We start from the raw sequence: 56,651 nt of genomic DNA on the forward strand, positions 1-56,651 counted from the left end.
CTTTTCCTTCGTTACAACTCTCCTGGGATGCAACCGCAGCCCCGGCCGTTTGCTCAGCATGGCTGGCAACTTCCTGCGCCGTAGCGGACATCTGATGAATGGCCGTCGCAATTTGTGAAATCTCATTGACCTGTAAGCTCAGTGCTTCGTTGGTTTGCAGGGCTAGGTTATGGCTGGATTTTGCCTGCTGCGAGAGCTGATCAGATGAGCCTGAAATACCGGAAACGGCGCGATGTAACTTTTCAATAAAAGCGTTTACATGTTTGCTCAGGCGGCCAATTTCATCATCTTTGTCGAACTGGATCCGGCGGGTCAGATCACCGTTGCCATGCGACAAGTCCGCCATCGCTTCGGACAGGGTATCCAGTGGTTTCAGCGCTTTTGAAATCAGGAAGGTCGCGATGGCCAGTGTCAGAAGCAACTGGACAACAGCGCTGATAAGGGCATCGGTTAATGCTTCCTGAACCGGTGCAAATGCCAGTGATTTGTCGATGATCAGGGAAAAATACCAGTCGGTGCCCGGAACCTGTTTGATGCTGATCAGGCTCTCGACGCCAGAAACATTCAGCGTTTCCATTGCAGAGCTTGCTGCGGCTTGCTGGATAAAGGCCGAATCGAATGCAGCGCCCATGTCCGTGGTTGGCTTGAGGGTCAGCGATTTGTCCGGGTGGGCAATAATAGTGCCGTCACGGCTGAAAAGGCTAGCGTAGACGCCTTCTTGCTCGATCGCCAGAATATCGGACACCAGCATCTCAATCGAGACGTCGCCAGCAATGATGCCGCTGTTCATCGCGGCACTGAATGGCTCGGCCAGCGAGACGATGAGTTTACCGGAAGCTGCATCCTGATACGGCTTGGTGACGATCAAGCCATTCTTGGCTGTTGCAGCCTGGTACCAAGGACGCTGACGCGGATCATAACCATCCGGGAACGTTACAGGGGTTCCGGTGATCATTTTCCCTTGCTTGGTACCGACATAGACTAAATCGAATTGCCCGGCATCCATGGCTTGCGCCAGAGCTGGGATCGGTTCCGCACTTTGGTGAAAGCCTTTGACGGCGGCGCGGACAATCGTGCTTTTATTGTCCAGCCACTGGCTGATGGTACTGATGTTGGATTGTGTGAGTGATTGCGCTAGCTCTTGAGTTGATCGGGTGGTTTCTTCAGTCAGGCGCTCACGAGTCAACCAGATCTGAATGGTGGCGGTCAACAGAATGATCCCTGCGAAAGTCAGGGCGAGTTTATTTTTGATAGAAAGATTCAAACTTCCATTCCTCTTGTGTTTACGGGAATTTGCGTGGCAATGCATAATTGCACATATCGCGAACTGTTTTATTATTTTCGTCCATGAACTGACTCGCTGGCGGTTCACTCTCCTCAATACGGTCATTTATTAATTATTGTGTCACAGAATTGTTCGCTATGGTGAATTTTTGCGACAAAATATTTACCTGATTAGTATGATCTATACTTAGGTATTTGTAATAAATATAACTTTTGGTCAGCGGAAAAGCAGAGGGGTGTTTTAATCGGGGTAATGTTGGCCAATGCAGTCAAGAAATTTTGACAGGTCCTGATTGCGGGCAGTAAAGCGGTAACTCATGTTCGAGGCTTTCAGTTCGATGTGTCCCTGATCTTGTCTGAGTAACCGGGTGAATACATCAAACGCTTGTTTATCACTGGTGCCGCCTAGCAAAACAAGCCGGCTGACGCTGTATTGATTTTTGTACTTCCGCCAGTTTGCAGTAAAAACTTCAACCGGCTGGCCGCTGCGGTAATAACCAATATTTTCGAATCCACTTGGATGGGAGATATCTGCCTTTAAGGCGATATATCGCTGCCGGAGCGGGTTCTCTGTAATGAAGGCCAGTTGCAGGCCGCTTTCAAATTCCTGTTGTTCATTTTTTTCCAGATGGTACAAGTCCAGCCGACAACTTTTCTCATTCAGATGAGTCGTACTGGTCGGAACGATTTTGGCCAGGCTCGGACCGGAAATCAGCAGTAAGCAAGACACCCAGCAAATTTTTTGAAAAAGAGCGAGAGATTGCATCGACTTCATCCTTGCTAACAACAACGATTCAAGGTTCAGACAAAGCTTAGCGATTAGCTGAGTTGCTCAGTGTCTCATTTCATAAACATTCTACGATCTCTTCATATCTACGATCTCTTCATAATAGAACGACGCAACATGTCCAATCGTGAACCGCTGAATCAAAGGTTCAGGGGTTGAAGATTTTCGCTTTGACCATCCGTCGGTATTGGCTGGGCGTCATGCCAAACTGCTGCTGAAATCGGGTCGAAAAATGGTAGGCGTTCTTATAGCCGACTTGTTCGGCAACATCCTGAGTTGACATTCCGAAGTCTCGCAACAGCTGCTGTGCCGCTTCCATCCGGAGCTTTTGCAGGTATTGATGCGGCGTCTGTCCGACTTGATCGCTGAACTTACGGTTAAAGCTGCGCAGTGGAATGCTGCATTGCTCGGCAATGATTTTTGCAGTGATCGGGTCGGCAAGGTGACGCTTCATCCAGTCCTGGGCCAGGGCGATTGACTCATCAAACTGGAGCTGCCCGCCGATTTGGTAAAACGGTTGCTGGGTGGATTTTGATATTTCATGACCAAAGTGAGTCTCGATAATCGCGGCAATTTTCTGTCCGAAATGTTCGGTAATCAGGTAGAGGATCATCTCTGTTTGCGAGTTGATACTGCCGGTACAGAACAGGCCGTTTGCAGCAGTAATTGAAGCTTGCCGGTTGAGCCGGACTTTCGGGTAGCGCTCGGCAAATTTATCGTAGTAATACCAGTGGGTGGTGGCGACCTGATCATCAAGCAGTCCGGTCTCGGCCAGCCAGGTGACACCGGTGCCGGTGGCGACCAGTTGCGCCCCTTGCTGGTATTGATGTTTGAGCCAGGGGGCAATCGCCGGTGTATGGCGCAAGGCAGCGAGCGGGTTCCCCCACATGGGCGGCAGAATAACGATGTCAAAGGTTTGCCGGCTGCCAAAGGTGGTATCCGGTTGCAGTTTGAGACCGGCGGAAACCGGCGGTGGCGTCAGGCTCGATGAAATCACTCTGAGCTCGAACGGGTTGTCTCTTTGTTGCTGGCGCGGCCTGAGGCTGGCGGCACTGCTGAGCATTTCGGCGGCCAGTGAAACCCCGGTAATGAGTGCTTTATCGTACAGGACAAATCCAACTTTCATGGTCACACTGGCCTCTGGATGGCATGAATTTGAGTAATTTTGGCATGTTTTTGAGGTGAATGAACAGTGTAAATCATTAACCTATACCTATCTTTACGAATTGAAGCAGGTACAAGATGGCGAAGTTACCTTTGATTGTCGGGCTTGGCGGGATGAATGCCGCAGGCCGCAGCTCCGGATTTCACAGCTACAAACGCATGATTGCGGAGGTGCTCCCGGCGCAAGAAATGACCTCGACCTGGCAGGACTTGGCACGCCGGATGGGGCTGACCGAAAGTGACGATGTCACGCCAGAGCTAATTGAGGCAATCAAAGCGGGAACGCTCATTCGCCGGATTGACTCCTTTGATCCGGATCAGGTGCGGCATCAGTATCAAGCCAAGCTGAACGGGGGTGATGAGCAAATTGTTTTTACCCTGCGCAGATCAAAATTACCGACGCAAATCCCGGAGAACTGGCACTTAGAAGCGCAGGGTAGCCGGGTGAAAATCACCGTACGCGGTGAGCTGGGCGTGCTGCTCGAAGATCGAACGACGTTTCCGGTCACCAGTGGCGGGAATATTCCGGCTGGGTTCGATCCGGGCAAGTTGTACAATTCTCGTCACCACCCGCGTGGCTTGAAGCTGAGCGTTTATGGGGCTTCAGACGCGCTGAACTCACTCGGCGTTGAGTGGGGGGACGTTCAGGCCCATATCCGACCGGATGAGGTCGCCGTATATGCAGGCAGCGCGCTGGCACAAATTGATGATCAGTCGCTTGCTGGGATGCTCGCCGCACCGCTGACCGGGGGACGGGTCAGTTCGAAAATGATGGCGTTGTCGTTTGCGGAAATGCCTGCGGACTTCATTAACAGTTATATCATTAATAGCGTGGGTTCGACCGGCACCAATATGGGCGCCTGTGCCACTTTCCTTTATAACCTGCGCCAGGGCATGCGGGATATTCAGCAGGGCCATGCCAAAGTCGTGATCGTTGGTAATGCGGAAGCACCGGTCGTCGCGGAGGTGATGGAAGGGTTCCGGGTCATGGGCGCATTGGCGGAAGATGAGCAGCTCAAAGCGCTGGACAACAGCGAAACGGTGGACAACCGCCGCGCCTGCCGACCATTCTCCAGTAACGCCGGATTTACCATGGCCGAATCGGCGCAATTTGTGGTTCTGATGGATGATGCGTTGGCGCTGGAACTTGGTGTCACGATATACGGCGCCGTGGCGGATGTGTTTATCAATGCCGATGCCAACAAGAAGTCTATTTCTGCTCCGGGAGTCGGGAATTATGTGACCGTTGCCAAGGCTGCGGCGCTGGCTCAGGCCATCCTTGGTCCGGAAGGGGTTAAGCAGACCTTTGTTCAGGCTCACGGAACCGGCACGCCGCAAAACCGGGTAACGGAAAGTCATATTCTGAACGAGGTGGCGAAAACTTTCGCCATCGATCAGTGGCCGGTGACGGCGATTAAATCTTACGTCGGCCATTCGATGAGTGTCGCTGCCGGTGATCAATTGATTGCGTCGCTGGGAGTCTGGCAATACGGCTGGATCCCTGGGATCAAAACGATTGATCATATTGCTGGCGATGTGCATCAGTCACACCTGAATATTCTGTCTGATCATGTGTTTGCCGGTGAGCACGGTGAAGACTACAAAGCCGTGATCATCAACGCGAAGGGCTTTGGTGGCAACAATGCGACCGGCCTGGTGCTATCACCGGCACAAACCCTGGCCATGCTGGAAAACAAGTATGGCGAGTCGGCGCTTCAGAACTATCTGGGCAGAAACCAAGCGGTGCGCCAGCAGGCGGCGGCAAATGATCAGGCGGCTTGTGCCGGACAGGAGACGATCCGCTATCACTTTGGTGAGAATGTGATGGATGAAAGTGCGGTAACTCTGAGCCAGGACGCGGTTGTGTTGTCCGCGTTTGAGCAGGCGATTACTTTGTCACAGCATAATCCGTATGCCGATTACAGTTAACGCATAGGGTCAGCATATACGCAGTGGACAGTATCCGGATAGGAATCTGTCCTAAATTCCCTATAATGACCGGCTCAATGCATCATCTATGTTGTGACAGGCGGATACCGGAACCTGTCGGAGCCGGTCAGCTCAAGGGAGAATTTCATTGGCGAATATCATGTTGGTCGCAAACCTCAATTGCGATCGCGTTCTGACGCTGGATAAGCCACTGTCAACCGGCGGACGTCATCATTATCAGGATGGCGGTCGTCGTTTAGGCGGCGGTGGTGCAAATACCGGCCTGGGGTTGATCTGGGCAGGGCACCACGTTGCCCTGGTCAGTCAGGTCGGCAAAGACGAGACCGCAGACTGGCTGCTTGCCGAGGCGAGCCTGCAAGGGCTCAATTGCAGCCTGTTACACCGTCATGATATGGCAACCCCTGAGTTGCTGCTGGTGATGACCCCGGATGGTGAGCGAACCATTATCCGGCCGCACCGACCGCCGTTTATCCTCGGCAGCCCGCCTGATTTTACCCGCTGGGATGTGCTCTATTTCAACTCTTCTGCCCAAGGCTGCGAAGCATGGGCACAAGCGGCGATGCCGCATTGTCTTGTGGTGGCGCAACTGGCCAAAGACGAACGAGTTCGTCCTTCTCATGTCCTTATTACCTCAAAAGATGACTGGCAGGGGCGATCTGATTTATCTCCCTGGCAATACGCCCGCCAGATTGCCGGTGAGAGCTTGCAATATTTCGTGGTGACCGATGGTGCCAATGGGGCTGTGGCGTATAGCGAAGAAGCGGAAGTGGTGATTCCGGCGGTGCCTGCGGAAGTGGTGGATACCACTGGTGCCGGCGATGCGTTTGCCGCGGGCTTGATTCATGCGCTGATCAGCCAGAGTTCAATTCAGCCCGCATTGGAAGAAGGGGCGAAATGGGCAGCTTGTGCGGTGAGCACATCAAGCTCAACGCCAGGGGAAGCGCTGAAACAGCAACTCAGTCTGTCTTTGTCTTCGGGGAACTAACCGCCCCGGCAAGGATTTACTGGGCCGGGGCGGGGAAGGATTGATTGAGCTGAGCTATTTCAGCGTGAACTCAGTAGCCGTAGCGGGTGGCTTCGAAATTATTCAGCAGGCGATGCACTAAGTAAGTTGCAAGCAAGGTCACAATAATCGCAAACACAATACAGCCGATTCGGTATAGTGCGCTGAACATCAAATCATTGGTCGGTGTCAGGTACTGTCCAAACAAAATCCCCAGCGTGGTCAGCGCGCCAAACCCAACCCCGGAGCCGCTGGCCTCTTTGACATGCAAATAGCTAAACAGCATGGTACCGATCCACAGCAGCGGGATCACCAGCAGCAGAAGACTGGACCAGTCATACAGGAAGAGCTGGCCGACCAAACCAAACGTCACCCCAAGTATTGTGCCCATGGCCCGTTTTCTCGCCGAGCCCAGTGCTCCGTTCCAGTTCATCGGAAACAGCAGTAAAATGGTGGTTGCCTGCGCCGACATGGAATCACTCAAATCCAGAACCTGAAACACCAGAAACGAGAGTGTTGCCAGTGTGGCACCCAGTAGCGCTTCATGCCGCATCCGATGTGAGCCCTTCGGCTCGGTCGAGCGAGGCGGTGGCTGACGTGGCTCCGCATCCGGGATTAAAAAAGTGACCAGATAAGCGATGATCACCGACAGCGTGCCAGCCAGCAGGTTTCCGACAATCAATTCATTCAGATCGACATTCGGGTAGCTGGCAAAATGGAGCATGATGCTCAGGCTCAGTACGCCTGTGGCGCCGAACAGAAACAAGCTGCCTTTGGACATACAGGCGAACTTGTATAAAAACAGGCCGAAGACGATCAGGGTCATCAGCCCCGGATGGCTGCCGAACAGCCCTCCAAGGATCCCGACTTCCAACGCGCAGACCACCCCGGAAGCAAAGAGCTGCCGGGCGGCGTGCAGCGACATCACCGGTACCATGCCCAATAACAGCATCGGCAACACGGTAAAGAAAACCCCGTAATTCCAGCCGAAGATTTTACTGATGGTGAATCCCAGCGTTGCGCCGCAGGCGATCCGGACGCACTGGCGTAGATCATTTTCGGATAAAGGGTGCTCCCAAAGCCGCATGGTGCCTCCGGTTAGTAGATGTAGTGCAGGGTGCTCAGGAATTTAATCTGGGCAAAAGCCAGCCATGACAGCAGGGTACCGTCCGGCACCAGTTGCACCGTCGCCCGTGCGCCAGCCGGTAGCGGTTTTTCCAGTGTGTCCTGCATCGTCAGATGCAGACGCATCCGCTGTGCATCACGAACCCAGCGGTTGGATTCAGTTGGGGTTGCCAGGTTACCGTCGGCACTGAACTGACCGTTGCTGACTCCGGCATCCAGGCTGCTGATCTCTGCCGCATAAACCGTCCCTGGTCGGCTGTCGAAGGCAATCAAGGCTTTGCTGTGTTGATCAAAATGGCGCAAGCTTTTTTCACGGAAATCGGCAATGATATCTAACTTGGTATCCACCAGAGCAACCAAAGGTTTACCAGCCGCAGCATAGGTGCCCGGCTCAAGTTGCAGGTTGGTGATCACCCCATCATGTCGGGCAGTCACCTGGGTATACGAGAGATTCAGCAGGGCTTTTTCCAGCTTGTTCTTGGCGACGCGGATATTGATGTTGGTGTCATCCTCGGCACCACGATTGACTTTCAGCTCTTTCAGGCTGGCCCGTGCAGCCGTCAGATCGGCTTTGGCGGCTGTCGCGGCGCTGATGGCGTCATCACGAAGCTGGCGGGAAGTACCGTTGCGCTGAAAGAGGGTATTCAAACGGTTGGCTTCACGGACTTTCTGCTCAGCAATAATTTCACTGGCGGTCATCTTGGCTTCGGCCGCCGCGATGGATGCATCCAGTTGATCGTTGTTTTTGATGGCTTGGGCCAGCTGTAAGCGGGCTTCGCCAACGGCCAGCTCAAACGGCTGCGTGTCGATTTCAAACAGCACATCGCCTTGTTTGACCGGCTGGTTGGTATGGACATACACCTTGCTGACCGGGCCATTGACCTGCGGTGCGACCTGGGTAACCGTCCGGGTTGCCATTGCTTGCGGCGTCAGCGGAACGGCCAGATCAGCCACGAGGAAATAGGCGAAAGTCAGGACAAACAGGATGATGCTGTGTTTGATCCAGCGGGCAAATTTCTGATCAGGTGTCATAAAAAGATTACTTCTCCGTCTGTACGTCGTTGTTATTGTTCGGTGTGGGTGTTGAGCGTGTTTAAGGCATTTCCGGCAATCAGTTCCAGCGTGCTGCTCATCTTGACCAACTCTTCGTCGCTGAGCCCGGTCAGTAAACTCTGCCGGACTTGCAGGATCCGGGTTTCCATCTGTTTGAGCAGTGCGCGGCCTTCGTCGGTCAGGCCGACAATGCGGGCGCGTTTATCGTGCTGGCAGCTGTGACGCACGATCAGCGACTGTTCTTCAAGCTGTTTTAAGGTGCGCATTAAAGACGCCAGTTCAATCTCCAGCGCTTCCGCCAGAACCTTCTGGCTGACGTTGTCGCCCAGCCGTTGCAACTTCCACAGTGCAGTCCAGCGTGGGTGAGTGAGCCCCAGCGGCGCTAGCTCCTTGTCCGCAACCATTTTCCAAAGGCGGGCAACCCGCGCCAGCTGCTCAGCGAGCGATAAGTTTTGCAGCAGATTGATGTCTTTGACCATGAGAGACGCCTTTAATACTTAGCAAGCTAAGTAATATACTTTAGTTAGCAGGCTAAGTAAATGGTTGTGAGGTATATCACACAATTGTGCTTCGGGTGGGATGGGTAAAAAGGTTGGAGATAGGAATGCTTACTTTGCACGGTTCAACTGGGGACTGACATTACTGTTTGGTGATCTAACTAACTGAAAAATGGTCAAATTGTGGCTATAGTGTGTGAAAAAGCAGTGCGGTAGCTGAATAAAACCGAGCAGGCTGCCTAATTGGCTGTTAGCTTATACATGGAAAGTTATGAAAATTCGGGAAATTGTTGAAGAAACACTAAGAGATTCAGGAAGTGGTAAAAGCGCTGACACGTGTGCCAAGTCCATACTATGCAACTTAATAAAAGAAAATGAGCCTTTCCAAGCCATCGAGTTGAAGAGCTTAGAACACCTATTGCTTATGATGAAAGAGTCGACCTTTCCTCATGTTTATGGAGAAGGTGGCGTATTTTATTTTTCTGCATATTATTTTCATGATGGTAGATATCCGGTAGGTCGAAATTATTTCATCCGAGAGGCGGACTTGCTGAAAATTGCTAGGTTGCATGCTTACTTCAAGTCCAACGGATTGGAGCTGCCTATCATTCCACCTAATCAGCTTGGAAAAAAGATAAGTCAAGATGGCTTTGAAGCAAGAATACGGGAGTTTAGGCAGCGGCAATCTCGCGAAACAGAAATGTTTAAAGACTTATTTGAGGGGCGTTCACAATCGACTTCCGTAGAAAAGTCTATGTTTCTTAATTCTCCTGGCTGCCTTGTTTGTGGTGATAATAATTTTAGGATGATGTGTTATACGCTGAGTGCGACTAAGGGGTTTATGGTTGGATTTAATCTATGTGACAACCATATGGAGGTAGCTATATCTGAAAACAGTCTACTTGAGTACTTGGCCAAACTATTCAAACAACCACCACCTTTTCAGTTAGTACCTCTAAAAGCTAAAGAGCATTTTGAACTGGTTTTATCATGGCTCCCCAAGGAGTTAGGTTGTAAAGTCGAAAAGACTAACGCAAATACTATGACACTAGTAAGACCATCAGGGTTAAAAGGGATTTTCAGGCTAGACTCGCCTGGAAATTATGCCTATATGATTTTCGGATCAGATGGCAAAGAGGTTGCTCGAATTGATTCCGCTGATCATCACAATGTCAATTTTGGCCCTGACCACTTGCATGTAGATTTAACTAAGAAAAAGGGGAAAATAGAGTCAAGTTTCACTATTGGCAGCCCTTTAATTGATACAAAGAAAATACTAGAACTTATTGAGTTAAAAGAGGCTGAGTTTGAAAGCTAACAAATTGCTGCACTCGGACACATACAGCTACGCTCGCTTTTGTGTGTTGCTACGCTCCATATCATATAAAAACGCTCTCCGCAGTATGTGCCGGTGAGTAAGGCGTTAAATTACAGGAGGAAAATTTGAGTAAAACTTTAGATAGGGAAGACGGTGTAGAAATAGATCACGATACCAATGAAATTCTTCCTGCGATTAGAAAAGAGAATGATATCGAAGCTCTGAAAAGCCTGTTTAGGATAGCGCTCGCTACGAGAGATTTTGAAATCACACAATTGGTTCAAAGAAACAACTTTTTTATGATCTTTCAAGGCGTACTATTTGCTGGCGTAATGCAATCCGCTCACACAAAGCCTTTGGTTAGTTTCTTAGTTTGTGTAGTTGGCTTAGTTGTATCTTTATTTCAAGTAGGCATGGCAAGTGGTGCCAAATTTTGGCAAGAGTATTGGGAGGAAGCCTTAAAAGAAGTAGAGAAAAAACTGCTTTTTCGGCTGTGCGGGCCTGAAGCGCAGCGAAGCTACTTGCTTGCATTGTTTCACGATGACAGAGCGACATACAGGAAAATAGTATCGCGTAGGCTCAGTGGACATAAAGATAGTTTTATGTCTATATCATCATGGTTGATCATGAAGCAGTTTTCAGTGAGTCGAATTCCCATTTATGTTGGCCTCACACTATCGGTTGTTTGGCTAATTATGATCGCAGCTGTTGTTGATATCCAAGTATCAGGCTTTTCCTTTGAGATAATTGGTTTCTGAGAAATTGTAATTTAACAAATAAGGATACGTGTCGCGCAGCCGACACTTCTATCCGGGTGTTGAACAAGCCCGGACGGCCTTATTAAGCAAATTGCTCGGTTAGGATTCGGTGGGGGTTGCGCCCGCGGTTTTCTTCAGGGCGATCGCAGCCGGGAAGTGACCACAGTGTGTTTCACTTCAATGGGTTGGCGCCTGATTCAGTCTTGCGTTGGCTTCCTCCTCGTTGGTGATGCTACGCTATTCTCCTTATTCTGTTTGCCTTGCGGCTACCCCGTGAAAGCAACGCAAATCGCGACGGCGTCATTGAGGTCGTGATATTGTTTTGTAGATCAATGCCTTGCCTTGGTTATCCTCACCGTGGATACTGAAACGATGTTTGGCTAAATCAATGCCATAGACAGATGGTGATATGGTGGCCTCCGGTAATTAAGGGATCAGACTTACTAAGAATGGCAAAGCCTGATGAGGGGGAATCCATGTCATTCGTTAGCTGTTTGGAGGAAATAATGAATTCAAAGGAAGTCGTCCTAGCTTTTTGGGATGCAATGAACACTAATGATTTTGCTAAAGCTAGTGAGTGGCTTAGTCCTGATTTTGAAGGTTTCTGGCCTCAGTCTGGTGAGCTTATTATAGGCAGAGACAACTTTGCAGCTCTCAATTCCTATTATCCGGCCAACGGTGTTTGGGAATTTGAAATTCATTCGGTAGTTTGTGACGGCACAACAGTTGTTACAGATGTCTCAATTACAGATAGTGTCCAAAAAGCACGAGCTATTACGTTTCATACCGTTGAAAATGGGCTAATCAGTAAGCAAAAAGAGTTTTGGCCAGACCCAATGGAACCTCAAGAGTGGAGATCAAAGTGGGTAAAGGTTGTACAAGAATAAGCTACGCATCTAACAAATGACTATGGCGTCAATAGCTAAATTTACGCTGTTTTTGCCTACCTGACGTAATCGTGCAGCATCGCATTGAGGATGACACTATCCTCAACTGAGTAGACTAAGCGGCAACCTGATTGCCGCAGTTTGATTTGATGCATGTTGTCAGCACCGGAAAGCCTTGAAGTGGTACATATAGGTTTTCTAAGCGCCCAATCAGCTTTGTTATAAACTGTTGCTGCAGGGTAGAAGCAAGCTTTTTCCACTATTTGAGTGTGCTCTTTTTGAATTTAAGTTCATCCTCTCACCCTGTTATCGGGCCACTATCCATTGATTGTCGAGCTTAACTTGTTCAAATAATTCGAACAAGTTATTAGTCATGCTCGTGTTGTTGCATTTTTGTCGGTGGGTTAGCTTACTCACTAGGTCAATCATAAACATTAAGGGATAGAAATGACGGCATTAACAAGCGGTATACACCATGTAGGGCTAACAGTCTCCAATTTAGAAGCGAGCGCGAAGTTTTTCACTGAATTACTTGGTTGGAGCGAGGTGAAAAGAAATCCTGATTACCCTGCTATTTTCGTCAGTGACGGGAAAATTATGCTTACATTATGGTCTTCTAAAACGGATGCTCCGGTGTCTTTCGATAGAAAAACCAACGTCGGCCTGCATCACTTGGCGTTGCAGGTTGAAAGCGAAGGAAATCTAAATACCGTTTATGAAGTACTAACAAAAGCGGGTATCACTGTTGAATTTTCTCCGGAGTTAGTGAAAGAAGGGCCAGCAAAGCACATGATGTGTTATGACCCGAGTGGAATTCGAGTGGAATTTTTCTGGAGTGGAGTGTCGGAATAGTCATCATCGGTTTCACTTCAGTATGATTCGCAACGCGTGACATTTTTGTTGCGCGTTGTGTTTTGTGTTCCAGGAGATGACCGTGATGATCTTTGCTGCGGATAGTGATACTTTGTTCGGCCAAATGCCATAGACAGATTGTGATAGGGTGGCCTCCGGTGGTTTCGCCATTAGACTTCCCCTGTGTGGTAAAGCATGATGAGGGTGCATTTCATTCGTTATGTTCAAGGAGAAAAAGCACCATGCAAGGATTCGGAAATGGACTTGATGAGCAAGGATTTATTCAAAATGTTTACTCTCCAGAGTATATCCAACCTGAGTTTCAATCGGTTGTTGAGTCTGTAGTGAATGAATTGAGGCGTCGGCTCCCGAATCAGATTGATGGAATTTATTTATACGGTAGCGTACCTAGAGGTAATGCTGTTCTTGGTAAATCCGACTTAGATTTGTCCTTGGTCCTTAAGCGTCCAATTATCGAAAGTGATCGTGAGGTTTTCAAATATATATCTCTTTCGTTACCTCAATCTCATCCAGAGATTAGTAAGTTAGATATCGACCCTGGCTGTGTTGGTGAGGTCATGCAACCTCAAGAAATATACCACTGGCAATTTTGGCTAAAACATTGCTGTTGCTTCATTTGGGGGAATGATTTATCTCAACAGTTTCCACGGCAACGGCCAAGTATTGAAATCGCTAATGCGCTTAATGGGGATCTTCTTGAATTTCGAGACCAAATAGAGGGTCGGATGGAAGCAATGCATGCAGATGAAGTCAGTAAAGTTATAGGTAAAAAACTACTAAGAGCCGCCTATTACTTCGTCGCAGAAAAAGATGGAAGTTGGTATACAGACTTAGGTCAATGTTATCAAGTCGCAGCCCGGTATTATCCACATCTGAGTGATGAACTTAAAATGACTTACGAGTTAGCTAGTGGGTATTATTCATCCAAAGAGGACGCCATTCAACTCCTAGAGCAATTGAGTCAAAAGTTAACATCATGATCTTAACCTGGCGACTTTGTTACTCATTACCGATGGTCGGTGATCTTCTCTACCAGAGTATTGAACTGTTCTGCTTCATCATAAGGTTGATTGTTCTGACATCATAGAGGGGGGGGATGTCATACTTGACGACAGCACACTGATTACGGTGTAGTGGGGATTTCCGGTGGACTCAAAATCCCCCTGTTCCGGGCGGTATGTGAAAGGAGTATAAAATGGAAGCCAGCACCATCAAGAACGTTGTTTTCGACATCGGAAATGTAGTCGTCCGGTGGGCTCCACTTGAAATTACCCGGCTGACTTTCGGAGAAATTGACTCAGTTGAAGAGCGAGCTCAATCAATCTTTCAGTCTGATATTTGGTTAAATCTCAATAAAGGCTTTATCTCTGAGAGCGAAGCAAAATTTCACTATCAGAAAGTGCTTGGCTTATCTGAGTTAGAGTGCGAGCGTCTGTTCTACTATGTGAAGCAAACACAGTTACTTATCTATGGTTCTGTTGATTTAATCAAGCGTGTAAAAACAGCAGACTATCGGGTTTTTGCGCTCACTGATAATGTGCATGAAATAGTGTCCCATTTAAAATCGACTTACACGTTTTGGGATTTGTTCGAAGGTGCAACAGTTTCTGCTGAAGTCGGGTTGTTGAAGCCTCAACCGGAAATCTATCAATCACTGCTGACCCAATTTGGCCTTGAAGCTTCTGAAACTGTGTTTATTGATGACATGCCATACAATGTCGAAGGTGCTGAATCGGTTGGTATTGCTGGAATTCAGTTTGAAACCTCTGCCCAATGTGAAAGTGCTTTGAAAGCGCTAGGTCTGTCTTTTTAACAAATTGAACTTTCACAGAACTGCACGCCATGAGATGAACGACCAACAGTGAATAACATTCCATTTAATGCATGAAAACAAAAAGGAAGTGACGTGGAAGTCAGGTTGGGAAGACTGTCGGATGTCAGGTGCATCACTGATATCTTTAATTACTACATTGAACATACCAATGCTCGTTTCGAGACGGCGCTGCTATCTTATGAGAATCGACAAGCGTGGTTTTCTCAGTTTGCTGGCGATTCCAAGCATCAACTTTTTGTAGCGGTTGAAAATGAGAATATCTTAGGCTTTGCGTGCTCACAGCCATACAGAGCAACGTCGGCATTTGAAGATACGGTTGAAGTTACAATTTATCTGGCTCCTGAAGTAAAAGGAAAAGGGGTCGGTACGCTTCTGTATTCCAAGTTGTTCGAAACACTCGCTGAACAGGGTGTTCATCGTGCTTTGTCTGGCATCGCGCTGCCAAATGATGCCTCACTAGTGCTGCACAAGCGTTTTGGTTTCAGGGAAGTGGGTGTGTTTCAAGAGTATGCGAAGAAAAATGGTCAGTACATTAATTCGATGTGGCTGGAAAAAGCGTTTGACGTTGAGTTCGCTCGATAACAATAGGGGAGCGCAGTTAGCAGCCATCCTGATAGGTTGACACCATGCTTTGTGTAGCAAGTATGCTGACAATGAACTGATTGCTCGTATGATATTGGTTGTGTGAGAATGGTCCGAGATATTATCATGACTGATGGTTTGCGTTGAATCTGTGGCTATCCGATCTTTTTTAAATTTATGTTTATAACCATGGATGATGTGATTTTATGAGTAAATTTCAGTTCTTTTGTAAGCCGAGCACAAACCGGCAAGCGTTTACTTTTTTGAACTCGGCATCTGAGACCTTCCTGCAAGAAAAGGAACAATTGTTAGCACAAGGGTTTGAAGTCGAGAATGAATTCATTTATGCCGATACCGAATCTGAAGCCGTCGAGAAATTTAAGTCCGATTACCTCTGGGCGATTGAGGAGTATACGATATCAAACCCTGCGTCCGGTGTATTTTATCAACTGGTTCAGTTAGCTAAATATATTTCCAGCATCTTCCGGAAAAGGAAGTGATGCTACGCACTTGGCACAGGCTTTTCGTTGTCCAGTTGCCATGAATTATATCGCTTGGGCCTGAACGGTCGTGCTGCTTTGGTTTGAAATTGTTGTGGTATGGTGCCTTTGGCTACTGATCTTTGGCGATATATGCTGTGCAACACAGAGGTGGAAATGGATATTTTAATAGAACAGGAAGTGGCGCTGCATCAATTCGAAACTCGCCAAAATAGAGATGAAGTGGCCCGGTTGATTCACCCCAGTTTTAGGGAAGTCGGCCGATCAGGCACAAGTTTTGATTTCAATAGCATTCTTGAAATGATGACGGAAGAGCAGGCTTCTAGCGGTTATATTCATTCACAGGATTTTGAGCTCATTCAACTGGAAGCCTCAGTATATTTACTGCTTTACAAATCAGCCTGGGTGGATGAGGCTGGGAATGCAGGTCACTTTTCTAAGCGATCTTCCATTTGGTCATTTACAGGTGAAAACTGGCAGTTGAAGTACCATCAGGGGACGCCTTGCGAAGAGTTTGAATTTTTCCCTTAACATCAAGCGCGCTGAAGGAAGGGATTTATCACACGGAAAACGGAAAGCATAGAAGTGACAGTCAGGTACTGAGGTGCTTGGTTTTGAAAGTATGCCTTTTGTGAGTGCTGTGCAAGGTTAGGTTACTGGCACAGAAAAATGCCGCAAGCATCAGGCTTGCGGCATTTCAGGGTTACTTCTTCAGCTTGGTGACTTTCGTCCGGCTTTTATTCAGCACGGCACGGCGAAGGCGGGCACGGCGCTCGGCGTCAGACTGCTCGCTCGGGTTGTTGGTCCGGCCACGGCGGTCACGGAAAGCTGGCTTGGTGTGCATTTTCTCCAGCAGGGCGTCACGGCTTTTAGGCTCATAGCCTGCCAGCTGGATCCGACGAATGCGTTGTTTGATTAGGTTTTCTACCTGAACCAACGTCAGCTCTTCTTCGCGGCTGACGAAGGAGACAGCGTGGCCTTGCTGACCGGCACGGCCGGTGCGGCCAATCCGGTGCACATAGTCTTCCGCCAGGAACGGCATGTCGAAGTTCACCACGTGCGGCAGCCCCTGAATATCCAGGCCGCGGGCAGCCACTTCGGTGGCGACCATGACGCGGGCTTTCCCTTCCTTGAACTCATCCAGCGCGCGGCGACGGGCACTTTGTGCTTTATCGCCGTGGCACAGTACGGCTTTGATACCGTCCAGTTTCAGCTCTTTCACCAGTTCGTTAGCGGTTTCTTTGTAGTTCACAAACACCAGCACCTGTTGCCAGTTTTTCTTGCCGATCAGCTCCGACAGCAGTTCGCGTTTGCGCTCCTGGTCGACCGGGTAGACAACATGGGCCACGGTCTCAGCAGTGGCGTTTTCCGGGCTGACCGAGATTCGTTTTGGTTTGCGCAGGATCTCATTGGCCAGTTTGTTCATCTGGCTTGAGAATGTGGCTGAGAACAGCATGGTTTGCGGCTGGCTGCGGATATCGCTCATGATACTCCGGATGTCGGCGATAAAGCCCATATCCAGCATGCGGTCGGCTTCATCAAAGACCAGGAATTCGAGGTTGGCCAGGCTGACATTGCTCAGATCCATATGCTCCATCAGTCGACCCGGAGTCGCGACCAGGATATCCAGACCTTGCTCCAGTTTTTTCTCTTGTGATGCCATTTTGGTGCCGCCGTAGATAGCCGCAACCTTCAGGTCGGTGTATTTGCTGTAGTCTTCAATGTTCTTGGCGATTTGGGCAACCAGCTCACGGGTCGGCGCAAGGATCAATGCGCGAACATTAAAGCGGCTACGCTGCTTCGGGGTGTCGAGGATCTGCTGGATAATCGGCAGTGAGAATGCTGCCGTTTTACCGGTGCCGGTTTGCGCGTTGGCAAGAATATCGTGTCCGCGACGAGCGTGTGGGATCGCTTGTTGTTGGATAGGGGTTAATTTCTCGTAGCCACACTCATCGAGCGCGCGCACTATGTCCTGAGAAAAGTTTTGTGATGCAAATGACATTCTTTGTTCCTAAAGCAGACGGCTGAGTCTGACAAAAATATGGTCGCTGATTATAGAGGAATAATTGTAGCCTGTGGGGAGAATTTCATGTGATTGGCGGATATTTGCCCGTATTGACGGCTTTTGATGGCTTATTGGTGCGGATTACGGTAAACCAACGGGCTTGGTGGATTATCCGGATGGTTGTGACTGCAACGGGCTGAAAGTTCAGTAATTGTAAATGAGATCACTTCTCACCTTCATGGTTTTCGGTAACATTCGGGAGCGTTAAGTCAAAGGATAAAAAAGATGGATGTAAGTCGTCGCGAGTTTTTAAAGTTATCAACCGCCATTGCCGGTGCTATGGTGTTGCCGGCCTGTACGTTGAATACGGCCCGCCAGACACAAGACGGGTATTATTATGAACTGACTGCGGAGCCGGCGACGGCGGAGCTGGTACCCGGGTATCAGACTGACGTGCTGGGTTTCAGCGGACAGATCCCGGCCCCGACCATTCGGTGTCGTCAGGGTGAAAAGGTTACCATCCGGTTCACCAATAAGCTGAATGAACCGACGACGATCCACTGGCATGGGCTGCGGATCCCGATTGAAATGGATGGCGTGCCGTTTCTCAGCCAGCCGCCGATCATGCCTGGCGAAACCTTTGTTTATGAATTCACCCCACCGGATGCCGGAACCTTCTGGTATCACCCGCATATGAACAGTGTGGTTCAACTGGGAATGGGGCTGGTCGGGGCGATTGTGGTCGAAGAAGCCGAGCCGGTTCAGTTTGATGCTGAGCAAGTGATGCTGCTCAAGCATTGGCATCTGGACGAACAAGGTCGCTGGAAACAGCTGATGGTGCCAAGGCTTAGCGCCCGCATGGGGACGCCGGGCGAATGGGGAACCGTGAATGGCAAGCATGAGCCGACCTACGAGTTGCCGCAACATGCCATGACCCGCCTGCGTCTGGCAAATGTCGACAACACCATTACCTATCCGATTGCGGTTGAAGGCATCCAGGCCTGGATTGTCGCGATTGACGGTAATCCCGTCCGGGAGCCGATGAAGCTGGAACAGCATAAAATCGGGCCGGGAATGCGCCTTGATCTGGCGGTTGAAGCGCCGGCAGCCGGTCAGGCGTTCCAGGTGGTTCAGATGAAAGGGCGGTTTGCATTTCCGATGGCGACCTTCCGCTCGGTCGGCTCAGATCTGGTTCCGGGTAAGCTGATTCCATCCATACCTTTGAACCCGATCCCAGCTCCGGATCTGGCCAATGCTGAAGTACGTCACTTTGTGTTCGAATGGGAAGGGGCGGTGACGCCCGCTAGTGCGAATGGCAAGACGGTGCCGAAGTTCTGGCTGATGAACAAGCGTGCCTGGGAAGGGATGAGCAAAGCAAATATTCCGGCGCCGCTGGCTTCGCTGGAGCAGGGCAAAACCTATATCTTTGATCTGAAAAACGTGACCCAATATCATCACCCGATCCACTTGCATGGCCATACGTTTACCGTGCTGGAAATGGATGGCAAGCCAGTGGAGCCGTTCCATACTGATACGGTGTTACTGGGGAAAAACGGCCATGCCAAGGCTGCGTTTGTTGCCGATAACCCGGGGCGCTGGATGTATCATTGTCATGTGATTGAACATATGAAAACCGGCTTGATGGGCTATATTGAAGTCGCTTAACTGGGATGTGTTGACGTTTCTGAAGGTTGCCGGATACGCCATCATATTGGTGAAAAGCACTGCAAACACGAACGTCAAACCGGATCTGATGAAGTTCGCTCGGTATGAGCCGTGAAAAGCCGGTGTATCCGGTATATACTGTCAGCCGGTCAGCCCAGCGGCATATATCTGGGTTGAAAATGCGAATGTGAAGGTAGCAGCATGAATTTAAAGCAAGAGCTTCAGCGAATGAATAACCGTTTGGATAAGTTACGCCGTAAACGGGCTGGAGCGAAAGAGCGGGGCGATGAGGCGATTGCCGCGCAGGCGAGTGAAGAAATTGAAACGCTGACAAAAAAACTCACCAAGGTGAAGAATCAGCAACAGCGTCAACTCGCCCAAAAAGGGACCGATGTGAAATCGCTGCCGTTCAAGCGAGCACTGACCAAAGCCGAGCAGGCTGATATGGGTAAACTGAAAAAATCTGTCAAAGGTCTAGTGGTGGTTCACCCGATGACGGCACTTGGCCGTGAAATGGGTATCACGGAAGTGACAGGTTTTGCGCCGAAGGCGTTTTAATTATTGATAGATACTATTAAGCAGTGCCAGAGGTAAGGCTTCCGGCACTGCTTTTTATTTTGAATACTGGGCGGGTGTGCTTTGGCATGTTTGAGCAAAAGTTGACCACCTGCCTGGTATCGTGTCCAAACTCTGTAAAGAACAAGGAACCATTGAATGAAGCTGGCTGTTCTGGATCAAGCGCTGTTTGATCACCTTTACCAAGATATCCATGAATTCCGGACAACCTTTGATCTGGATATCGAAAATCCGTCCAGCCTGGATGATCAGGCCGATACGCTGCATACTTCTCTGGCTGTTGAAGAGATGACGGAGCTGGCTGAAGCGGATTCCTTGGTTGAGCAGGCTGATGCCATCGTCGATTCGGTTTATGTCCTGATGGGCCGTTTGGTGCATCTGGGTGATAAGCGTGTTGAAGACAATATGGGGATCAGCTACTTGATTGATCTGCTGCTGCAAATTGCACAGCGCCTGAATTTTGATTTCGTGGCCTGCTGGGATGAAGTGCACTCAAGCAACATGAGCAAAGTCTGCCGCAATGAGCAGGAATTTGCAGATACAGAAGCGCACTATGCCAAGCAAGATGTTGCGCTGCATGCGGTGAAAAAGGGCGAATACATTATTGCCAAGTGTGCGAAAGACGTGAATTTGGACGGTAAGGTCATTCGTCAGGGCAAAGTCCTGAAGTCAGTGTATTACCGTCCGGCGAACCTGGTGCAGCTGGTCACGCAGTAATCTCGTTTTTTCAGACGACAAGCAGTGGCTCTCGATCAACCTGGGCTGCTGCTGTCTGGTTTCTTTGCTTTAGCTTGATCACAAAAGCCCGTACACTACCCAGCCTGTATTTCTTTACCATCGGGTTTCATGGGCGCTTCTATCTCTAACTCTAATCATTCTTCTAAAGCATTCCCGGGCCTAGGCCGTCAGTTGTTCAACATGACCTGGCCGATGCTGTTCGGGGTTCTCTCCTTAATGAGTTTTCAACTGGTCGACAGTGCCTTTATCGGGCAACTCGGTGTTTTGCCGCTGGCGGCGCAGGGCTTCACCCTGCCAATGCAGATGGTCATCATTGGGTTACAGGTCGGCTTAGGGATCGCAACGACGTCCTTGATCTCTCGTGTACTCGGGGCTCAGGAGATCATCCGGGCCAAGCAATTAGGCGGGTTGGTTGTGCTGGTCGGGGCGGTAAGTGTGTTCCTGATTTGTGTGCTGATCTGGCTGCTGCGCGGCCCGATCCTGTCGTTGTTGAGTGCGCCGGCGGATGTGTACCCGGTGGTTGAGCAGTACTGGCCGATCTGGCTGATGAGTGCCTGGACCGGGGCCATGCTTTACTTCGCTTACAGCTTATGTCGGGCGAATGGCAATACCATGTTGCCGGGGATCATGATGATGGTCACCAGCATATTGAACATGGTGCTCGATCCACTCTTCATCTTTTACTGGGATATGGGCCTGGTCGGGGCGGCCTGGGCAACCATTGCTGCGTTTGGGGCCGGCCTGCTGGTGGTTTTCCCGTTGGTACTGAAACGCCACTGGATGAGCTTTCACTGGCAGGAACTGGATGTGGGTGCTTCGGTCAAAGAGCTGGTTCACATTATGGCGCCGGCGATGATGAGCCAGTTGTTGCCACCGCTGTCATCGATGCTGGCAACCAAGCTGGTGGCCGGGTTTGGCGCGGCGACCGTTGCGGCCTGGGCATTGGGCTCGCGATTGGAGTTTTTCTCGATTGTGGTGGTGCTTGCCCTGACCATGTCGATGCCGCCGATGGTTGGCCGCATGCTGGGCGCGAAAGAAATCGGTAAGATCAAAGCGCTGGTCGGCCTGGCGGTTAAGTTTGTCCTGATCTGGCAATTGGTGATTGCGGTGATTTTATTGGCAACATCGCCGCTCCTGACCGATTTGTTGTCCAGCGAAGCATCTGTCAGTGAGATCCTGGCGATCCATCTGACCTGGGTGCCGATCAGCCTTGGTCCGCTTGGGGTCTGCATGTTGATGGTGTCGATTTGTAATGCGCTGGTGCTGCCGATGCGCGCTTTGGTGATCTCCGGCTTGCGTCTGTTTGTCTGTTTTTTGCCGTTGTTGTGGATCGGAGCCCAGTGGGCCGGGATCCAGGGGCTGTTTCTCGGTGCGATGCTGGGGAATATCGCAGCCGGTTTGACCGCCTGGGTGCTCTATCATCAGGGGATCCGCAAAGCGAGTGCCAAATATTGCGCCCAGGAGCCGATTTAGAGCGGTTCTCAAGTGATGACTGTTGCGTCCGGCTTGACCGGGCGCAGTGCTATTTGGCTGGTTTAATGAAGAAAAGATCAGGATTGGATCACACCAGAGTCAACAGCAGCGGCGTTCCTTGCTATGATGCTGACTGAAAAACAAATAGAAATAGGATCTTGAGTTCATGGGCACATTTACCATCGACAATCAAACCATGCATTTTGTGGACAGGGGCGAAGGACCGGTATTGGTTTTTGGTCACAGCTACTTGTGGGACAGCGCCATGTGGGCACCGCAAGTGGAAGCACTGAGCCAGCACTACCGCTGTATTGTGCCGGACTTCTGGGCGCACGGTCTGTCTGACGCCCCCCCGGCAAAAACCCGTAGCCTGCGTGACTATGCCGACGACATTCTGGCGCTGATGGATCACCTGCAGATCGAGACATTCTCTGTGATTGGCCTGTCGGTTGGCGGGATGTGGGGCGCGGAGCTGGTGCTCAAGGCGCCGGCGCGTGTTCAGTCGCTGGTGCTGATGGATACTTTTATCGGCTATGAGCCTGAAGTGGCTCGGGATAAATATTTCGGTATGCTCGATAGCATCACCGAGCTTCAATTTGTGCCTGAGCCGCTGCTGGATGTGATCCCGCCGATGTTCTTCTCACGCAACGTTAAGGAAACCAATCCTGAACTGTTCGCGCAGTTCCGCCAGCGACTGACCGAGCTGAAAGGGCAGAAAGCGGTGGACATGGCTGCGATGGGCCGGATGGTCTTTGGCCGTCGTGACACATTCGATGATGTGGAACAACTAACCTTGCCGACCTTGGTGATGGTTGGGGCGGAAGATGGGCCGCGTCCGCCGCTGGAGTCCCAGCTGATGCATGATGCGATTGACGGCAGCCAGTATACGGTGATCCCGGCTGCGGGCCATATCAGTAACCTGGAGCAGCCGGACCTGGTGACTGCCCGGTTAACGGCATTCCTGGCCGAAGCGCTCAGCTGAGATTTCGTTGCGCAAGGTGGTAGCGTGGAACGCTAAGTTATCGTTCGTCAGTTATCGCTCAAAAGGCATCTCAGCCGGCCATGGCCTGAGGTGCCTGATTCTGCTGAATAAAAGCGATCGAATGCTGGTTAAATTCATCCGGTTGTTCGACATTGCAAACATGGCCACAATTTTCTAATTCAGTCAGGCGACTGTGCTTGTGCTGTGTGACCATTTCTTTCACCGGTTTAATGAACATATAATCATTGCCGCCCATCAGATACAGGGTTGGGATCGCCAACTCTTTTTCCTTGAAGTACTTCATCAGCGGGTTGACGTCCGCCGCCAGTTTGAACCAGCGTTTGAACTCTTTCTGGCACAATTTCCGCGCTTCTCGCACAAACAACAGGCGCGATTCTTTCTGGGTACGCTGCGGCATCACCACATAGGCAAACAGCTGATACAGCCACATATACGGAATGATGTGCTTGCATAAGTTTCCGGCCTGAACCAGCAGCTGCGAGCGGGTGTTCAGTCGGGTAACGGCGCCGCCCAGTACCATACTTTTCACCCGCTCCGGCGCAAGTTCTGCCAGGGTACGGATGATGATGGTGCCGAGGGAAATGCCGACAAAATGCGCCGACTGGATCTTATGATGATTGAGAACCTGGAGGATATCCTGAGTGACCGTTTTAAACGTGTACGGGTTCTTCATCATGTCCTGGAACATGGTGTTGGATTTGCCGTGTCCGCGTAAGTCCAACAGCAGTAAATTGAAATGTTGTTTGTAGGCTTTAATCTGCTTGAACCAGATAGAAGAGCTACCGCCGGCGCCATGAACAAAGACAACCCAATCTTTGCTGGACGGGTGGTGGTATGTTTTGTGAAACAACAGGGTATCTGACATTGGGGTCCTTAACTTGTCACGGCGATGCGAGATTGAACACAGCCGGGAAAGTCTAGCACAATCAGAGAAGCAGTTTTATGTGTGTTCGAGTGCGTATGTAAAAAGGCTAGCCCCCTTACTTGTCAGGTAAACGGGGGCAGTGCTTTGTCTGGGGGATTATAAAACCTGAATGCGATCGACCTCAATTTCCGGCGTCCGGCCGCCTTCGTATTCACCGTACAGGCGGAGTCGGGTAGAGGCATTGATGGCTTGTGGCAATTGAACGTCGTCATCCACTTCCACCTGAATTTCACCGGTGGCGTCGCTGAAGATAAAGGTGTCGGCATTGATTTGCTTTACCAACTGGCCTTCAACCACGGCATCCCGCTCGGTCAGCATCCCGGTATCTTGCAATAGCTCAGTCACAGTAACGGTTTCAACCGGGCCGTGATAGGACAGCGGTGTTTGTTTTGCCTGATCTGCCAGCACCAAAGCTGGGGTCATGATGGCGGCGGCGGTCAGGGCGATAATGGTCTTTTTCATGATGTTCTCCTCGTGTTGATGAGACCATTAAACAACAGGTGAACTGAATAAAGCGTGAGGCGTAAATTCATCCGGGGTTCATCCGATTCATTACTCGGCGCTAGTCAATGGATTGAATATTTAATTGACAGCCGAGGCGATAGCCATTAGGTTGAAAGCATGAAGACATTATTTAACCAACAGCGAATTATCATCATCATTCCATAGGAGTGGTGGGTTGCTGTTGTCAGAATTTTAAAACCCGCCCAGGAGGCGGGTTTTTCATCACTGCATCTTGGGCCCAAATGAAACGAGGCAGTGATGAGTACATCCCGAGACAATCTATCCAGCGCAGGTGATGCTGGCGCAAAGCCGGCCGCTCAGGCGAATCAGACCGACAACCAGTCATTTTCCTTTGTCGATGCAGAGCACGCCGTGCTTGATTTTTGGCAAAAAAATCAGGTGTTTCACCAGTCACTCCGGCAAACGCAGGACAAGCCTGACTACGTGTTTTACGACGGTCCCCCGTTTGCGACCGGATTGCCGCATCATGGACATCTGGTTGCGTCCACCATCAAAGATGTGATCCCACGTTACTTCACCATGAAAGGCTATCATGTGCAGCGCCGCTTTGGCTGGGATTGCCACGGGCTGCCGATCGAGCACGAAATTGACAAGTCTTTGGGGATGTCGGCCAAGGAGGCGGTCGAGAGTCTCGGGATTGCCCGTTACAACGATGAATGTCGCGGCATTGTGCAGCGCTATACTCGCGAGTGGGAAAAAACCATCACCCGGTTGGGACGTTGGGTCGATTTCGAGAATGATTACCGCACCATGGAGCCCTGGTATATGGAATCAGTGTGGTGGGTCTTTCAGCAGTTGTGGGACAAAGGGCTGGTGTACCAGGGGGAAAAAGTGGTGCCGTTCTCCACTGAGCTTTCCACTGTACTGTCGAACTTCGAGGCCAGCTCCAACTATAAAGATGTGCAGGATCCCGCGGCCACCGTATTGTTCAAACTCGCCGATGAGGAAACGTATCTGGCGGCCTGGACCACCACGCCCTGGACGCTGCCGTCCAATATGGCGCTGTGTGTCGGCAGCGACATTGCTTATGTCAAAGTCCACGATCGCGAGGCAGGGGTCACCTTCTGGGTCGCCGAGTCACGTCAGGAGGCAGTGTGTCACCATCGCGATGTTGAAGTGACGGATCGCTGTCTGGGCAGCCAACTGGCCGGAAAACGCTATCAGCCACTGTTTGATTATTTCGCCGACATGGCACAAGAAGGGGCGTTTCAGGTCCTGGCGGATGATTTCGTCTCGACCGACAGCGGCACCGGGATCGTCCATATGGCACCGGCATTCGGGGAAGACGATCAGCGAGTTGCCAAAGCGCATGGCGTGACCGTGTCACCTTGTCCCCTTGATGAGCGTGGCCGGTTTACCGAAGCTGTTCATGATTACCAGGGCTTGTATGTGAAGGATGCCGATAAGCCGATCCTTCAGGCGTTGAAGTCACGCCAGCAACTCTATCGTCAGGAAACGCTGGTTCACAGCTATCCGTTTTGCCCGCGCTCGGATACGCCGATTATCTACCGGACAGTGCCGTCCTGGTATATCCGGGTCGAACAAATGCGTGACGCGCTGGTCGCGAACAATAATCAGATCAACTGGGTGCCGGAGCATTTGCAACAAGGCCGAATGGGGAAATGGCTTGAAGGCGCGAAAGACTGGGCTGTGTCGCGCAATCGCTACTGGGGTACGCCGATCCCGGTTTGGGTCAATGATGAAACCGGGCAGCAGCGCTGTATTGGCTCGCGCGAAGAATTACAGCGCTATACCGGTGTCTTGGTAGACGATCTTCACCGTGATCATGTGGATACACTGACGTTCACGGTGGAAGGCGAGCCCGGCGTCTATCGCCGGATTGATGAGGTGCTGGACTGCTGGTTTGAATCCGGGGCGATGCCGTACGCGCAGGTGCATTATCCGTTTGAAAACAAAGCACAGTTTGAATCGAATTTCCCGGCCGCTTTCATTGCTGAAGGGGTCGACCAGACCCGGGGTTGGTTTTATACCCTCCAGGTTCTGAGTCAGTGCATGTTCGGACAACCTGCGTTTAAAAACGTCATCGTCAACGGCATTGTGATGGCCGAAGACGGCAAGAAAATGTCGAAGCGGCTGAAGAACTACACCGCGCCGGATATTCTGATGGAAACGTATGGCGCAGATGCACTGCGTCTGTACCTCATCAACTCCGGTTTGGTTAAAGCGGAAGAGCAGCGTTTTACCGATGCCGGGGTGCAGGAAATGGTGCGCCGGGTGTTGCTGCCGTGGCTCAATGGCTACAAATTCTTTGCCACCTATGCGGAGCTGGACGGTTGGCAGTGGTGCGAGTCAGCGAAAGACAGCGATAACATCCTGGATCAATGGATCCTGTCACGTCTGCAAACGCTGACGCAGACGGTCAATGACGAGATGCAGCAGTACCGGCTGTACAATGTGGTTCCGGCGCTGTTTGACTTTATTGAGGAGCTGACCAACTGGTATATCCGTCTCAATCGCTCTCGTTTTTGGGAGGCTGGGATGGACCGCGATAAGGTGCAGGCCTATAGGACCTTGTTCCGCTGCATAGATACCTTTGGCAAGCTGATGGCACCTTTTGCCCCATTTCTATCTGAGCATTTGTATCAGGGGCTGAAGGTGTTTCGAAGCGGTGCGGATGCGCCGATGTCGGTGCATTTGTGCGACTATCCGCAAGCAGAGTTGTCTTTGACCAAACCCGCACTGGAAGCATCGGTAACTCGCTTGCAGCACCTGGTTGCGATGGGACGGCAGAAGCGTAATGATCTGAAAATCAAAGTGAAAACCCCACTGAGCCGGATCACGGTGCTGCACAAGAAAGCAGACGTGCTGGCCGATGTTCAGCAGCTGTCGCGTTATATCCAGAGCGAGCTGAACGTGAAGCAAATCGACTTTAGCGAAGAGGAAGCGGCTTATATTGACTTCTATGCCAAACCGAACTTCCCGGTGCTCGGCAAGCGGTTGGGTAAAGCGATGAAGCAATATACCCGCTTGATCGAAGCGTTGACGGATGAGCAACTGGAGCAACTGCAGGCGCAGGGAAGCATTGAACTGGCGGGCCAGAGGTTTACCGATCAGGAGATCGTTTTGTATCGTCAGGCCAAACCGGGAACCCATGCCGTTTCCAATCGCTTTATCTCGCTGGATGTCGACCCTGAGCTGACGGAAGATCTGATCGCGGAAGGCGCGGTTCGCGAGGTGGTCAGCCGGATCCAGAAGCTGCGGAAACAGTCTCAGTTTAACGTGGACGACCGGATCCGGGTGTCGCTGTATGCGCCAGAACAACTGGCGGGATGGGTCAAGCGCCATCAGGACTATCTGACGGAGGAAACTCTGACCCAGGAGCTGATCTTCAGTGAATCGCCGGATGAACAGTCAGTGTCGTTCAAGACCGAACACGGCCAGATTGCGATTTCAGCTCATGTCCTGGTTAAGAGAGCTGAGTGATTAACGTCTGAACCGGATCATCGGATGGTATCAATCGATTGATTTCATCAGGCAGTTAATAAAAAACCGGAAGTTCAGACTTCCGGTTTTTTGTGCTTGTGTTGGCTGATTGTGGATCAGATGAGTTCAGCCAGCATGGTGTCTGAATATTCAACCAGTGGCTTACCGGTTTTAACCCGCTGCACATAGTCTGGATTAGCGATAAACGGGCGACCGATGGCCAGCAAATCAAATTGATCTTTGGCAATCGCTTCGCTGCCGGATTCAGCAGTATAGCTGCCGACCCCGACCAGCGTTTTACTGTAACGGGCACGGGTATAGGCCGATGCGGTGCCTTCCAGGTAGTCAAATACCGTGCTGTCGTCGAAAATCCCGATATGCACGAAGGCCAGGTTGCGTTGCTCCAGCTGGGCCAGGAAGTAATCAAACACTTGGCGATCACGGGCATCTGTCTCCATGTTGAAGTAGGCTCCCGGAGAAATCCGCAGTGCGGTTCGGTCTGCGCCGATGCGTTCGGCAATCGCATCAACTACGGCGAGCGGAAAACGAGCCATATTTTCCGGTGTTCCGCCAAACTCATCCTCACGCTGGTTGCTGCTGTAGTGCAGGAACTGATCAATCAGATAGCCGTTCGCACCATGGATTTCGACGCCGTCAAACCCGGCATCGATCGCATTGGCGGCTGCCTGGCTGTAATCCGCGATCAGCTGTTCAATTTCTTCATGGCTGGCAGGTTTCGGTACGGTATAGCTGAGCTCACGCATCCGTGGCACGGTGCCTTCGACTTTCACGGCGGACGGCGCCAGCACAAATTCCCCGCCAAAGAAATGCGGGTGGGCCACCCGGCCGGTGTGCCAGAGCTGAGCAAAGATCTTGCCGCCTTTGGCGTGGACGGCGTCGGTCACTTTGCGCCAGCCCGCAATTTGTGCCGGAGAATACAGCCCCGGTGTGTTTGGGTAGCCCTGACCATCCGGGCGGATGATCGTCGCTTCTGAGATGATCAGGCCACTGTCAGCGCGCCGCGCATAGTACGCAGCCATCGTATCTGTCGGGACCAGATCGTCGTCGGCCATACAGCGGGTCAGCGGTGCCATCAGAATTCGGTTTTGCAGGGTCAGGGTATCGTTGAGCGCGTAGGGTTGGAATAGGTTATCAGTCATGGTGGCTTGTTCCTTATATCTTGAATGCCCATTCAAGATAGTATTTTTTGAATTATTGTTCAAGAAAGATTTTTGAACAGTTATTCAAAATGGCTTACAATCCGTATGGAATCATAGTTAAGTACCAGAGATAGCCTATGCGCAGTGCAGAATTTGACCGAGAATATGTTCTTCGGGCGGCAATGGATGCCTTCATTGCAAAGGGATACAGCAAAACCAGTATGAAGGACCTGAAAATAGCCACCGGTTTACATCCCGGTTCGATTTATTGCGCCTTTGAAAACAAGCGCGGCTTGCTGTTGGCCGCATTAGAGCATTATCGTGAAGAGCGTAGCGCGGAATTTGCTGCATTTTTTGAGACGTCCACGTCTGTGATGGCGGCGCTGGAACGCTACCTGGAACACATTGTTGAAGAGTGTGAGCGGGAAGAGATTAAGGATTGCCTGCTGCAAAAGGCATTGAGTGAACTATCTCAGCAGGATGATGAAGTCGAAGCGGTGATCAGTGAGATGCTGAACCAATGGCAGCAGGGGTTCACGGAAAAATTCCAGTTGGCGCAGCAGCAGCAAGAGATTGCAGCTGACAAGGACTGTGAAGCGCTAGCCCAGTTTTTAGTGATGGGGATCTACGGTATCCGGACGGTTTCGCACACCCACCCGCCGAAAGGCGCGTTACACCGGTTGGCTACGCAGTTGCTGAACGCGATTCGTGGTAGCGATCTGTAAGTTGATGTTTTTCTCTTCACTGGCACGTTCGTGTTTGGGTTGATATGGCACGCTGACCATTGAGGGCCTGTCTGCACTCCCTTACAATGCATAGATCAATCACGATAAGATATGAGCGGTGAAACGTGGAATCTGAGCTGAAAGGAACGGAGCTGATCCTGGGTGGCGCACGTTCGGGCAAGAGCAGCCTGGCAGAGCAGCTGGCGACTGACTCCGGATTGCCCGTGATTTATGTCGCAACCGCTACGGCCGGTGACGATGAGATGGCAGCGCGCATTGTTCAGCACCAGTCGCAACGTCCTGCTTCATGGCAATTGGTCGAAGAGCCGCTGGATCTGGCGGCTGTGATCAAGCGCTACAGCCGGCCTGAGAATTGTTTACTGATTGATTGTCTCACCCTGTGGCTGACCAACTGCCTGTGTGCGGAAGGTGCGACCGATGAGGACTGGCAACAATACAAACGCGATTTTTTAAATGCATTATTGCATGCCGAAGGCCGTATTATTCTGGTAAGTAACGAAGTCGGCCAGGGGATTGTGCCAATGGGCGAGCTTTCCCGGCGTTTTGTCGATGAGAGTGGGTGGCTGCACCAGGCCATCGCCCGCCAGGCCGAGCGCGTGGTGTTTGTGATCGCCGGGCTCCCCCAAGTACTCAAAGGACCGGCATGGTAATACCAATCTCAATCAATATCTGACCATTTTTAGTGGCTAAACTTATCAACTGCTGCGTTGGAAATTTTGTAATTAGAGCAACTAGTTACGGCAATTTCCGCCTTGCATTTGGTCATTTTCTCTCACGAAAAAGTAGGTCATTTACTGAATAAGATTGGTGTAAGGAGAACAACATGAATCAGACATTGACCACTCGAATTGATATTTTGCGCCATGGGTTGCCGGAAGGCGATGGTTGCCTGCGGGGCCATACGGATTTTCCGATCACGGCTGCCGGCCTGAAGCAAATGGCGGCGGCTGTCGACGGGTTGGTCGATGTCGAGCAGGTGTTGTCGTCCCCGCTCAAGCGCTGCAGTCATTTCGCCGAGCAATTTGCCGAACGCTTTTCGTTGCCGATTGAGCAACTTGAGGTGTGGAAAGAGATGGACTTTGGTCACTGGGATGGCCAGAGCAGAGATAGCCTCTGGCAATCTCACGGGGAGGTGCTCAGCCAGTACTGGCAGGATCCCTGGCAAAGTACGCCGCATGGTGGGGAAACCTTGCAGGCCTTTGATGCCCGGATTCAGGGGGCCTGGCAGTCGTTGCTGGACAGCCATCGTGGTAAACGGCTGCTTCTGGTGACCCATGCCGGGGTGATGAAGCAACTGCTTCGAATCCTGCTGGAAATGCCGGAGAGTTCCTTGTATTTGCAGCGGCTGGATTTACCTTATGCGGCGCGTTACCGTGTCACGGTTTTTCATGATCAGCATGGTGATAGTTGGCCGCAGATCCAGTGGCCAACGCAGCAGCAATATGAATCTTGGTAAGTCATTCAACGCTGATCAATTCATTGCCGGGTAGGGTAAAACACAATTGCGATAGACAGAATAATCAAGAAGTGAGAATCAAAACATGCAGTTAACGACGCAGGCGTTGATGGTCCAGGGGACCACGTCGGATGCCGGGAAAAGTGTGCTGGTGGCCGGTTTGTGCCGGGTTCTGGCGCGAAAAGGGATCCGGGTTGCGCCGTTTAAGTCGCAAAATATGGCGCTCAATAGTGCAGTGACCCAAGACGGCGGCGAGATCGGCCGGGCGCAGGCGGTGCAGGCTCAGGCGTGCGGCATCGAACCGACGGTTCATATGAATCCGGTGTTGTTAAAGCCGAATACGGACATTGGTGCTCAGGTGATTGTGCAGGGCAAGGCTCTGGCGGACATGGATGCGGTGGGCTATCACGGTTACAAGAAAGTTGTGATGGGGCCGGTAATGGACTCATTTCAACAGCTGCAATCCCAATACCAGACCGTGGTGATCGAGGGGGCAGGCAGTCCGGCGGAAATTAACCTGCGTGAAAACGATGTTGCCAATATGGGATTTGCCGAAGAGGCCGATGTTCCGGTCATTATCGTGGCCGATATCGACCGTGGTGGGGTTTTTGCACATCTTTACGGCACGTTGGCCCTGCTGTCGGAATCGGAACAGAATCGGGTGATCGGGTTTGTGATCAACCGGTTCCGGGGGGATATCAAACTGCTGGCCCCCGGACTTGACTGGCTGGAAGAAAAAACCGGCAAGCCTGTGCTCGGGGTGCTGCCGTACCTGCATGGCCTGATGCTGGAAGCGGAAGATGCGATTAATGTTCAGCAGGTGGCGCCGGCTGCGCAGCAGTTGAAAGTGGTGGTCCCGGTGCTGACCCGGGTCAGTAATCATACCGATTTTGATCCGCTGCGGATGCATCCGCAGGTCGATCTGCAATTTGTCGGTAAAGGTGAGCTGCTACCACCGGCCGATCTGATCATTATTCCCGGCACCAAAAGTGTGCGCAGTGATCTGGCCTTTTTGCGCGAGCAAGGCTGGGATCAGCAAATTGCTCGCCATGTACGCCTCGGCGGCAAATTGATGGGTATTTGTGGTGGTTATCAGATGCTGGGCGAGTCTATTGCTGATCCAAATGGTATTGAAAGCGAATCTGGAGAGAGCCGTGGGCTGGGTTATCTGCAAACCTCAACCGTGTTGGCGCCGCAAAAGCAGCTGAAACGAACCCAGGGCCAGCTGACGATGCCGGATCAGCAAGCGGTGCCGGTGCGCGGGTACGAGATCCACGCCGGGGTGACCGAAGGTGTCCGCTCGGATGCGCCGGTGCAATTGACCGATGGCCCGGATGGACAGATCGCGTTCAACGGCCAGGTGTTCGGGACCTATCTGCACGGCATTTTCGAACAGCGCGAAGCATGTGATGCAATTCTGGCCTGGGCTGGACTAACTGCGACCCAAACCCCGGACTTCGATGTACTCCGCGAGCAGCAGATTGATCGCTTGGCTGATGCGATTGAGCAGCATATGGACTTAGCTAGGTTGTGGCCCCAGTGGCAGGACAAGTTCAGCGCTGTCTGAATATGAATCTACTGTTTGCAGTGTCCAAAGCGGTTTCTTTGCAGGAGCCGCTTTTTGCTCAAAGCGCAACGTTCGCCTTCTGGCTGTCGGTATGTTTGACGCTGGCAGTTTTTCCTTCTCGATGCGACCCGCCGTGTGAGATTCAAATTAAGTATCTTCTGATATACAACCTCATGCGCTGATTTTCCAATGTGTTGATCGTGGGAACGTTCCTCAACTTGCTGATGACCCCACCAAATTAAGCGCCTCCCGGTCGATTTTTGTTCTATCTCGTTGATTGTAATTTATTTTCAAATACTGATTGCACATCTCGGTTGAAGGAGATAAGTTAAAGTCAATTGGAAGTGGTATTTACTGTCAACAAAGTCTGTATATATATATTTACACGTTGGCGGGTGAGAGTAATACGGGAAGTAGAAACATGCATAAAACTGATGACGTACGCATTCGCGAGATTAAAGAACTGTTGCCACCTGTCGCGGTGCTGGAAAAGTTTCCGGCCACCGAAACCGCGTCTGAAACAGTATTTCAGGCCCGACAGGCGATCCACAACATTCTCAATGATGAAGATGATCGACTGCTCGTCATCGTCGGTCCTTGCTCAATTCACGATACGGAAGCGGCACTGGAATATGGTCAGCGTCTGAAGGCGCTGCGTGAAGAGCTGAAAGGGGAGCTTGAAGTCGTCATGCGGGTTTATTTTGAAAAACCGCGTACGACCGTGGGCTGGAAAGGCCTGATTAACGACCCGTACATGGACGGCAGCTTTCAACTGAACGATGGATTGCGGATCGGGCGTAAGCTGCTGCTGGATCTGACTGATAGCGGTGTACCGACGGCGGGTGAATTCCTCGATATGATCACCCCACAGTACATGGGCGATTTGATCAGTTGGGGCGCGATTGGTGCCCGGACGACAGAATCTCAGGTTCACCGTGAACTGGCATCAGGTTTGTCTTGTCCGGTCGGCTTCAAAAACGGTACCGACGGCAACATTAAGATTGCAACCGATGCGATCGGCTCATCCAGTGCGCCGCACCACTTCCTGTCTGTGACCAAGTATGGGCATTCGGCGATTGTATCGACGGCCGGAAATGAGGATTGTCATATCATCCTGCGTGGCGGGAAAGAGCCAAACTACGATGCTGAACATGTATCGGCCATTACTGCTCAGCTGGAGAAAGCCGGCCTGCGCCAGAAAGTGATGATTGATTTCAGTCATGCAAACAGCTTGAAACAGTTCCAACGTCAGATGCTGGTAGCCGAAGATGTCGGTGAGCAAATTGCAGCGGGCAATCAGGCTATCTTTGGGGTGATGATTGAGAGTCACCTGGTTGAAGGGCGTCAGGATATCGTTGAGGGACAAACGGCCACTTATGGTCAGAGTATTACCGATGCCTGTATTGGCTGGGAAGACACAGAGAAGGTATTGCGTCAACTGGCAGCCAGCGTGGCGAAGCGTCGTGAGGCTCAGTAAGCAGCAAATTATTCATAACTGATGGCCAGTCAAGCAAAGCCAGGCATCTGCCTGGCTTTGCTTTTTATCGCAATGCGCCGGAGAAGCGGCGTCGCGCTTTATTCTCAAACAGTTTTCCTGCGCTATTTCTGTTCACTGACTTACTTTGATTGGTATTAGCTAGCGGGTGGGTAGTTTTTGAACATTTCAAACACCTGCTCGTCAATGAATGCTTCCCGGGATGAAGGCGTCATGCTTTCGGTTAACTTGCGCTGCGAGACAGCGCGCCAGACGATTTGGTTGCTCTGGTTGTCGATGAGTTCAACAATCAATTTGCCGTAGGTATATTCGCGATATCGTACAGGCGTGCTGTAGGCTACTCCTATATGCCGATATCCGTAACCGAAGCCGACGCTTGTGCCATAAGATTGAAAATCGGACTGTTGACGAATGTAGTGTTTGACAGTGAGATCGGCATTGTCTCCCTGCTTGAGCCCTTTACTGTGAAGCTGCACGGAAATGGCTTCTTCGACTCGGGAGTCGTCCAGGCTGATTACATAACTGCTGTGGCCCGGTGCAAACTGATAGGTTTTGAATTGATCGTAGTTGATTTGGGTATTGTAGTCCGTGGTTACCGGCGCACTACAGCCTGCCAGAATCAGGGTTAGGAGCAATAATCGAAGAAATGGCAACATAATCGGAAACCTCATGAAATCCTACGATCTAGTATAGCAATCGCACCTGAACGCTTTCTGTCCTCCCGAACAGGGATGGCGTTGACAGACTTTAGGTTTATATCTAATATCGCCATTCGACGATGAGCGAAAGAGTAGGGAAGCATGGGGTGTATTACCGGGTTGGTCGGCGTAGAAATTGATGAAGCGAAGGAGCAGACGCTGGCTGCGGCCGCAAAGGCGATTGCTCATCCTGCGCGCGTCCGAATCCTAAGGATCCTGACCCGGCAGCAAGGCTGTCTGAACAGTGATCTGGTAGGTGAACTGGGACTGGCGCAATCAACGGTTTCTGAACATTTACGGATCCTGAAAGCTGCGGGATTTGTAACAGCAGAATCACAGCCACCGCGAACCTGTTTTACCGTCAACCGGCAGAAGCTGGAAGAATTTCGAGCGCTGTTAGGTTACCTCTAGCGGTGTATATCAGGTCACGGGAGCGTGACCTTTTTTACGAGTTGTCCAATCGTGAATCGACGATTAACTATGTAAGTGCCCATTTGATTCGGTAGACCCACTACGGAATCAAATGGGTATCAAATAAATGCGGATGAACCGCCTCTAACAGTGGTGAAAATATGGGGATTTTTGAGCGCTTTTTGAGTGTTTGGGTCGGACTGGGGATGATTGCCGGTCTGGTTGGGGGCTCGCTTCTGCCTGAGCTATTTACATTTCTGGGTGAGCTGCAATATGCGCAGATCAATTTAGTGATTGCTGTGCTGATCTGGCTGATGATTTACCCGATGATGATGCAGGTTGATTTCAAGGCTGTGGCGGATATTCGCCGTCGTCCGAAAGGCCTGGTGATTACCTTGGCGGTAAATTGGCTGATCAAGCCATTTACCATGGCCTTGCTGGCGATGTTTTTTATGCGCCATGTGTTCGGTGACTGGATCTCGGCCACCCTGGCAGAAGAGTACATTGCCGGGATGATCCTGCTGGGGGTTGCACCGTGTACCGCGATGGTGTTTGTCTGGAGCCAGCTGACCAAAGGAGATGCGAACTACACGTTGGCCCAGGTGGCAGTGAATGATCTGATCATGGTGGTTGCCTTTGCGCCAATTGCAGCGTTTTTGCTGGGGGTGACTGAAGTCACAGTGCCTTGGGACACGCTGTTGTTGTCTGTCAGTTTATTTGTGGTGGTTCCTCTGGTCGCTGGTGTGCTCACGCGTCATTTTGTCCGCAGTGCCGAGAAGCTGGATAAGATATCAGCGACCATGAAACCGATGTCGATTGGTGGCCTGGTAGGCACCGTGATCCTGTTGTTTGGTTTTCAGGCCCAAACCATTCTGGATAATCCGGTCGACATCGTATTGATTGCGATCCCATTGTTGATCCAAACCTATCTGACGTTTGCGGTTGCTTATATTTGGATGAAGAAGTGGCAACAGCCGCATTGTGTTGCGGCGCCGGGCAGTATGATCGGGGCATCAAACTTTTTTGAGTTAGCAGTTGCGGTAGCGATTAGCCTGTTCGGTATTCATTCAGGGGCTGCGCTGGCCACCGTGGTTGGTGTGTTGGTTGAAGTACCGGTGATGCTCTCACTGGTGGCTTATGCCAACCGAACCAAGCGGCAATTCGAGTCGAGCGCGGCTTGAAGGCTTGGCTGAATCCGAGATAACCAGAAAAAGCGCCAGCCTGCGGGCAGGTGCTTTTTCGTATGGGTTGACTGTCATTGTCATTAAAACTCTGCGGCGAGCTGGAGGGTGACGGTATCGGCTGATTCACCGGTACCACCCTCAGAGGCCTCATAGTCCTGATCCCTTGCCCACTCTAAAGATACGGCGGTGTTGTCCTGCACATTGACAGAAAGTGCTGCCAGCATCCGCTCCTCAGGGAGCTCCAGCGGAAGCGCCTCATCGGTCCCTTGATAGCCAAGCGCGATCGTTGCATGACGTTGGTTGATCATAAAATGGTAGCCCAGCTCCAGGTTCCAGGCGCTGGGCTTGGCACCATTTAAATTAAACATCAGCACATTGGACTCAAATTCACTCAGTGCCGATGTGTACTCGCCGATCATGGAAAAGGGGCCGGTGTCCACTTTGGCAAACCAGTTCCAGCCGGCGGTGTAGTCATTGACATTGGGGCTACTCAGGACATTTTGCAAAGTATCAGAATCTCCGATGTCATTGAGATAGCTCAGTTCGCTGAGGAAAATTGTATCGGCAGCCTCTGTCTCCAGTCCGAACTGGACACCCCAGTTGTTGATATGATCATTGCCGTCCTCTTTGTTGGTACCATTGAATACAAAGACACTGGCATAAAAGTCGCTTTGGGCGACGCCGGCCAGGAACGCAGTGTCTCTGGTCTCGGACATATCTGAAGTGAGTGTGCTGGAAACCATATGGGTCTCAAATACCCCGAATGGCAGATAAAACTGGCCTCCGGACAGATACCATGGGGCACGGGGCGGGGAGATATGGATCGCTGCAACATCGATTTCCAAATCGGTGCCATCTTCTTCATACAGGAAAATGACTTCGCCATGAACCCAATCGCTAATATCGGCAGTGATCCCCAGCTCAGCGGTGGCCAGGACGAGATCACTGGTCGAGTCGCCGAGATACGGGCGATGATAGCCGGCTTCTACCTCGATGAGACCACTGATACTGACGTGTTGGGTCCAGCTGTTTTCTAAAGCTGAACTATAGCCATCGGATTCTTGAGCAGCCAACTGTTGTTGGAGGTTTTCGATACGGCTTTCAAGCTCGGACAGGCGTTGCTCAGAAGCGTTGGCGTAACTGGCGGAAAATAGACTGGCGATAGAGAGTATTGTGGCAATCGTCTTCTTCATTGCTCGATCCCTGATATCTAAATAATGCGCAGGATTATCTAGCCACACAAAAAATGAGGTTGCTTTGTATTTGTTATGTATATGAAGTCTAGAACAGCAAGCACGATGGACCAGTGTTATGGTGCTGAGACTGAGTATCAATGTTAAGACTTTCAGGGAAAAAAGCACTTGTTCGACATGCAACCTACGGAATTGGATGGAATGCCAGGTTTCTGGGTTTTAGCGTTTATCAAGAGATGAGTGTGCTGCCAGTTCGAATCCGTCATTGAATTTAATGGAGCGGGCAGGATGTTGCTGTAGTTCAATCACGGTTTTATCACAGTCCGGGAACAGGCAATAGATGGTGTATTCACGATGTAAGCCGTTCTCGATGAAGGCGTCGAGAATCATTTTGTTATCAGCGTTCAGAGCTCGTCCTTCCACCTCAACTACTCGCGGATTGATATAATCTCAATATAGTGAAGGCTCGTTGCCTGCGTGTATCATGGCTAAGACGTTTGGCGCCAATTAATGGAGGCAAATCAGCAAATATGAAATTCAGTTTTAACATGGAAGATGCCAGCCAGGTTTTTGTCGGAGCATTTGCTTTAGCCGTCCCCATTTCTTTTTCGGAAGAAGCCTGGCGATTAGGAGAAACGCTCCCCATGAAAAATTTGCTGATGGTATTTATCTTGTCCGTTTTTTTCTTGGGGTTCTTTGCCTATGAAAGTGTGTTTCAGGCCGATATTCGCCGACGTATACCTGTCTTTATTTTCCGGATTGTGGTGGCCTATTTGATCACGGCTTTTGTCGTCTGCCTGGTGCTTCTGGCACTCGATAAACTGCCGTTTCTGTCGGAGCCGTTGTTGTCATTCAAGCGTATTGTGTTGATAGCGATGCCGGCATCTATGGGAGCGATTGTGGTAGACAGCTTTGATAAAGAGTAATGGTGTGTTCCCCTGTTTGAGTGTCGGTTATTAACGCTGTTCTGTGTCGGTGCAGGCTGGTGATTTATTGTTCTTGTGTTAATGTGTTTCTGGACTGACCAGATAAAAGGGATTTGGCATGGGATGGAAAAGAATTGTTGTCACAGAAGCACAAGGGATTGTAACCGTTGCATTAAATCGACCAGATAAATTGAATGCGCTGGATATGGTGATGTTCCACGAGCTGGACGTGGTAAGCCGCCAGCTGCGAAAACGGCGGGATGTTCGGGCGGTGATCCTGACGGGGACTGGCGGCACCTTCAGTAGTGGGCTGGATATAAAAAGTATTGCCACCGCACCACAAAAGGCGCTGCGTTTATTAGCTAAGGTATTACCCGGTAATGCAAACCTGGTGCAGCGGGTGTCCAGAAACTGGCGGCGGATCCCCGCGCCTGTGATTGCGGTGCTGGAAGGGCGCTGTTTTGGCGGTGGCTTGCAAATTGCGCTGGGAGCTGACTTTCGGATTGCTACCCCGGCGTGTGAGCTATCTATCATGGAGGTTCGTTGGGGGTTAGTACCGGATATGGCTGGTTTGCTGTCACTGCGGGAAGTGGTCGCCAAAGATGTGGCGATGAAGCTGACCATGACTGGGGAGATTGTTTGTGGCGAAACCGCCAAACAACTGGGGCTGGTCACTGAAGTTAGCGAGCAACCTATGGCAGCTGCGGAGGAATTTTGCCTGCAACTTCAACAGGCCTCGCCGGATGCACTGGCGGCCATTAAACGCACAACCAACCGATATTGGCAGGCCAGCGAGCGTCGGTTGCTGGCAGGCGAAACTTTTAGCCAGATCCGGCTCTTGCTGGGTCAGAACTTCCGAATTGCGGGCAAGCGGCAGCGTACTCAGCAAGACGAGCAATATCGTCCGCGCCAGCTTTTCTGGTAGGGGAGCAGACTTTAGGTGATTCGCCGGAGCTTCGGGGCTGTCAGGATCTCACATCAGGATCATGAACAGGCTGCGCAATCGCTATATACTTGAAAGTAAACCAGCCGGGTGAGGAACAACAATGCGGCAAAGTGATATTGACGCAATCAAAGTCATTGGGTTTGTCTGCCTGTTTACTTTGGCGGTTCACCTGATCAATGTGTTCCTCAAAGGGCAGCTCAATGACTACGGTTTATTACCGCGTCATTTCAGCCATTTCACCGGTATTATCGCATTTCCGTTTTTGCACGGCTCGTGGGGACACCTGTTCAGTAACCTTGTCTCATTTGCCGTGCTCAGTTATTTGTTATCGCGGTCAGGTCTGGCCCGCTTTATGGCGATTTTTTTGATTAGCTGGATTGGCAGCGGGATTGGGGTCTGGGTATTTGGTCGTATGCATTACCATATTGGATTGAGCGGCATCATTTACGGCCTTTGGACCTATTTGCTGATTTACGCAATTATGTATCGCAGCCTGAAATCAATCGCGATTGCGTTGATTGTGATGTTTCTTTATGGATCTATGGTGTGGGGATTTATTCCAGCTCATGCCTGGGTTAGCTATGAAAGCCATTTTTTTGGAGCGCTGGCCGGGGCTATTGCTGGTTTTTATTATGCACGAAGAGATAAAGCTCGGGATCAATTCGCTTAGGTGTCAGGATGGCGAATTGAATAGTGCAATCATTTAACCTGACAACAGTGGATAAGGAGTCGGTATGCTGGTGACGTTTCACAGTAAAGCGAGTGGCGATATCGTGATGTTTGGTGATATAGCCAAGCAGATGCTGAAAATGATGGGGCAATGCGAGAATATTCCCGGTGTGATTGAAGCCGAGCAGGTATCGGATGCTTTGGCCCATCTTCGTCAGTATATTGATCGCGTTCATCAACTAGAGCAGGCTGCACAGGAATGCGAAGAGGCTGCTTCGGGTACGTTGCCTGGGGATGATGAGCTGGATGAAAAAAATGCCGAGCCGGTGATCAGCATGGCAACCCGAGCCTTACCGCTGGTGAAAATGCTGGAAGCGGCGAAGAAAGAGCAGTGCTTTGTGATGTGGGAGTAATGAGTCTTTATCCTTAGAAGGCCTGCCAGCCTGAGCGATTGGGGCGGCGCTCCACTGAAACATCAGAACCTTCTCACGTTACTGAACAATATGCAGCGGTGCAAATGGATCATCGCTCGGATCATTGACCCAGATATATTCGGCGTTGATGGCGGTTTTTTCTGGCGGTCTCTTCGTCGATGAGATGCGCTATCAGTGCCAGCGACAGATCCATCCCGGCAGCTCTACCGGAAGCTGTGCCGACTGTACCGTCAATGGTCCAGCGAGCAACCGGAGACCAGTTCACCTCAGAGTCGATGCCGGTGACCCACCGGTAGTGCTGTTTACTGGTTGTGGCGGCTTTGCCTTTCATCAATCCCGCCCGGGCCGCCAGCGCAGCGCCGGTTCCAATCGTGCAAATATAAGTTGTGTGTTGGCAATGTTGTTTCAGCCAGTCGATCAACGCGACATTCTCCAATGCCGATTCGCAGCCGCTACCGCCAGGGATCAGCAATATATCGCTCTGGATGTCATCGTCGATGTGGCAATCCGGACAAAGTGTTGGCCCTTGCATACTGGCTACCGGTTCGTCAATCAAAGAAAACATCTGGATCGAAAACTGCGCCGGTAGCAGACCAAACATTTCCAGCGGCCCGCTAATTTCCAGAAGATCGAACTGCTCATAGAGCAGGGCGGTGACGGTGAGGGGACGCGAAACTCGGGTCGATTCGCGCTCTGTCGATTCGCTTTCAGTCATAGAGCCTATTCATGCTGAACATACACTCTTGAAAGCATAGTGCTCATCGATTCAAGACGTGATCGCAGCACAGCGAATGACCCGTGATTTACTTTGGTATTACTTCAGGGACAGCCCGCCATCAATTACTAACGTATGACCGACAATATAACGACTACTATCGCTGCACAGCCACGCGATGGCTTCGGCGATTTCGTCCGGTTCTGCAAACCGCCCGGCCGGAACCAGCTTCTCGACATCCTGACGGATCGTTGGCGCGTCGTGTTGCTTTTGCTCCCAACGCGGGGTCCAGGTAACACCGGGGGCGACCGAATTGATCCGAATGCCGGATTGAATGGCTTCCAGAGCGACCGAGTGGGTCAGACCTTCCAGTCCGTGCTTAGCTGCGCTGTACATTGCGGCACTTGGGGTTGGCCGCAGGCCGTTAATGGAACTCACGTTAACGATGGCACCGCCAGATGACATCAGGGTTAGTTCATGTTGCAGGCATCGGGCGGGCGCCCAGAGATCATCGACCAGCGTCTGGAACAGGTCGTCTGTTGCCACCTGGGCGAACGAACCGCCGGATTGTAATTTCGGCGAGGCATTATTGATGGCGATATCCAGCTTGCCATAGTCCGTCTTGATCGCCTCAAACATCGCTTGTGTTTGCTCTGGTTGCGTGAGATCCACCACTTTGAAATCAACGGCGCTTAACTGCGGATGCTGTGCAACAACAGATTGCCAGTGGTCGGGATCCCGGGCGCAGGTGATGACGGTATGCCCGGCTTGAACCAAGCGTTGTACTGTGGCAAGGCCGATGCCTTTACTGCCACCCGTGACCAGTGCAATTTTTCGTTCCATGCGTTGTTTCTCCTTAGCTTTAATTTAAATTGTCACGGCGAGTTCTTTGTTGAGAGGCATTCGCCCAGTGATGCTGTTGGATCGTAGGCAGAGCGGCTGTCGTAACGGCAGCCGCAGGGAACAAACGGTTGGTGTTATGCAAGGTTGGGGGCGTCGTAGTCCTGTGGTTCGTCGGTGTAGATACAGACATTCCACTTTTCTGCGGTTCCGCTCTCCGCTTCACAGTGCTCGGCAAAAAATGCTTTGATTTCTTCGCGCTGGCAGTGGGCTTCAAACGCGGCCATATCAGCCCAAATTTCATTGAAGGCGATCGGGTAGGACTCGCCTTCGGCAAATGGGCTGGTGATGTGGCGGGTGACAATATATTGCAGGCAGCCCTCTTCGCGCAGGGTATTGGGCTCGAGCGCCTGCAGTGCGGTAAACAGTGCCTGCTCACATCCGGGTTTGGGCTGGAACTGGGCGATGCAATACACTTTCTTTGACATGGTCGATGTCCTTATCTGAGTGAGTGTCGTGAAAAATGTTTTTAAAAAGGGTAGCGCACAGAGAAGGCCAGGATATGATTTTCTATGCCGGTGATCCGCCATTCAGCGCCCATCGAAAAGGCGTCGCTGGTATGAAAACGGGCATGAAGGGACATCAGCGACAAGTCGTCGTGGGCTGAAATGACCCCCACTTTTCCTCCGGTTTCAAGATACGGCAGGATCCAGGCTGACAGTCCGAGGTTGAGTTCAGAGGACACTCGGCCCAGAGCTTTGTCGTTGTCCTCATTTTTGATGGACAGCAGTTTCACCTGACCCGTGATATCCGTAAATTGATTCACCGGGGCATTGAAGCCGAAGCCACCGCCGAGCACCCAGTCATCTTCGAAATGACTTTCTGCTTCCACAATGACATGGGCATTTTGGTGGATTTGCTGGCTAAATGCTGCGCCAATTCCGCCGGGACTGAGTGGTACGCGGACCTCAAAATAGTTATAAGGGAAATTTGCGGCATTCACAGCTGGGCTTAAGCCAGCCACTGATAACAGGGCCACACAGCTCAGCAGTTTCGTCGGCGTCTTTACATTCATGAATAAGTTGTTGCATTTATTTGAGATCCATTAGAAACGATTATGCCAAAATTCATCACAGCAAAGCTATGTGAAATTTGTTGATTGGGTGAAAAGTCATTGACCTTGAGGGACTTTTCACAGAATAAGTCGAGCAGCGTCACTTTCTTCGGCCGTTTCCTTCCGGGCTTACGCAAGACGTTGATGGGGCAACGCTTGCTTCAGAAGCAAAAACACCACGCCCGGAGGAGCGGAGCGAGGTGTTTGCGATATCACATCTCAATGTCGATACAAGCGCGTGTCGGCGTTCAACTGCCTCAGGCGCTTAGCGCCTGCTCCAGATCGGCCAGAATGTCATCGATATGCTCAATGCCGACCGACAAGCGGATCATTTCCGGGCTGACGCCGGCCTGCCGTTGCTCGGTTTCACTGAGCTGACGGTGGGTGGTTGAGGCCGGGTGGCAGGCGAGGGACTTGGCATCGCCAATATTGACCAGGCGTTTGAAGATATTCAGACTGTCGTAGAAACGGACCCCGGCATCGTACCCGTCTTTGAGGCCAAAGGATAAAATCGCTGAAGGTTTGCCGGCCATGTATTTCTCGGCCAGCGGGTAGTATGGCGAACTGGAGAGGCCGGCGTAGCTGACCCAGCTGACGTTCGGGTGTTGCTGCAGATACTCAGCCACCTGGCGGGCATTGTCGGTATGGCGCTCCATGCGCAGCGACAGGGTTTCCAGGCCCTGCATCAGCAAAAAGGCATTCATCGGTGATAAGGCAGAGCCGGTGTTTCGTAGTGGTACGGTCCGGGCACGGCCGATAAAAGCAGCATCGCCAAACGCTTCGGTGTAGACCACACCGTGATAGGACGGCTCGGGCTGGTTAAAGACCGGGAAGCGATCTTTATGCTCGGCCCAGGGGAACTTACCGGCATCAATGATTGCGCCCCCCAGGGTGGTACCGTGGCCGCCGATATATTTGGTCAGCGAGTGCACGACGACATCAGCACCATGGGCAATCGGCTTGCACAGGGCCGGTGTGGCGACGGTATTATCGACGATCACAGGGACGCCCTTGGCGTGAGCCAGCTCCGCCACGCGTTCAAGGTCGATGATATTGCCAGCCGGGTTGCCGATGCTTTCGCAATACACGGCCTTGGTATTGTCGTCAATCAGCTCCGCCAGGCTTTCCGGTTTGTCATCCTTGGCAAAGCGAACCTCAATGCCTTGCTTGGGCAGCATGTGGGCAAACAGGGTATAGGTCCCCCCATAAAGCTGCGGGGTCGAAATAATATTATCCCCGGCTTCGGCCAGCGTCAGGATGGCGTAGTTGATAGCTGCGCTGCCCGCACTAACCACGAGGCCGGCAATACCGCCTTCCAGGGCGGCCAAGCGCTGCTCCAGGACGTCATTGGTCGGGTTCATGATCCGGGTATAAATGTTGCCGGGCACTTCCAGGTTAAATAAGTCTGCTCCGTGTTGGGCGTTATCAAATTCGTAAGCGACGGTCTGATAGATAGGAGTCGCGACAGATTTGGTCGTTGGATCGGTTTCATAACCGTGATGGATGGCCAGAGTTTCGTCTTTCATGTGTCTTCCTTGAGGTCCGTAAAGGCGAATGGTTGTGATGGTTGAATACTCCAGTATGGCAAAGGCGAGGGCGGAAAACTTATAGCCGGATCTCAGGAATCGATTTGTTGAAGTGTAATCAATAGGTTTTTGACTGGGTGTTATTTTCTGTTATAAGTCAGTTGGTTGAATGTTTCATCGTTGATCTTGGTGGAAATGTCGTCTTGCTATACTTACAGCAACAAAGATATTGAGGTGGGTGTGATGAACAAGATTTTCTGCGTTTTGATACTGTCTTGTATCGGATTTGGGTTATTGGGCTGTTCCAATAATCCGTATGGTGACTCTTATGGTGTGGCGGATACCCGGACTGTCCAGCAAGTTCGCTACGGTACGATTATGAAAACAGAGCCTGTGACCATAGAAGGTGAAGGTGAAGTTGTCGGGGCCGTTGCCGGTGCCGCGATCGGTGGTATTTTAGGATCGAAAATTGGTGGTGGTTCGGGCTCGGATATTGCTGCCATTGGCGGCGGGGTACTCGGTGGTGTCGCCGGGACCAAAGCGGCCAAGGGTGTAACTCAGCGACAAGGGGTGAACCTGACGATAAAAATGGACGCGGGGGATACTATCGCCATTGTTCAGGAAGCCAATCCAAGTATGGTTTTCCGAGTCGGCCAGCGGGTTCGGGTCAATATTGATGGTCGTACAGCCCGGGTCGTTCCGGAGTAGATATCAAAGGGATGCTGGTGAGCAGACACACCTTGCCTGCTCGTTGATGAGGAATTTCACTCATCCGCTGAATTGTTGATCTCTCAGGAAAACTTCGCCAAGATGCTGATCACTGAATAATAAGTAGATAACAACATGATGACTTACCTCTCTTGCGTTGAACTGGAGCCGGAAAACGTCGCTGCTTCTGCGGCGGTGATCTGGCTGCATGGCCTCGGCTCTAACGGCCATGACTTTGAAGCGATTGTTCCGGAGCTGGAGATGCCCGCAGATGCCCCGGTTCGCTTTGTCTTTCCTCATTCCCCCTCAATGCCCGTGTCGGTGAATGGCGGCGTGGTGATGCCGGCCTGGTATGACATTCTTGAAATGGGGGCCGGGCGTCGCCTGAATATGGATCAACTGATCCATTCAGCTGGTCAAATCACTGCGCTGATTGATCGCGAAGTTGCCCGGGGCATTCCCAGTGAACGGATTGTCCTGGCAGGTTTTTCCCAAGGGGGCGCCGTCGCCTATCATGCTGCGCTGAGTTATCCTCATAAACTGGCGGGTTTGCTGGCGCTTTCAACCTATTTCCCGACTTCGGACCGGATCACAATCACTGAATCCAATCGCACCATTCCGCTTGAGATTATGCACGGCAGCTATGATCCCGTCGTGTTGCCTGTAATGGGTGAAGCGGCTGTTGAGGCGCTTGAAGCGGCAGGTTGTCAACCAAACTGGCGCACGTATCCGATGGAGCATCAGGTCTGTATGCCGCAGATCCGTGATATTTCCGCCTGGCTGAAGCAGGTTCTGGCATTATAATTAAAAGCTGACACGGGCGCTTATTGTCGATTCGTCCGCTCTGCTAGTGATCATTTTGGTGCGACAGGGTAGAATCGTCCGCCTAATTGCCGCCGGGGCAACGGGTTCTGGCGGCGCCACTTCAGACGAAAGATCTTGCTATGCACTCCCCGGAACACTGCTTTACGCCTTTTCAGCAATCGATAGACCTTCAGACACTGCCGGAGCGATTCACGTTTCCGTTTTATTACGAACCCCATCCACTGTGTTTGCAGGCGGCGGCAGAATTGCAGCGCCACCTGGTAACCCAGCGTAACTGGCAACACAACTTCGGTTTGGACGGGAATACAGAAACGGCAACAGGAAAGATGTTCGGGGTGCTGGTGGTGCAGAACGCACAAGGTGAGATCGGCTACCTGTCGGCATTTTCCGGGAAGCTGGCAGATCAGAACCTGCTGCCTCATTTTGTCCCGCCGGTGTTTGATATGCTTGCGAAAGACAGCTTCTTTTTGGCCGAGCAGGTCGAGATTAACCAAATCAATGCCCGGATAGAAACGCTGGAAGCGGATCCTCAGCTCGCTGAACTGGCAGCTCAGCTCAAGGCGGCTCAACAGCAGGCTGATACAGAAATTACGGCGCTGCAGGGAGAGATCGTTGCAGCCCGTAAAATTCGCAAGCAGAGACGGGCCGAAGGAGAGGCGACCCTGGCTGAAGATGCTTTACAGGACCTGTTGGCGGCACTGGGGCGGGAAAGTATTGATGAAAAGTATCGTGTCAAGGATCTCAAGCGCCACTGGCGCGAGCAGGTCTCTCGGCTTCAAACCCAATATGATGCCCTGGTTACACAAATTGAGGCATTAAAAACCCAGCGCAAACAGCAGTCTTCTGCTTTGCAGGCGAAGATTTTTGCGCAGTACCGCTTTTTAAATGCGCATGGTGACGAAAAGAGCCTGGGCGAGTTGTTTTCTGCGACGCCGCAGGGGATCCCGCCGGCGGGCGCGGGTGAGTGCGCTGCGCCTAAGCTGTTGCATTATGCCTACAAGTGGGGGATGAAGCCGCTGGCGATGGCGGAGTTCTGGTGGGGGCGCTCGCCGAAATCAGAAATTCGCCAGCACCAAAATTTCTATCCGGCCTGCCGGGGCAAGTGCCAGCCGATCCTGGCGCATATGCTTGAAGGGTTGGATGTGGACGAGAACCCGATGCTGACCAACCCTGCTGCCGGTAAAGCGCTGGAGTTTGTTTATCAGGATGAAGCCATGGTGGTGGTAAACAAACCGGCTGAATTTCTGTCTGTTCCCGGCAAAACGATTGAGGACTCGGTGTATTTGCGGATCCGCGAGTGCTTCCCGCAGGCAACCGGGCCGCTGATTGTCCATCGCCTGGATATGTCGACGTCCGGCCTGATGGTTCTGGCGCTGACCAAAGATGCGAACAAGGCGCTGCAACAACAGTTTATCCAACGTACGGTGACCAAGCGTTACGTAGCCCTGATCGAGGGTGAGGTGGATCAGGATGAGGGCGAAATCCATTTGCCGCTGCGTGGCGACATTGATGACCGTCCGCGCCAGCTAGTGTGCCGTCAGCATGGCAAACCGGCAGAAACCTACTGGCAGGTTGCTGAACGTAAAGCAGGCCGGACCAAAGTTTATCTCTACCCGAAAACCGGACGCACCCACCAGCTCCGGGTTCATTGTGCGCATGTAGACGGACTGGCGTCACCGATTGTCGGGGACGATCTGTATGGGGTTCGGGCAGAGCGTCTGCATTTGCATGCTGAGTTGCTTGAGCTGAATCATCCGGTGACCCGGGAGCCGATGTGCTTCCAGGCTGAAGCGGAATTTTGATAGCTTGATGTGGCAGAGTCGGCCATAACACGTATGGCCGATGTTCGTTGTCGATGAGGGTTACTTGCCGGCAATTTTCGCCGCGAGCAGGCCTTGCAAGGCGTAGATGTTGGTTTTGCCGTTAAATTCGAGCTCAATCGGTTCATGCAGGCCCGAGACCCAGATTTTCAGCTCAGCATCCAAATCGAAATGACCGTTGCTTTCAACAGTGTACTGCGTGATCGATTTGAAGGGAATTGTGCGATATTCAACTTTCTTTCCCGTGAGTCCTTGTTTGTCAATCAAGATTATCCGGCGATCGGTCAGCACGATCATGTCACGGATCAGCTTGTACGCCAGCTCGATCTGCTCTGCCGGGCCGAGGATGGTGGCAAGCTCTTCTGTCGCTTCCTCAATCTCCATTTCGCCTGCATTGCCTAAAATGGCGTCAAATATTCCCATTTTTTTCTCCGTTCATGTCATTGATTCAATACAGACTCAGTTTAAGGTAATTACAAGTTAAGCGACTGAGTGCATATTCACATTAAACACAAAATTTCAATAAGGTGATAAGCACCCAATAATGACGGTAGATTTTTGACTCTAGGGTGGGGGTTCGGTATCAAGCGCCCTGTGCCATTTATTCTATCGAAAACATAATAATAAAGGAATTCAGGTGAAACCAAACCAATTGACGTCACAATGGCTGACATTCAGTAGTGTTGGCCTGCTCGTGGCGTGTGGTAGCGATGGCCCGGGTGCTACTGAGCAAGTACGGATTGTAAAGCCACTGAAGGCTGCTGAGTACACGCTGACATCACAGGCATCCGTTGGCGGCATGATTACCCCGTCTGCAGTGTCTGTGGTTGAAGGGCAACAATATATTTTTAGTATTACGCCGGAAGATGGCTATGTCCTTGATACCGTCACGGGCTGTCATGGTCAGTTGACTGGGAGTGATTATCAGACGGGAGTGATCACATCTCCGTGTGAAGTGCGGGCTTCATTTTTGACACATGCTGAAGCGGCGGTGAAGCGGGAAGATCATACGCTGGCTTCCGCAGATGAATTGATTGATTTCAGCCGAGAGCAAATTCAAGTTGCGCAGGCCAAACGACAGGCATTGGTTGATACGCTGTACCAGAACGTTGGCAGTACGATTGCCTGGCATCCGAGCCACGACAGTATCACGCTGTCGAGCTTCCTGCCGGCGCATACCATGATGGTGTTGCGCTCGACGCAGGAAGAGAAGGGGAAACCCTCAGCGAAAGGGCTGGTGTATGTCGGTGAGCAGGCCGGCCACCGCTATGCTGCGATGGCGGCGAATATGTTCGCTGTCGATAATTCGGCGCAAACGGATCAACTGCTGAAAAACCTGCTTGACTGGATGACGGGCGGGGCCGGAGAATCGAAGCCGCTTTCGGTCGTGACCACTCATATGTCGAGCCATCGTGACAGTTGGTATTTCCCCCACAATGAAAAAATCCGGGCCTGGCTGGAAACCTATTACCCAGGACGACATGTTATCAATACCGCAAATCGTTGCGAGTACAGTGATTTAGCGAGCTGTATTCAGCAGCAGAAGCCTGATGTCATTGTCATGAGCGATGTGGATCGCAACGGTCAGGGTAGCCCTGCCGGCCAGGCAGTAGTTGAACTGGCCCGAGCGAATCATATTCCACTGATTTATGTTAACCATGAACGATTTGCCAGTCCGCTGGCCAAACCGGTATTCCGGTACATGGGGTTGCAGGCAGAAGGCAACTACTGGCCTGAGCACTTGGCTAGTGATTTATCGGTGCAAAGTTTAAAAGAAGGCGATGCGCAGTTGCAGGCTGTTGATCATCTGCTTGTGAATCTGAAGCGTGGGCACTTCGATCCGCAGGCGCTGGAAAACTGTGATCGTAATTTTATCTACTGTAATGACACAGCGTTCAATCTAGCCTTCAGAAATGGCGCGGATTGGTTCCGCCAGGCGGCAACCGGGTTGGATACAAGCGGCATTCAGGCATTTTCGAGTGAGCATTATGCCTTGATCAAAGCGGGTCTGTTGTTGGCCGATAAATACCGGGCCGCAATTGACTACCCGATCACCCCTAGTGAGCCTGAGGCCTGGCAGCAGGCGATGTTCGCCGACTGGGTCGTGAGCTATGCCCGAACCGGGAACCTGGCACAGCCGGATCTGGGAGAGTTCATCATTGATGCTTCTCAGGTGAGAGCCGGACATCAGGCGCATTACGCATACCCGGCCACTGAAACGGATATGCAGGATATTTTAGTGCCGTATTCACATCAATGGACGACAACCGGGTGGTACGCTTTGCCGGGGCAGCCGATCACCATATCCCGTCAGGGCAGCAGTGATGCGCGCCTGACGATCAAGCTGAACTACCATCGCAGTAACACCAATCGCACCTATCAGACCAAAATCTATCGTGGGCCACTGGAAGTGATGCAGCAGCGGATTACCGTCGAAAAAGGTGACAGCGTGACGTTTTCAACCCCGTATGGCGGCCCGATATACGCCTATCTTGAGGGGAGTGCTTCGCCGGTTTCGGTGACCCTGAAAGCGAGCGGGATCGCCAAGCATCCGGCGGTGTTGGATTTTAGTGATCCGACCCAGATCAGCCGCTTTAATCAGGCACTTGAGACCACAGAACTGCCACATGTGGATCTGCGCACCGATGGGGCGGAGCAACATTTACGTCGGGATCGCTTCTTGGATGCCCTGAATGATGAAGTACCCACCGTGAATGCATTGCTGAAATCGATCGAAGAAGATCATCTCAATTCTGTCTATACCCTGGCGGGTTACAAGGTCCAGGGTAGCTCGCTGACTGAGTCTTTGCCGGATGACGTCAAAGCGGTTTGTCAGAACCTGTTTGGTGCCACGGACTGTTTTGATCCGGCGCTGCATACCCGTAAGATAATTCAGCATGCCAACTATGATCAGAATGCCCAATGCGGGAGCGGTTGTAGCGGCAATCCATGGGATGCGGCATGGGAGATCTCTCCAACCAGTTGGGGTGATAATCATGAGCTGGGCCATAATCTGCAAACCAAGCGCCTGAATGTGCATTATGTCGTTGCTGCCGATAAAGAGAACTGGCGCCAGTACGGCTCGCGGGCCGGGGAAAACTCGAACAACATTTTCCCGTATTATGTGAAGTGGAAATCACATTATGTGCGCGATGGAAAAACCACACCGCTCACTGATGGTCATATGAACCATAAAGATCTGTTCTATGTCTTTATGTCGGACGCGGCACAGGTGAAAAACAGCGCGGGTGAGCGGGTGGTGCTCAATCGTAACTGTGAGGTGATGGACGAAGGGCAGGATCGCTTTACGGTACCGTGGCGAAGTAATGACTATGCGGTGCATAACAGTTATCGCATGGCGTTTTATATCCAGATGGCGTTGCGTGCGGATCAGCAGGTAATGGCCTCCGGCGATAAGCTGAGCAACGGTTTCCACCTGTTTACTTTGCTGTATCAGCACAGCCGGATCTTTGGTCAATACGCGGCGAATGAATCCGATTGGCTGGCCCACCGTGCTCAGCTTGGGTTTAGCGGCTTTGATTATCAGCACAGTACGTACGGAGATAAGACAGTAAGCAGCATGCCGGGGAATGACTTTATGCTGGTGGCGCTGAGTGTGATCACCGGCCAGGACTGGCGCCCATACTTTGATATGTTTGGGTTGCATTATACTTCTCTGGCTGCGGACCAGGTGAGTAAGAATACAACCAAGGGTGCCGTTCCTGTAGGCATGTATGTGCTTGAAGATGACTTGCCGCCAGGATCGATGAGCACCGGACTGGATTTCTTAGCCCTCTCTGAGACCGATCCAACGACCCGTTGGCCAAGAAATAATTCTTCACCGAGCCAATGTGATTCGTTGTGATGGTCTGAGGAATTTGCAATACAAAGGCTGACGGGATGTCAGCCTTTTTCATGACATTACCATTTTGGGCACATGAACTTTCTTGCCTGCGCGCTACCGGAAAAAAACGAACTAGACTTGATATGAATCAATCGCCAACAGTCGGTGTTTTAATTGATTGAATTTTCTTAACTTAAGGTGACCGGGAGGCCAGGTATGGTGGGACAGTTGAGCGTGTTTTTTGACGTGCTGGCAGCGGGGTACTCACGGGCGGCCACGCGATGTGTCCTGGTGCTGGCCGGGGTGTTGACAGCATGGTCGGCTGGGGCCGCCGATACCTTGGTCAGCGTCCGGGTAAAGGAGCCCATTAAGCTGGATGGCGTCGCAGAGAGTGTCTGGCTTAAGGCCACGCCACTCACTGTGGTTCTCGACCAGCGGGTTTATCAGCCCAGAGGTGAATCAGGCATCACCTCAACGTCGGTTTCGGTCCAGTCGCTTTATGATGATGAACATGTTTACTTTTTTATTCAGTGGGACGACCCGACCCGAAGCCTGGCTTTCATGCCATGGGAAAAACAGCCGGATGGCCGCTGGCAGCGGTTGATGAGTCCGGATCAATTCGGCTATGAGAACACTTACCATGAAGATAAGCTCAGCCTGTACTGGAACATCAATACCCAGGGGTTTGATACCCAAGGCTGCGCAATCGCCTGTCATATGGCAGACAGCCGCGGTTATGTTGCCGACGTTGAACAGAGCCAGCCCGGGCGGAAATTTACCGCTCGTGAGGATGAAACACTGGATGCCTGGGTGTGGCGCGCGGTCAGAACCGGGAAAACGGTTCAGGCTGACGATCAGTATGTCGATGCCACGATTGATCCGGCGGCCAATCTGCGCTGGGGTTTGAAAGGAGACTTCGTCACGGGCGGCGGTTACCAGGAAAACATGGCGGAAGCGACCCAACAACCGGTGATGGGGGATCGGGTGTGGGATGCAGTTCAGGCCTACGCTTTGGGTCCACAGCAACAGGTGCCGCTGGTGGACACTTTTAGTTCCGGTGATCGGCTGGCCTCTGTGCTGGTGAGCCCCTTTACCGGTTCGCGGGGAGATATCAGTGCGCAGAGTAACTGGAAGGATGGCAAGTGGCTGTTAGAGCTTAAGCGTAAGCGGGTGACCGCAGGGCATAACGCCAAAGTGCAGGACGTTCAGTTTTCGGAGCTCTCGCAGACTTATTATTTCGGTCTCGCAGTGTTCGATAATGCCCAAATGAGTCATTTATACAGCCCGGACGTTTTCCGGATGAAATTTGCGCCACTGGGGCAATAATGGCGGTTGGTGGTATCAAACAAGCCGGACGTTGCCGGCTTGTTCAATAGTCTGTCGTCCAAAGTCATGGGTGTTTTGATTACGATTCATTGTCATCTTTTGTCGTGTCGTCTCGGTTGACGTCTTCCTGGCGATGACGTTCACGAAGCGTATCATCGGATTGCTTTTCAACCAGGTTGTCATCGGACTGCTCTGGTTTGGGTGAAAAGATATTTTTTAGCCAATCGAACATAGCTTAACCTTAGTGTTATCCGCACGGTGTTTAACACCTTATAAGCTTAGTCGTTCACATGTTTATTGTGGGCTAATGTGGCGACTCGGTGTGTTGCAGCCAGTCGAAGAGTAAATCCAGTGATGCAGTCTGCAGGTTTTTCGGCCTGATCAGGTAGTAGCCATTCCCTGACGCGACGCTGTTGGGGTTTGGCATCACCAGCCGACCGGCATCCAAGTCGGGCCGGGCCAGCGTGATATCTCCAATCGCAATCCCAAACCCCTGAATGGCTGCACTCACTGCCAAATCCAATGTTGCAAAATGCTGGTTTTGCTCACTCAACTGGATGGCTTGCCCAGTTCTTCCCGGCATCGCATCATGCGAGTCAAGCTGGCTCAGCCACAGCGACCAGTCACTTTTTTGCGGCGTGGCATGCAGCCAGGTAAATGCCCGCATCTCTTCTGCTTGGAGCGGGCATTCGTGGGCGGCCAGCAGCGCGGGAGAGCACACCGGCGCGAGCAGCTCCTCAAACAGTAGGTAACTGGTTAAGTCTTTCTGCTTGGGGGGCTGGCCGTAGCAGATGGCAGCATCAAAAGGCTCACGGGCAAAGTTGATGCTGTGTTTGATCGCAGAGGTCAGCTCAACATCAATATCCGGGTACTGCTGCTGGAAGGTCATCAGCCTGGGCAGCAGCCAGGAAGTAATACAACTGGGCACTTTTAATTTAATTTGTTGCTTTTCATTGGTGATCTGATCGACTGCCCGGTGAAGTTGATTGAGGGCATTTTCCACCAGCGGCAGAAATTCCGCCCCTTTTTGGGTCAGGGCCAGGCCGCGTGCATGGCGGTTGAACAGGCGAACATTCAACCGGGATTCCAGGCTGCTGATCTGGCGGCTGACGGCACCCTGGGTCAGGTTGAGAACCTGGGCTGCGGCTGTGAAGTTTAACTGTTGTGCAGTGACTAAAAAAGACTGCAGCTCTTTCATGGTCGGGGTACGGATCATTGCTCTTTTAGCCATTCAAAAAACTCATAGCTAGTATGCAGAGATTTCGATTCTTAAATCAATCGGGCTCTGCATATAATTGGTAAAAAGAATGTTAACGGATATAAATTCACTAATTTTGTTTATAAATTCGTTATCTTGATGGTTGTTAGCGATAATATTCGATTCTCGGAGGTGGTTGTGGAAACACTGGCATCACGCCTTGTTCCTGAGGCAGTAAAAAATCTCATACCCTACCAGTCGGCACGCCGGATTGGTGGCCAGGGTCATATTTGGCTCAACGCCAACGAGCTGGAGCAAGGGTGTGACTACGGGGAAGGCTCGGGAGCGTATCACCGATATCCGGATTTCCTGCCGCACCAGTTGGCAGAGCGGTACCTGGCGTACAGCCTCAACGGGCGAGAGGTTCAGGATCTGGAAGCGCTGGCGGTACGTGGCGCTGATGAAGCGATTGATCTGCTGGTTCGGACTTTTTGCCAGCCGGGTCGCGATAAGGTTCTGGTGTGTCCGCCAACATATGCGATGTACGAGTTCTGTGCCGAGTCGTTTATGGTTGAGGCAGTGAAAGTTCCGCTGTTGGATAATTTCCAGCTGAATGTGCCGCAGATTTGCGCGCAATTGCCGCAGGCGAAACTGCTGTTTTTATGCTCGCCGAATAACCCGACCGGAAATGTGATCAGGCAGGAAGATATCCACGCGATCCTGGAAGCCAGCCAATCATCAACGTTGGTGGTCGTGGATGAGGCCTATATTGAGTTTGCGCCGGATACTACTGTGGTTGACCTGATCGCACAGTACCCGAACTTGGTGGTGATCCGTACCTTGTCGAAAGCCTTTGGCCTGGCGGCGGTGCGTTGCGGCTTTTTGCTGGCCGATCCCGGTGTGATGACCTACGTCGCCAGGTTGGTTGCCCCTTATCCGATCGCTGATCCGGTCGCACAAATCTCTCTCAGCGCCTTGAGTGAAACCGGTGTGGCTCGGATGCGGACACAGACCGCATCGCTGATTGCGGTACGGGACTGGTTTATTGATCAAGTACAACAGTTACCGATGGTTGAAACAGTCTATCCGTCGGCGACAAATTTTGTCCTGATCCGTTTTCGCGGGCCGGAGTGCATCTATAGCCATTTACTTGATCGGGGCATCGTGACCCGTAATCAGGCGCACGATCCGGCGCTGAATCACTGTGTTCGTATCTCGGTGGGATCGAAAAACAGTATGCTCGAAACCTTAAATGCATTAAAAGAATATAACTAGAAGAGGGATCTGACGATGAAGAATTTAATTGGCATGGGCCTGATGGTGGCCGCAATGAGTGTCAGCAGTGTTCAGGCTGCGCAGCAAAAACCGGTTCGCCTGGCATCAGACTTTACCTATCCGCCGTTTAACTACAAGGACGCTACGGATACTCCGCGCGGCTTTGATATTGAGATCGCCGATGCCCTGTGTGCTGCGGCTGAGCTGGAATGTACCTGGGTGACCATGAGCTGGAATGGTCTGATCCCGGCTCTGTTGTCCCGGAAAGCGGATGTGATTATGGCATCGATGCGGATAACGGCTGAGCGCAAGAAACGGGTGCTGTTTACCGATAAGTATTATCAGGCCCCGGCTCGTTTTGTCGGTCAGGCGAATGCCGGACTGGCGATTGATAAATCCAGCCTGAAGGGCAAGCGGATCGGGGTCCAGCTGGGGACTATCCATGATCGCTATGTCACCGACAAGTTTGGTGATGTTGCAAAGATCCAGCGCTATACCGGCCAGGATGAAGTGTACCTGGATTTACAGAACGGCCGACTGGACACAGTATTCGGTAATGCTGATCAGCTCAGTCTGGCGTTTTTGGACAAAGAGCGCGGTGAGGGA

The 56,651-nt window shown here is 51.5% G+C and carries 56 protein-coding genes and 1 pseudogene (2 of these 57 running past the window's edge); 35 read left to right on the forward strand and 22 right to left on the reverse strand.

Annotated elements, in window-relative coordinates:
• The 3 genes from NNL38_RS23430 to NNL38_RS23440 all read right to left on the reverse strand — a co-directional run.
• Positions 1-1,264, reverse strand: partial view of a methyl-accepting chemotaxis protein gene (locus NNL38_RS23430; protein ID WP_255391281.1) — the 5' portion only. Its footprint begins 614 nt before the window's first position; the window shows 1,264 of its 1,878 coding nt (coding positions 1-1,264); its start codon is at positions 1,262-1,264; the stop codon falls past the left edge of the window.
• 261 nt (positions 1,265-1,525) lie between these two features.
• Positions 1,526-2,014, reverse strand: a complete 489-nt coding sequence (locus tag NNL38_RS23435; RefSeq protein ID WP_255391282.1) for a hypothetical protein — start codon at positions 2,012-2,014, stop codon at positions 1,526-1,528.
• A 205-nt stretch (positions 2,015-2,219) separates the two neighbouring features.
• Positions 2,220-3,197: a GlxA family transcriptional regulator gene (locus NNL38_RS23440; RefSeq protein WP_255391283.1), complete on the reverse strand. Its 978-nt coding sequence runs from the start codon at positions 3,195-3,197 to the stop codon at positions 2,220-2,222.
• Positions 3,198-3,313: 116 nt separating this feature from the next.
• Between NNL38_RS23440 and NNL38_RS23445 the strand changes: the two genes are divergently transcribed.
• A complete protein-coding gene (locus NNL38_RS23445) occupies positions 3,314-5,164 on the forward strand; it encodes a beta-ketoacyl synthase (RefSeq protein ID WP_255391284.1) in 1,851 nt (616 codons plus the stop codon).
• A gap of 148 nt (positions 5,165-5,312) precedes the next feature.
• Complete coding sequence (locus NNL38_RS23450; protein WP_255391285.1) at positions 5,313-6,170, forward strand: PfkB family carbohydrate kinase; 858 nt, start codon at positions 5,313-5,315, stop codon at positions 6,168-6,170.
• A 70-nt stretch (positions 6,171-6,240) separates the two neighbouring features.
• On the opposite strand, the gene NNL38_RS23455 is transcribed toward NNL38_RS23450, so the two are convergent.
• Genes NNL38_RS23455 through slyA form a run of 3 tightly spaced genes read right to left on the reverse strand, consistent with a single transcriptional unit; the run spans position 6,241 to position 8,845 of the window.
• A complete protein-coding gene (locus tag NNL38_RS23455) occupies positions 6,241-7,275 on the reverse strand; it encodes a DUF2955 domain-containing protein (RefSeq protein WP_255391286.1) in 1,035 nt (344 codons plus the stop codon).
• Positions 7,276-7,286: 11 nt separating this feature from the next.
• Entirely contained in the window at positions 7,287-8,345 is a 1,059-nt protein-coding gene (locus tag NNL38_RS23460) for an HlyD family secretion protein (protein WP_255391287.1), read from the reverse strand.
• Positions 8,346-8,377: 32 nt separating this feature from the next.
• Complete coding sequence (gene slyA / locus NNL38_RS23465; protein ID WP_255391288.1) at positions 8,378-8,845, reverse strand: transcriptional regulator SlyA; 468 nt, start codon at positions 8,843-8,845, stop codon at positions 8,378-8,380.
• Between the two features lie 289 nt (positions 8,846-9,134).
• On the opposite strand from slyA, the gene NNL38_RS23470 reads away from it, so the two are divergent.
• The 3 genes from NNL38_RS23470 to NNL38_RS23480 all read left to right on the forward strand — a co-directional run bounded on the left by NNL38_RS23470 (position 9,135) and on the right by NNL38_RS23480 (position 11,826).
• On the forward strand, positions 9,135-10,181 hold the full coding sequence (locus NNL38_RS23470; RefSeq protein ID WP_255391289.1) for a hypothetical protein: 1,047 nt from the start codon (positions 9,135-9,137) through the stop codon (positions 10,179-10,181).
• 125 nt (positions 10,182-10,306) lie between these two features.
• A complete protein-coding gene (locus NNL38_RS23475) occupies positions 10,307-10,939 on the forward strand; it encodes a RipA family octameric membrane protein (protein ID WP_255391290.1) in 633 nt (210 codons plus the stop codon).
• Between the two features lie 506 nt (positions 10,940-11,445).
• Positions 11,446-11,826 (forward strand): nuclear transport factor 2 family protein, encoded by a 381-nt coding sequence (locus NNL38_RS23480; protein WP_255391291.1) that lies wholly within the window; start codon positions 11,446-11,448, stop codon positions 11,824-11,826.
• Between the two features lie 56 nt (positions 11,827-11,882).
• On the opposite strand, the pseudogene NNL38_RS23485 reads toward NNL38_RS23480, so the two are convergent.
• Positions 11,883-12,118 (reverse strand): annotated as a pseudogene (locus NNL38_RS23485) (type II toxin-antitoxin system RelE family toxin); the annotation flags it as partial.
• A gap of 155 nt (positions 12,119-12,273) precedes the next feature.
• Between NNL38_RS23485 and NNL38_RS23490 the strand changes: the two are divergent.
• The 6 genes from NNL38_RS23490 (at position 12,274) to NNL38_RS23515 (ending at position 16,146) form a co-directional block, all read left to right on the forward strand.
• Positions 12,274-12,678, forward strand: a complete 405-nt coding sequence (locus tag NNL38_RS23490; protein ID WP_255391293.1) for a VOC family protein — start codon at positions 12,274-12,276, stop codon at positions 12,676-12,678.
• Between the two features lie 242 nt (positions 12,679-12,920).
• The gene (locus tag NNL38_RS23495) at positions 12,921-13,679 is read left to right on the forward strand and encodes a nucleotidyltransferase domain-containing protein (protein WP_255391294.1); all 759 of its coding nucleotides are present in this window, start codon (positions 12,921-12,923) and stop codon (positions 13,677-13,679) included.
• 215 nt (positions 13,680-13,894) lie between these two features.
• Positions 13,895-14,512 (forward strand): HAD family hydrolase, encoded by a 618-nt coding sequence (locus tag NNL38_RS23500; protein WP_255391295.1) that lies wholly within the window; start codon positions 13,895-13,897, stop codon positions 14,510-14,512.
• 93 nt (positions 14,513-14,605) lie between these two features.
• Positions 14,606-15,115 carry a GNAT family N-acetyltransferase gene (locus NNL38_RS23505; RefSeq protein WP_255391296.1) on the forward strand — a complete coding sequence of 170 codons (510 nt, stop codon included), beginning with the start codon at positions 14,606-14,608 and terminating at the stop codon, positions 15,113-15,115.
• A 206-nt stretch (positions 15,116-15,321) separates the two neighbouring features.
• Positions 15,322-15,615: a hypothetical protein gene (locus NNL38_RS23510; RefSeq protein WP_255391297.1), complete on the forward strand. Its 294-nt coding sequence runs from the start codon at positions 15,322-15,324 to the stop codon at positions 15,613-15,615.
• A 156-nt stretch (positions 15,616-15,771) separates the two neighbouring features.
• Entirely contained in the window at positions 15,772-16,146 is a 375-nt protein-coding gene (locus NNL38_RS23515) for a nuclear transport factor 2 family protein (RefSeq protein ID WP_255391298.1), read from the forward strand.
• A gap of 172 nt (positions 16,147-16,318) precedes the next feature.
• Here NNL38_RS23515 and NNL38_RS23520 read toward each other — a convergent pair whose 3' ends face one another.
• Positions 16,319-17,617 (reverse strand): DEAD/DEAH box helicase, encoded by a 1,299-nt coding sequence (locus NNL38_RS23520; protein ID WP_255391299.1) that lies wholly within the window; start codon positions 17,615-17,617, stop codon positions 16,319-16,321.
• A 288-nt stretch (positions 17,618-17,905) separates the two neighbouring features.
• Here NNL38_RS23520 and NNL38_RS23525 point away from each other — a divergent pair, with 288 nt between their 5' ends.
• The 5 genes from NNL38_RS23525 to NNL38_RS23545 all read left to right on the forward strand — a co-directional run bounded on the left by NNL38_RS23525 (position 17,906) and on the right by NNL38_RS23545 (position 23,054).
• Positions 17,906-19,285: a multicopper oxidase family protein gene (locus NNL38_RS23525; RefSeq protein ID WP_255391300.1), complete on the forward strand. Its 1,380-nt coding sequence runs from the start codon at positions 17,906-17,908 to the stop codon at positions 19,283-19,285.
• Positions 19,286-19,486: 201 nt separating this feature from the next.
• Entirely contained in the window at positions 19,487-19,843 is a 357-nt protein-coding gene (locus tag NNL38_RS23530; RefSeq protein ID WP_255391301.1) for a YibL family ribosome-associated protein, read from the forward strand.
• A gap of 156 nt (positions 19,844-19,999) precedes the next feature.
• Positions 20,000-20,578, forward strand: a complete 579-nt coding sequence (locus tag NNL38_RS23535; RefSeq protein WP_255391302.1) for a nucleoside triphosphate pyrophosphohydrolase family protein — start codon at positions 20,000-20,002, stop codon at positions 20,576-20,578.
• A gap of 129 nt (positions 20,579-20,707) precedes the next feature.
• Complete coding sequence (locus NNL38_RS23540) at positions 20,708-22,072, forward strand: MATE family efflux transporter (RefSeq protein WP_255391303.1); 1,365 nt, start codon at positions 20,708-20,710, stop codon at positions 22,070-22,072.
• 166 nt (positions 22,073-22,238) lie between these two features.
• Positions 22,239-23,054 (forward strand): alpha/beta fold hydrolase, encoded by an 816-nt coding sequence (locus NNL38_RS23545; RefSeq protein ID WP_255391304.1) that lies wholly within the window; start codon positions 22,239-22,241, stop codon positions 23,052-23,054.
• A 70-nt stretch (positions 23,055-23,124) separates the two neighbouring features.
• Here the strand turns inward: NNL38_RS23545 and NNL38_RS23550 are convergent, their stop codons facing one another.
• Positions 23,125-23,940, reverse strand: coding sequence for an alpha/beta fold hydrolase (locus NNL38_RS23550; protein ID WP_255391305.1), 816 nt, complete (start codon positions 23,938-23,940; stop codon positions 23,125-23,127).
• 156 nt (positions 23,941-24,096) lie between these two features.
• Entirely contained in the window at positions 24,097-24,462 is a 366-nt protein-coding gene (locus NNL38_RS23555; RefSeq protein ID WP_255391306.1) for a YgiW/YdeI family stress tolerance OB fold protein, read from the reverse strand.
• 300 nt (positions 24,463-24,762) lie between these two features.
• On the opposite strand from NNL38_RS23555, the gene ileS reads away from it, so the two are divergent.
• Complete coding sequence (gene ileS, locus NNL38_RS23560; RefSeq protein WP_255391307.1) at positions 24,763-27,969, forward strand: isoleucine--tRNA ligase; 3,207 nt, start codon at positions 24,763-24,765, stop codon at positions 27,967-27,969.
• Between the two features lie 116 nt (positions 27,970-28,085).
• Here the strand turns inward: ileS and NNL38_RS23565 are convergent, their stop codons facing one another.
• Entirely contained in the window at positions 28,086-29,129 is a 1,044-nt protein-coding gene (locus tag NNL38_RS23565; RefSeq protein ID WP_255391308.1) for an alkene reductase, read from the reverse strand.
• Between the two features lie 137 nt (positions 29,130-29,266).
• Between NNL38_RS23565 and NNL38_RS23570 the strand changes: the two genes are divergently transcribed.
• The 5 genes from NNL38_RS23570 (at position 29,267) to aroG (ending at position 34,375) form a co-directional block, all read left to right on the forward strand.
• A complete protein-coding gene (locus NNL38_RS23570) occupies positions 29,267-29,854 on the forward strand; it encodes a TetR/AcrR family transcriptional regulator (RefSeq protein ID WP_255391309.1) in 588 nt (195 codons plus the stop codon).
• A gap of 125 nt (positions 29,855-29,979) precedes the next feature.
• On the forward strand, positions 29,980-30,525 hold the full coding sequence (cobU, locus tag NNL38_RS23575) for a bifunctional adenosylcobinamide kinase/adenosylcobinamide-phosphate guanylyltransferase (protein ID WP_255391310.1): 546 nt from the start codon (positions 29,980-29,982) through the stop codon (positions 30,523-30,525).
• Positions 30,526-30,698: 173 nt separating this feature from the next.
• The gene (locus NNL38_RS23580) at positions 30,699-31,331 is read left to right on the forward strand and encodes a histidine phosphatase family protein (RefSeq protein ID WP_255391311.1); all 633 of its coding nucleotides are present in this window, start codon (positions 30,699-30,701) and stop codon (positions 31,329-31,331) included.
• 85 nt (positions 31,332-31,416) lie between these two features.
• Positions 31,417-32,898, forward strand: coding sequence for a cobyric acid synthase (locus NNL38_RS23585; protein WP_255391312.1), 1,482 nt, complete (start codon positions 31,417-31,419; stop codon positions 32,896-32,898).
• Positions 32,899-33,319: 421 nt separating this feature from the next.
• A complete protein-coding gene (gene aroG / locus NNL38_RS23590; RefSeq protein WP_255391313.1) occupies positions 33,320-34,375 on the forward strand; it encodes a 3-deoxy-7-phosphoheptulonate synthase AroG in 1,056 nt (351 codons plus the stop codon).
• A gap of 155 nt (positions 34,376-34,530) precedes the next feature.
• Here aroG and NNL38_RS23595 read toward each other — a convergent pair whose 3' ends face one another.
• Positions 34,531-35,049, reverse strand: a complete 519-nt coding sequence (locus NNL38_RS23595) for a DUF4136 domain-containing protein (RefSeq protein WP_255391315.1) — start codon at positions 35,047-35,049, stop codon at positions 34,531-34,533.
• A 144-nt stretch (positions 35,050-35,193) separates the two neighbouring features.
• Here NNL38_RS23595 and NNL38_RS23600 point away from each other — a divergent pair, with 144 nt between their 5' ends.
• Both NNL38_RS23600 and arsB read left to right on the forward strand, forming a co-directional pair.
• Positions 35,194-35,502 (forward strand): ArsR/SmtB family transcription factor, encoded by a 309-nt coding sequence (locus tag NNL38_RS23600; RefSeq protein WP_255391316.1) that lies wholly within the window; start codon positions 35,194-35,196, stop codon positions 35,500-35,502.
• A 161-nt stretch (positions 35,503-35,663) separates the two neighbouring features.
• Positions 35,664-36,683, forward strand: a complete 1,020-nt coding sequence (gene arsB, locus NNL38_RS23605; protein ID WP_255391317.1) for an ACR3 family arsenite efflux transporter — start codon at positions 35,664-35,666, stop codon at positions 36,681-36,683.
• Positions 36,684-36,766: 83 nt separating this feature from the next.
• On the opposite strand, the gene NNL38_RS23610 is transcribed toward arsB, so the two are convergent.
• Positions 36,767-37,879: an LbtU family siderophore porin gene (locus NNL38_RS23610; RefSeq protein ID WP_255391318.1), complete on the reverse strand. Its 1,113-nt coding sequence runs from the start codon at positions 37,877-37,879 to the stop codon at positions 36,767-36,769.
• A 219-nt stretch (positions 37,880-38,098) separates the two neighbouring features.
• Positions 38,099-38,302 (reverse strand): hypothetical protein, encoded by a 204-nt coding sequence (locus NNL38_RS23615; protein ID WP_255391319.1) that lies wholly within the window; start codon positions 38,300-38,302, stop codon positions 38,099-38,101.
• Positions 38,303-38,409: 107 nt separating this feature from the next.
• On the opposite strand from NNL38_RS23615, the gene NNL38_RS23620 reads away from it, so the two are divergent.
• The 4 genes from NNL38_RS23620 (at position 38,410) to NNL38_RS23635 (ending at position 40,833) form a co-directional block, all read left to right on the forward strand.
• Positions 38,410-38,805, forward strand: coding sequence for a DUF2391 family protein (locus tag NNL38_RS23620; protein WP_255391320.1), 396 nt, complete (start codon positions 38,410-38,412; stop codon positions 38,803-38,805).
• Positions 38,806-38,923: 118 nt separating this feature from the next.
• Complete coding sequence (locus NNL38_RS23625) at positions 38,924-39,730, forward strand: crotonase/enoyl-CoA hydratase family protein (protein WP_255391321.1); 807 nt, start codon at positions 38,924-38,926, stop codon at positions 39,728-39,730.
• A 121-nt stretch (positions 39,731-39,851) separates the two neighbouring features.
• The gene (locus tag NNL38_RS23630) at positions 39,852-40,421 is read left to right on the forward strand and encodes a rhomboid family intramembrane serine protease (protein ID WP_255391322.1); all 570 of its coding nucleotides are present in this window, start codon (positions 39,852-39,854) and stop codon (positions 40,419-40,421) included.
• Positions 40,422-40,485: 64 nt separating this feature from the next.
• The gene (locus tag NNL38_RS23635) at positions 40,486-40,833 is read left to right on the forward strand and encodes a DUF1840 domain-containing protein (protein ID WP_255391323.1); all 348 of its coding nucleotides are present in this window, start codon (positions 40,486-40,488) and stop codon (positions 40,831-40,833) included.
• 121 nt (positions 40,834-40,954) lie between these two features.
• Here the strand turns inward: NNL38_RS23635 and NNL38_RS23640 are convergent, their stop codons facing one another.
• The 5 genes from NNL38_RS23640 to NNL38_RS23660 form a co-directional block, all read right to left on the reverse strand.
• The gene (locus tag NNL38_RS23640; RefSeq protein WP_255391324.1) at positions 40,955-41,569 is read right to left on the reverse strand and encodes a DJ-1/PfpI family protein; all 615 of its coding nucleotides are present in this window, start codon (positions 41,567-41,569) and stop codon (positions 40,955-40,957) included.
• A 99-nt stretch (positions 41,570-41,668) separates the two neighbouring features.
• On the reverse strand, positions 41,669-42,412 hold the full coding sequence (locus tag NNL38_RS23645) for an SDR family NAD(P)-dependent oxidoreductase (RefSeq protein ID WP_255391325.1): 744 nt from the start codon (positions 42,410-42,412) through the stop codon (positions 41,669-41,671).
• A gap of 134 nt (positions 42,413-42,546) precedes the next feature.
• Positions 42,547-42,897, reverse strand: coding sequence for a putative quinol monooxygenase (locus NNL38_RS23650; RefSeq protein ID WP_255391326.1), 351 nt, complete (start codon positions 42,895-42,897; stop codon positions 42,547-42,549).
• 41 nt (positions 42,898-42,938) lie between these two features.
• Positions 42,939-43,484, reverse strand: a complete 546-nt coding sequence (locus tag NNL38_RS23655; protein ID WP_255391327.1) for a hypothetical protein — start codon at positions 43,482-43,484, stop codon at positions 42,939-42,941.
• Positions 43,485-43,780: 296 nt separating this feature from the next.
• Positions 43,781-45,049 carry an O-acetylhomoserine aminocarboxypropyltransferase/cysteine synthase family protein gene (locus NNL38_RS23660; protein WP_255391328.1) on the reverse strand — a complete coding sequence of 423 codons (1,269 nt, stop codon included), beginning with the start codon at positions 45,047-45,049 and terminating at the stop codon, positions 43,781-43,783.
• A 243-nt stretch (positions 45,050-45,292) separates the two neighbouring features.
• Between NNL38_RS23660 and NNL38_RS23665 the strand changes: the two genes are divergently transcribed.
• The 3 genes from NNL38_RS23665 (at position 45,293) to NNL38_RS23675 (ending at position 48,384) form a co-directional block, all read left to right on the forward strand.
• Positions 45,293-45,757: an outer membrane lipoprotein gene (locus NNL38_RS23665; protein ID WP_255391329.1), complete on the forward strand. Its 465-nt coding sequence runs from the start codon at positions 45,293-45,295 to the stop codon at positions 45,755-45,757.
• Positions 45,758-45,895: 138 nt separating this feature from the next.
• Positions 45,896-46,561 carry an alpha/beta hydrolase gene (locus tag NNL38_RS23670; RefSeq protein WP_255392322.1) on the forward strand — a complete coding sequence of 222 codons (666 nt, stop codon included), beginning with the start codon at positions 45,896-45,898 and terminating at the stop codon, positions 46,559-46,561.
• 140 nt (positions 46,562-46,701) lie between these two features.
• Positions 46,702-48,384 (forward strand): RluA family pseudouridine synthase, encoded by a 1,683-nt coding sequence (locus NNL38_RS23675; protein ID WP_255391330.1) that lies wholly within the window; start codon positions 46,702-46,704, stop codon positions 48,382-48,384.
• 60 nt (positions 48,385-48,444) lie between these two features.
• Here the strand turns inward: NNL38_RS23675 and NNL38_RS23680 are convergent, their stop codons facing one another.
• Positions 48,445-48,825: a PH domain-containing protein gene (locus NNL38_RS23680; RefSeq protein WP_255391331.1), complete on the reverse strand. Its 381-nt coding sequence runs from the start codon at positions 48,823-48,825 to the stop codon at positions 48,445-48,447.
• A 214-nt stretch (positions 48,826-49,039) separates the two neighbouring features.
• Between NNL38_RS23680 and NNL38_RS23685 the strand changes: the two genes are divergently transcribed.
• Together NNL38_RS23685 and NNL38_RS23690 are read left to right on the forward strand one after the other, a co-directional pair.
• Entirely contained in the window at positions 49,040-52,267 is a 3,228-nt protein-coding gene (locus NNL38_RS23685; RefSeq protein WP_255391332.1) for an ImpA family metalloprotease, read from the forward strand.
• 195 nt (positions 52,268-52,462) lie between these two features.
• On the forward strand, positions 52,463-53,572 hold the full coding sequence (locus NNL38_RS23690; protein ID WP_255391333.1) for an ethylbenzene dehydrogenase-related protein: 1,110 nt from the start codon (positions 52,463-52,465) through the stop codon (positions 53,570-53,572).
• Between the two features lie 79 nt (positions 53,573-53,651).
• Here NNL38_RS23690 and NNL38_RS23695 read toward each other — a convergent pair whose 3' ends face one another.
• Entirely contained in the window at positions 53,652-53,804 is a 153-nt protein-coding gene (locus NNL38_RS23695; protein ID WP_255391334.1) for a hypothetical protein, read from the reverse strand.
• 72 nt (positions 53,805-53,876) lie between these two features.
• Positions 53,877-54,803, reverse strand: coding sequence for a LysR substrate-binding domain-containing protein (locus NNL38_RS23700; protein ID WP_439651406.1), 927 nt, complete (start codon positions 54,801-54,803; stop codon positions 53,877-53,879).
• 165 nt (positions 54,804-54,968) lie between these two features.
• Here NNL38_RS23700 and hisC point away from each other — a divergent pair, with 165 nt between their 5' ends.
• Positions 54,969-56,045, forward strand: a complete 1,077-nt coding sequence (gene hisC / locus NNL38_RS23705; RefSeq protein ID WP_255391335.1) for a histidinol-phosphate transaminase — start codon at positions 54,969-54,971, stop codon at positions 56,043-56,045.
• Between the two features lie 15 nt (positions 56,046-56,060).
• On the forward strand, positions 56,061-56,651 hold the 5' portion of the coding sequence (locus tag NNL38_RS23710) for a transporter substrate-binding domain-containing protein (RefSeq protein WP_255391336.1). It continues 189 nt past the right edge of the window; the window shows 591 of its 780 coding nt (coding positions 1-591); its start codon is at positions 56,061-56,063; its stop codon lies beyond the right edge, outside the window.

The sequence above is a fragment of the Photobacterium atrarenae genome (genome assembly GCF_024380015.1).
GTDB lineage: Bacteria > Pseudomonadota > Gammaproteobacteria > Enterobacterales > Vibrionaceae > Photobacterium > Photobacterium atrarenae.

Coding starts and splice junctions, on each gene's coding strand:
- NNL38_RS23445 (WP_255391284.1), top strand. CDS start 3,314: ATGGCGAAGTTACCTTTGATTGTCGGGCTTGGCGGGATGAATGCCGCA.
- NNL38_RS23555 (WP_255391306.1), bottom strand. CDS start 24,462: ATGAAAAAGACCATTATCGCCCTGACCGCCGCCGCCATCATGACCCCA.
- NNL38_RS23480 (WP_255391291.1), top strand. CDS start 11,446: ATGAATTCAAAGGAAGTCGTCCTAGCTTTTTGGGATGCAATGAACACT.
- slyA (WP_255391288.1), bottom strand. CDS start 8,845: ATGGTCAAAGACATCAATCTGCTGCAAAACTTATCGCTCGCTGAGCAG.
- NNL38_RS23470 (WP_255391289.1), top strand. CDS start 9,135: ATGAAAATTCGGGAAATTGTTGAAGAAACACTAAGAGATTCAGGAAGT.
- NNL38_RS23645 (WP_255391325.1), bottom strand. CDS start 42,412: ATGGAACGAAAAATTGCACTGGTCACGGGTGGCAGTAAAGGCATCGGC.
- NNL38_RS23495 (WP_255391294.1), top strand. CDS start 12,921: ATGCAAGGATTCGGAAATGGACTTGATGAGCAAGGATTTATTCAAAAT.
- NNL38_RS23565 (WP_255391308.1), bottom strand. CDS start 29,129: ATGACTGATAACCTATTCCAACCCTACGCGCTCAACGATACCCTGACC.
- NNL38_RS23620 (WP_255391320.1), top strand. CDS start 38,410: ATGAAATTCAGTTTTAACATGGAAGATGCCAGCCAGGTTTTTGTCGGA.
- NNL38_RS23650 (WP_255391326.1), bottom strand. CDS start 42,897: ATGTCAAAGAAAGTGTATTGCATCGCCCAGTTCCAGCCCAAACCCGGA.
- NNL38_RS23635 (WP_255391323.1), top strand. CDS start 40,486: ATGCTGGTGACGTTTCACAGTAAAGCGAGTGGCGATATCGTGATGTTT.
- NNL38_RS23455 (WP_255391286.1), bottom strand. CDS start 7,275: ATGCGGCTTTGGGAGCACCCTTTATCCGAAAATGATCTACGCCAGTGC.
- NNL38_RS23530 (WP_255391301.1), top strand. CDS start 19,487: ATGAATTTAAAGCAAGAGCTTCAGCGAATGAATAACCGTTTGGATAAG.
- NNL38_RS23660 (WP_255391328.1), bottom strand. CDS start 45,049: ATGAAAGACGAAACTCTGGCCATCCATCACGGTTATGAAACCGATCCA.
- aroG (WP_255391313.1), top strand. CDS start 33,320: ATGCATAAAACTGATGACGTACGCATTCGCGAGATTAAAGAACTGTTG.
- NNL38_RS23545 (WP_255391304.1), top strand. CDS start 22,239: ATGGGCACATTTACCATCGACAATCAAACCATGCATTTTGTGGACAGG.
- NNL38_RS23610 (WP_255391318.1), bottom strand. CDS start 37,879: ATGAAGAAGACGATTGCCACAATACTCTCTATCGCCAGTCTATTTTCC.
- NNL38_RS23440 (WP_255391283.1), bottom strand. CDS start 3,197: ATGAAAGTTGGATTTGTCCTGTACGATAAAGCACTCATTACCGGGGTT.
- NNL38_RS23670 (WP_255392322.1), top strand. CDS start 45,896: ATGACTTACCTCTCTTGCGTTGAACTGGAGCCGGAAAACGTCGCTGCT.
- NNL38_RS23665 (WP_255391329.1), top strand. CDS start 45,293: ATGAACAAGATTTTCTGCGTTTTGATACTGTCTTGTATCGGATTTGGG.
- NNL38_RS23540 (WP_255391303.1), top strand. CDS start 20,708: ATGGGCGCTTCTATCTCTAACTCTAATCATTCTTCTAAAGCATTCCCG.
- NNL38_RS23680 (WP_255391331.1), bottom strand. CDS start 48,825: ATGGGAATATTTGACGCCATTTTAGGCAATGCAGGCGAAATGGAGATT.
- NNL38_RS23510 (WP_255391297.1), top strand. CDS start 15,322: ATGAGTAAATTTCAGTTCTTTTGTAAGCCGAGCACAAACCGGCAAGCG.
- NNL38_RS23550 (WP_255391305.1), bottom strand. CDS start 23,940: ATGTCAGATACCCTGTTGTTTCACAAAACATACCACCACCCGTCCAGC.
- NNL38_RS23490 (WP_255391293.1), top strand. CDS start 12,274: ATGACGGCATTAACAAGCGGTATACACCATGTAGGGCTAACAGTCTCC.
- NNL38_RS23655 (WP_255391327.1), bottom strand. CDS start 43,484: ATGAATGTAAAGACGCCGACGAAACTGCTGAGCTGTGTGGCCCTGTTA.
- NNL38_RS23625 (WP_255391321.1), top strand. CDS start 38,924: ATGGGATGGAAAAGAATTGTTGTCACAGAAGCACAAGGGATTGTAACC.
- NNL38_RS23700 (WP_439651406.1), bottom strand. CDS start 54,803: ATGGCTAAAAGAGCAATGATCCGTACCCCGACCATGAAAGAGCTGCAG.
- NNL38_RS23525 (WP_255391300.1), top strand. CDS start 17,906: ATGGATGTAAGTCGTCGCGAGTTTTTAAAGTTATCAACCGCCATTGCC.
- NNL38_RS23630 (WP_255391322.1), top strand. CDS start 39,852: ATGCGGCAAAGTGATATTGACGCAATCAAAGTCATTGGGTTTGTCTGC.
- NNL38_RS23600 (WP_255391316.1), top strand. CDS start 35,194: ATGGGGTGTATTACCGGGTTGGTCGGCGTAGAAATTGATGAAGCGAAG.
- NNL38_RS23460 (WP_255391287.1), bottom strand. CDS start 8,345: ATGACACCTGATCAGAAATTTGCCCGCTGGATCAAACACAGCATCATC.
- NNL38_RS23585 (WP_255391312.1), top strand. CDS start 31,417: ATGCAGTTAACGACGCAGGCGTTGATGGTCCAGGGGACCACGTCGGAT.
- NNL38_RS23520 (WP_255391299.1), bottom strand. CDS start 17,617: ATGTCATTTGCATCACAAAACTTTTCTCAGGACATAGTGCGCGCGCTC.
- NNL38_RS23695 (WP_255391334.1), bottom strand. CDS start 53,804: ATGTTCGATTGGCTAAAAAATATCTTTTCACCCAAACCAGAGCAGTCC.
- NNL38_RS23570 (WP_255391309.1), top strand. CDS start 29,267: ATGCGCAGTGCAGAATTTGACCGAGAATATGTTCTTCGGGCGGCAATG.
- NNL38_RS23595 (WP_255391315.1), bottom strand. CDS start 35,049: ATGTTGCCATTTCTTCGATTATTGCTCCTAACCCTGATTCTGGCAGGC.
- NNL38_RS23535 (WP_255391302.1), top strand. CDS start 20,000: ATGAAGCTGGCTGTTCTGGATCAAGCGCTGTTTGATCACCTTTACCAA.
- NNL38_RS23690 (WP_255391333.1), top strand. CDS start 52,463: ATGGTGGGACAGTTGAGCGTGTTTTTTGACGTGCTGGCAGCGGGGTAC.
- NNL38_RS23675 (WP_255391330.1), top strand. CDS start 46,702: ATGCACTCCCCGGAACACTGCTTTACGCCTTTTCAGCAATCGATAGAC.
- ileS (WP_255391307.1), top strand. CDS start 24,763: ATGAGTACATCCCGAGACAATCTATCCAGCGCAGGTGATGCTGGCGCA.
- NNL38_RS23500 (WP_255391295.1), top strand. CDS start 13,895: ATGGAAGCCAGCACCATCAAGAACGTTGTTTTCGACATCGGAAATGTA.
- NNL38_RS23515 (WP_255391298.1), top strand. CDS start 15,772: ATGGATATTTTAATAGAACAGGAAGTGGCGCTGCATCAATTCGAAACT.
- NNL38_RS23640 (WP_255391324.1), bottom strand. CDS start 41,569: ATGACTGAAAGCGAATCGACAGAGCGCGAATCGACCCGAGTTTCGCGT.
- arsB (WP_255391317.1), top strand. CDS start 35,664: ATGGGGATTTTTGAGCGCTTTTTGAGTGTTTGGGTCGGACTGGGGATG.
- NNL38_RS23580 (WP_255391311.1), top strand. CDS start 30,699: ATGAATCAGACATTGACCACTCGAATTGATATTTTGCGCCATGGGTTG.